The sequence below is a fragment of the Actinomadura spongiicola genome (genome assembly GCF_003432485.1).
Lineage (GTDB): Bacteria > Actinomycetota > Actinomycetes > Streptosporangiales > Streptosporangiaceae > Spirillospora > Spirillospora spongiicola.
The window spans coordinates 563,671-619,807 of sequence record NZ_QVNQ01000005.1 but is presented as its reverse complement, the minus strand read 5'-3'; the positions used below and the strand labels follow the sequence as shown (position 1 = coordinate 619,807).

The window sequence follows — 56,137 nt, the reverse complement described above, 5'->3', positions numbered from 1 at the left end:
GACGGGGAAGTCGCGCGTGTACCCGGCGCCGCCGAGGACCTGGACGGCGTCGGTGGTCACCTTCATCGCGTTGTCGGTGGCGAGCAGCTTGGCGACGGCCGCCTCGGTGCCGTAGGGGCGGCCCGCGTCCTTGAGACGCGCCGCCGACAGGTACGTCGCGCGGGACGACGTGACCGCGACGGCCATGTCGGCGAGGACGAACGCGAGCCCCTGGTGCTCGATGATGGCCTTGCCGAACGCCTCGCGTTCCTTCGCGTACGCGACGGCCGTGTCCAGCGCGGCCTGGGCGAGGCCGGTGGCGACGGCGGCGATGCCGAGACGGCCCGCGTCGAGGCCGGCCAGCGCGATCGACAGGCCCTGCCCCTCCTCGCCGACGCGGTGGTCTGCGGGGATCCGCGCGTCCACGAACCGGACGGTCGCGGTCGCCGAGCCCGTCAGGCCCATCTTGTCCTCGGGCCGGTCGAACTCCAGGCCCGGCGTGTCGGCGGGCACGTGGAAGCAGGTGATGCCGCGCCCGCCGTCGTCGGAGGTGCGGGCCATGACGGTGTAGAAGTCGGCGTGGCCGCCGTGGGTGGTCCACGCCTTGGCGCCGTTCAGGACGTAGGAGTCGCCGTCCCGGACGGCCCGCGTGCGCATCGCCGCCGCGTCGGACCCCGCGTGCGCCTCCGACAGGCAGTACGCGCCGAGCCGCTCGCCCGACAGCAGGTCCGGAAGCCAGCGGGCGCGCTGCTCGTCCGTCCCGTAGGCGAACAGCGGGAAGCAGGACAGCGCGTGCACGCTGACGCCCACGCCGACGCTGGCCCAGGCCGCGCCGATCTCCTCAAGGGCCTGGAGGTAGATCTCGTACGGCTGGTCGCCGCCGCCGAACTCCTCCGGGAACGGCAGCGTCAGCAGCCCCGCCCGGCCCAGCGTGGTGAACACCTCGCGCGGGAACGTGCCGGTGCGTTCGGCGTCCGCCGCCCGCGGCGCCAGCTCCTTCGCCGCGATCTCACGGGTGAGGGCGATGAGATCCGCGGACTCGGGGGTGGGCAGGTTCCGGGTGGCGGGCATGGCGACTCCTTTCGCGGACACCAAAGTACCAAGTACGGTACTGGAGAACCGGTTTTGGTACCGTCGCGGCCATGACCTCCGTGGACGAGCGCCTCCGGACGCGCGCCACCCGCGCCTCGCGGCGGCGCGAGGCGCTGATCGAACGGCTCATCGACGTGTTCCTCGACCGGGGCTTCGCCGATCTGAGCGTCGCGGAGCTGGCCGCCGCCCTCCGCTGCTCCAAGAGCACCCTGTACCGCGTCGCGGCCAGCAGGGAGCAGATCGTCGTGACCGTCGTCCGCGCGTTCTTCCGCCGGGCGACCGAGCGCGTGGAGGCCGCGCTGGAGGCGAGCGCGGACGCCGACCCGCGGGAACGCGTCGGCGCCTACCTGAACGCGATCTCCGGCGAGCTCGCCGCCGCGTCGCCCGCGTTCTTCGCCGACCTGGACGCGTTCGCGCCCGCCCGCGAGGTGTACCGGCGCAACACGCGGCTCGCCGTCGATCGCGTGCGGGGCCTCGTCCGGGAGGCGTCGGACGGGGTCGACCCCGTGTTCGTCGGCGCCGTCGCGGGACAGGTCATGGAGTCGATCCACCGGGGCGAGATCAGGGCGCGGACGGGCCTGGACGACTCCGCCGCCTACGCCGCGCTCGCGTCCCTGATCGTCGCCGGCATGTCCGCCGGGCCCGTGCCGGACACCGCGCGGGACACCGCGCCGTCAGCGTGACGACCGGAGCGCGTGCTCGACCAGCGCGACGAGGATGCCCTTCGCCGACTCCCGCTGGCGCACGTCGCACAGCAGCACCGGGACGTTCGGGTCGACGTCGAGCGCCTCGCGGATCTGCTCGGCGTGGTAGCGGCGGGCGCCGTCGAACACGTTGGCGGCCACGACGAACGGGATCCGCCGCTGTTCGAAGAAGTCGATGGAGGCGAAGCTCGAGGTGAGCCGCCGCGTGTCGACCAGGACGATCGCGCCGACCGCGCCGTAGGAGATCTGGTCCCACATGAACCAGAACCGCTCCTGACCGGGCGTCCCGAACAGGTACAGCCGGACGCCGCCGGAGAACGTCAGCCGCCCGAAGTCCATGGCGACGGTCGTGGTGGTCTTGCGTTCCACGCCGCCGAGGTCGTCGACGCCGACGGACACGTCGGTGAGGGCCTCCTCCGTGCGCAGCGGGCGGATCTCGCTCACCGAGCCGACGAGCGTGGTCTTGCCGACCCCGAAGCCACCGGCCACCAGGATCTTCAACGTGTGCAGCGGGACGTCGGCGTCCGGCGCGTACGGTGCCGGGGACGGCGCCATGGACGCCGGGACGTCGTGTCCGGGAGCGGGAGCGGAAGTACGAGGGGGAGCGGGAGCGGGAGCGGGAGCGGGTTCCCAGGCGCCGGGGGCCTTCCCCGAAGCGGGATTAAAGGCGGCGAAGTTCATCGAGCACCCTCATCAGGATTCGGGGGTCGGGGCGGTCGGACTGCTCGGCCGGTGCCGTCTCCTCGATCAGCCCGTACTGGTACAGGTCCTCCAGCAGGATCTGCACGACCCGGAACGGCAGGTCGATCTCCGAGGCCAGGTCGGCGGGCGTGGACGGCCGCCGGCACAGTTCCAGCAGCCGCCGCTGCTCGCGGGACAGCCACACCTTCTCGCCGGGGGTCCGGCCGGTCGCGACGAGGATGGTCACCAGGTCGATGACGACTCCCCGGGGACGGGTGCGTCCCCGGGTCACCGCGTACGGCCGCACGACCGGGCCGGCGTCCTGCCCGATCCAGCGTTCTCGCGGAGTCTCCACGGCGGGATCAGCCCGAGGCGCCCGAGCGCAGTGACGGATCCTGCGGGGCCGCGCCGCGCGGCGACGCCGACAGCTGCCGCCGCACCCGTTTGATCAGCATGGTCGTCTCGTAGGCGACGAGGCCGGCGTTGCCGCCCGCGTCGCTGAGCACGGCCAGACAGCTTCCGTTGCCCGCCGGCATGACGAAGAACAGCAGGCCGTCCAGCTCGACGACCGTCTGCCGCACGTGTTTGGCCTGGAAGTGCTCGCGGGCGCCGTTGGCGAGGCTGTGGAAGCCCGACGACAGCGCCGCGAGGAACTCCGCGTCCTTGCGGGTGACGCCGCCCGAGGCGCCCATGACCAGGCCGTCCCGGGACAGCAGGACGGCCTGCTGGACCTCACCGACCCGCTGCACCAGGTCCTCCAGGAGCCAGTCGAACTCGCCCGAGGCGTGACCGTACTGGGTCATCGTTCCCCCCATTCATCCCATTCATCGCGTGGACCGGGATCGTCTTGTTCATCGTCGACGTCCCTGCCGCGCAGCCATCCCGACTGTAGGGAGGACATCAGGTCGCGGCTGAGTTCCGGGCTCGGCTCCTCGAAGTCGTCGTCGGGCCCGTCCGTCATGCCGTTCGGCGCGGCGGCGGCCGGTGCCGCGCGCTCGGGTGAGGCGCCCCTGCGCAACTGCGGGGCGAGGTTGCGCTGCCGTACCCGCTTCGGGAGCCTGCCGGTGACCTCGCTGGACTCCACGCCGGTCTCCGCGGGCTCCGCGGCGGGCGGCGGCGGATCACGGTGGACCGGGCCGGGTGGTCCGGTCGGGCCGAACGCGGGCGCGGGCTGCTCGAACACCGGGGCGGCCGGTGGCGGTCCGGCGGGTCGCTCGTCCCACGTCCCGTGCTGCGGTTCGGCGTGAGGCTCGGCGTACGGCTCGTCCTGCGGTTCGGCCTCGGGCGGGCCGGCGACCGCGCGGGGGAGCGCCGGGCGGGACGGGCGGCCGAGGCGCTGCCGGGTGTCACCGGAGGCCGCGTTGCCGGAGATCAGGGCGGTCGCCATCGTCCGGGCCGTCCCGGGGGCGGAGCCGACACGTGCCAGGTCGTCGTCGAGCGTCACCAGCGCGTGCGGGACGAGCACGACCGCGGTCGTCCCGCCGTACGCGGACGGTTGGAGCGACACCTTGACGCCGTGCCGGGCGGCGAGCCGCGCGACGACGAACAGGCCGAGGCGTTCGGTGTCGACCAGGTCGAACTCGCCGGCGCCGGCGAGCCGCAGGTTGAGCTGGTCCAGCTCGTCCGGGTGCAGGCCGATGCCGCGGTCGACGACCTCGATCGCGAGGCCGTTGGCGACGGTCTCGAGCTTGACCGTCACCTCGGTGGTGGGCGGGGAGAACACGGTCGCGTTCTCGATCAGCTCGGCGAGCAGGTGGATGATGTCGGCGACGACGTCGCCGGTCACGGCGACGGAGGAGGCGCCGGTGAGCTCCACCCGGGTGTAGTCCTCGATCTCGGCGACCGCGGCGCGGACCACGTCCTCGGCGGCGACCGGGTGGTCCCAGGCCCGGACGGTCGGCGACCCGGCGAGGATGACCAGGCCCTCGGCGTGGCGGCGCATCCGGGTCGTGAGGTGGTCCAGCCGGAACAGGTCGTCGAGCTCCTCGGGCCCGGCGGCGCGCCGTTCCATCTGGTCCAGCAACCTGAGCTGCCGGTGCAGCAGCGACTGGCTCCGCCACGACAGGTTGATGAAGACCCGGTTGATGCTCGCGCGCAGCTCGGACTCGGCGACGGCGGTGGCGACCGCGGTCCGCTGGACGGCGCCGAACGCCTCGCCGACCAGGGCGACCTCGGTCGTGTGGCCGGTCGACGGCATCGGGGACTCGGCCTCCACGTCCACCGCCTCGCCGCGGCGCAGCCTCGCCACGACCCGCGGCAGCCGCTCGTGCGCCAGCCGCTGCGCCGACTGCTGGAGTTCGCGCAGCTCGGCGGTGAGCCGGCGCGCGAACGTCAGCGACAGCACCACCGAGGCCACCAGGCCCAGCAGGCCGACCACGCCGATCAGGAAGAACCCGAGCATGACGCGGCGCCCGGCCGGTCGGACGTCGTCGTCGTTCACCACGGCCTCCGCCTTCGCGGCGGCGCCCAGCCATACCGGGGAGAGGGCCTCGATGGAGGCCCGCCACTCCCCGGGGTCGGGGACGAGACCGTTGTTCACGACGTTGTTCTCCAGCGTCGTATATGAGGTGAACTCAGAGGAGTTCGCCAGATCGTACATGATCCGCTCGATCTCGCCATCGGCCTCGGCGCGGCCGAGTTCGAAGAACTGGGCGCGGCTCTCCGCCCAGGCGGCGAAGGCCGCCCGGTCGCTCGGGCTCATCGGCCCGGCCCTCATCGTGGACAGCAGGGCGTCCTCGCGGAGCATGAACTCCCGGGCCCAGTAGTTGTGCAGCAGCGCGGTGGTGTGCTGGTAGACGGTGACGTCGTCGACGCTCACCAGCGTGGTCAGCAGCCGGATCGTGATGTCGGCGACCTTGCTGTACCCGTCGATGGCCCCGAACGCCGTGGTGCCGCCGATGCCGACCCGCTCCCGCAGCGTCACGAGCTCGTTGTAGGCGTCGCTGAGCTTGCGCACGCGGGACGTCATGGTGTCGTCCATGGCGTCCGTGGTGTCCCCCGACAGGGCCCGTCTGCGGAACGCGGCCACGGCGGCGTCGGTCTTGGCCACCTGCTCGCCGAAGCGCTGCCTGTCCGCGACCCTGAACCGGTGCAGGAGCCGGACGGCGGTGGCACGTTCCTCCTGGAGCGCCTCGGTCACGGTCGTGGCCGGCACGGCGACGTTGTTGTAGACGGTCGAGAAGTCGAAGCGCTGGAGCGCGTTGGACACGGTCACGGTGGCCGGGATGGCCCACAACACGAACAGCGCCGACAGCGGCACCGCCAGGAGCAGCGCGATCCTGCGCCAGATCGGTCGTGTGCGCGGCCGCCCGTGCGTCCCGCCGGGGTTCTCCGACTTCGACACTGGTCACTCCCTGCGTTGTTCCGCCTCACCGAAGCTCACGGAGCCTATAGACGCCGACGTGCGTAAAGCCAGAGCAAAATCCGCATTTGGACAACATCTGTGCTTTTCGGAATGCGGACGGCAACGTCTCGCTTACCGTCCGATTCCGGATGAGGCCGATGTTGGCCGAGTTGTGACTTGTTGCGCGAAATGTCGGCATGGCAGGCTTCGGTCTGCTCCATCCCTCATCCCATCGGAGACCGAGCCATGCGCAGAGCCGCGCTTGCCACGCTCCTCGGGCTGTCGCTCGCCGCCACATCCCTGGCGGCGGCGCCGGTCCAGGCGGCGCCGACGCAGTCGAAGTTGGCCCAGCTCGTCACGCTCAAGAACGTCCGCCATCACCAATTGAACCTGCAGAAGATCGCGGACGCCAACGGCGGGAACAGGGCCGCCGGACTTCCCGGTCACGTGATCACCGTCAAGTACCTTGCCGACCAGCTGAAACGGGCCGGATATGCTCCGAAGGTCCAGAAGTTCGGCTTCGACTTCTGGCAGGAGCGGAGCGAACCGACGTTCGCCCAGACCGAGCCCGACGCCAAGACGTTCGAGCCCGGCACCGACTACCGCACCATGCAGTACTCCGGGGCCGGTGACGTCACCGCCGCCGCGTCCCCCGTCGACCCCGGCGCGACCGGCCTCGGCAGCGGGTGCGAGGCCGACGACTTCAACGGGTTCCCCAAGGGCCACATCGCGTTGATCCAGCGCGGCGGCTGCCTGTTCGCCCTCAAGACCGACAACGCGATCGCCGCGGGTGCCGCCGCGGTCGTCATCTACCAGCTTCCCACCCAGCCCGGGCCCGTCGCCGGCACGCTCGGCAAGCCGTACGGCGTTCCGGTGATCGGCCCGACCAACGCCCTCGGACGCGCCCTCGTCGAGCAGGCGCAGAACGGCGGCGTGACGCTGCGGGTCAGGACCGACACCCTCTCCGAGAAGCGCGAGGCGGCCAACGTCATCGCCGACACCGACCGTGGCAAGGCCGACAACATCGTTGTGGTCGGCGCCCACAACGACAGCGTCGCCGAGGGCCCCGGCATCAACGACAACGCGTCGGGCACCGCGGCGGTGCTGGAGCTGGCCAAGCAGATCCGCAAGCTCAACGACAAGCAGCTCCGCAACAAGGTGCGGTTCGCGTTCTGGGGCGCCGAGGAGGAAGGCCTGCTCGGCTCGCAGTACTACGTCGACAGCCTCTCCCAGGCCGAACGCGACAAGATCGCGCTGAACCTCAACTTCGACATGATCGGCTCGCCGAACTACGTGCGGTTCGTCTACGACGGCGACAACAGCACGGGCGCGAGCAACGTCCCGCCGCCCGCCGGGTCCGGCGCGATCGAGAAGGCGTTCACCGACTACTTCGCGCAGCGGAAGCTGGCCACCGACGAGTCGGCGTTCGACGGACGGTCGGACTACAACGCCTTCATCAGCGTGGGCATCCCCGCCGGTGGCCTGGCCACCGGAGCCGAAGGCATCAAGACGGCCGAGCAGGCCAGGGTGTACGGCGGAACGGCCGGTCAGGCGTACGACCCGTGCTACCACTCCGTCTGCGACCGCTACGAGAACGTGCACCTTCAGGGCCTCGACGAGATGACCGACGGCGCGGCCGCGATCACCCAGTTCTTCGCCCACAGCACCCTGACGGTCAACGGCAACGAGCTGACCCGCAGGCAGGCGCCTGCCCGGCTCGCCCCGCCGAGCGTGATCGGGTCCTACGCGACCCGGTGACGCCGACCCGACCCTTGTTCCGATCCGTCTGAGGGACGCGCCCGCTCTGGGCGCGTCCCTCGGCACGTTAAGCAGACCGGGCTCAGCGGGGCGGGGTCGGCGCGGCCGCCTCGGCGATCGCGCGCAGGGCGGGACGAGGGTCGCCGCCGGACCCGGTCAGCACCTGGACGGCCACATGGTCGGCGCCCGCGTCCAGATGGGCGGTCAGCCGCGCTGCCACCGCCGCCGGCTTGCCGTGTGCGACCAGCCCGTCCACGAGCGCGTCGCTGCCCTCGCCGGTCACGTCCGCGTCGGTGAAGCCGAGCCTCTTGAGGTTGGCGACGTAGTTGCCCAACCCCAGGTAGTAGGCGATCCCCTCCCGGCCCAAAGCGCGGGCGCGACGGGGATCGCCGTCGACCACGACCTTCTGCTCCGGGGCGAGGAGCGGGCCGGGGCCCAGCGTCTCCCTCGCCCGGCGGGTGTGCTCGGGCGTCGTCAGGTACGGGTGCGCGCCGGCGGCGCGTTCCGCCGCCAGCCGCAGCACCTTCGGCCCCAGCGCGGCCAGCACCCGCCTCTCGGCGGGCACGTTCGCGGCGTCCAGGTCGTCGAGGTAGCGGACGATCGTCTCGTACGGCTGCGGTACTCCCGCGTCGCCTCCGGGTGGCCGATGCCGACCCCGAGCAGGAACCGCCCGCCGTACGCGTCGGCGAGCCGGTGGTAGGACGCCGCGACCTCGTCGGCCCGCGTGGCCCACATGTTCACGATGCCGGTCGCCACCACGACGCGGTCGGTCGCCGCGAGGAGCCGCTCCACCACGTCCAGGTCGCCGCCGGGCGACGCGCCGACCCAGATGGTGCCGTAGCCGAGGTCCTCGACGTCCTTGGCCAGCCCGGGGTCGAGGTCACCCTGGGGACGCCAGATTCCGAGCCTGCCCAAATCGATCTTAGTCATGGCCGTCCCAACACCTTCACCGGCTGCTTCATGCCCGAGGTTCCAGATGTCAGGATGTGGCCATGACGGACCGGCCCCGGCTGCTGCTCCTGGACGGCCACTCGCTGGCCTACCGGGCGTTCTACGCGCTGCCCGTCGAGAACTTCAGCACGACGACCGGTCAGCCGACGAACGCGGTGTACGGGTTCGCCAACATGCTCGCCAACGCGCTGCGCGACGAGCGTCCCACGCACGCGGCCGTCGCGTTCGACGTGTCGCGGCGGACGTTCCGGACGGAGGCGTTCCCCGAGTACAAGGCGGGCCGGGCCAAGTCGCCGCCGGAGTTCGGAAGCCAGGTGGAGATCCTGGACCGGCTCCTCGCCGCCATGAGCCTGCCGGTGCTGAGGGTTCCCGGCTACGAGGCCGACGACGTCATCGCGTCCGTCACGACCAGGGCCGAGGCCGAGGGCCTTCCGGTGCTGATCGTCACCGGTGACCGGGATGCGCTCCAACTCGTCGGCGACGACGTCACCGTCCTGTACTTCTACCGGACGGCCTCGGAGATGATCCGCTACACGCCCGCAGCGGTCGAGGAGAAGTACGGGCTGACGCCCGCGCAGTACCCGGACTTCGCGGCGCTGCGCGGCGACCCGTCCGACAACCTGCCGAGCATCCCCGGCATCGGCGAGAAGACCGCCGCCCGCTGGATCCGCGAGTTCGGCTCCCTCGACGCGCTGGTGGACCGCGCGGACGAGGTGAAGGGGAAGGCGGGCGAGAAGTTGCGCGCCGCGCTGGACACGGTCCGGCTGAACCGGCGGCTGACCGAACTCGTCCGCGACCTCGACCTGCCGGTCGGGCTCGACGACCTGCGGCGGCGGCCCTACGACCTGGCCGCGTTCACGTCCCTGCTGGACGAGCTGGAGTTCCGCAACGCCAGCCTCCGGCAGCGTCTCTTCGCCGCCGACCCCGGCGGAGGCCGCGGCACCGGCGGAGCGGCCGGGGCCACCGAACCCGAACCGATCATGGGACGCGAGCTGGAGCCCGGCGAGCTGCCGGACTGGCTCTCGACCCGGGCGACCGGGCCGACGGGCCTCGCCGCCGACCATACGTGGACGCGCGGCGCGGGCGACGTCACCCGGATCGCGCTGGCCACCGGGGACGGGTTCGCCGCGGCGTTCGAACCGTCCCGGCTCACCGAGGCCGACGAACGCGCCCTCACGGACTGGCTCGCCGACCCGGACCGTCCGAAGGCGGTGCACGACCTGAAGGCGCTGCTGTGCGTGTTCGGCGAGCGCGGCTGGCCGCTGGACGGTGTCACCAGCGACATCGCGCTGGCCGCCTACCTGCTGCTCCCGGGCCTCGCCGCCTACGGCATCGCCGACCTCGCCGGACGGCATCTCGGCCGCCGCCCGTCGGGCGACGGCGCGGCCGGGCTGATGACGAGCGCCCGCGCCGTCCTCGACCTCGCGGGCACGTTCGCGGGCGAACTCGCCGCCACGGGCCTGGACGGGGTGCTGCGCGACGTGGAACTGCCCCTGTCGAGGCTGCTGGCCCGCGCCGAACGCGCGGGCGTCCACGTCGAAGCCGGCCTGCTCGACGAGCTGGAGCGGCATTTCGCCGACGCGATGGAACGCGCCGCCGACGAGGCCGCCGAGATCGCCGGGCGCCGCTTCAACCCGGGGTCGACGAAGCAGCTCCAGGAGGTCCTGTTCGGCGAGCTGGGGCTGCCGAAGACCAAGAAGATCAAGTCCGGGTACTCCACCGACCTGGACGCGCTGACCTGGCTCGCCACCCAGACCGACAACGGCCTTCCCCAGGTCCTGCTCCGCCACCGCGACCAGGCGCGCCTGCGCACGACGGTCGCCGGGCTGATCAGGGAGATCGGCGCGGACGGCCGGATCCACACCACGTTCCAGCAGACCGTCGCCGCCACCGGACGCCTCAGCTCGATCGAGCCGAACCTCCAGGTCATCCCGATCCGGACGGAGGAGGGCCGCCGCATCCGCCGCGCGTTCCTACCGGGCGACGGCTACGAGGCGTTGATGACGGCCGACTACGGGCAGCTCGAACTGCGCGTCATGGCGCATCGGTCGCAGGATCCCACCCTGCTGGCCGCGTTCGAGTCCGGCGAGGACCTGCACACCACGATGGCGGCGCGGGTGTTCGGCGTCGCCCCCGGCGCGGTCACCCCGGACATGCGCCGCCGGATCAAGGCGATGTCGTACGGGCTGGCCTACGGGCTGTCGGCGTTCGGGCTGGCCAAGCAGCTCGGCGTGCCGATGGCGGAGGCGCGTCCGCTGATGGACGCCTACTTCGAGCGGCTCGGCGGCGTCCGCGACTACCTCGACCATGTCGTCGCCGAGGCCCGCGTCACCGGCTACACCCGCACGATCCTCGGCCGCCGCCGCTACCTGCCGCATCTGACCAGCGACAATCGCCAGCGCCGCGAGACCGCCGAACGGATGGCGCTGAACGCCCCGGTGCAGGGCTCCGCCGCCGACATCGTCAAGATCGCGATGCTGCGGGTGGACGAGGCGCTGACCGCCGCCGGGCTCCGCAGCCGCCTGCTCCTCCAGGTGCACGACGAGCTCGTGCTGGAGATCGCGCCGGGGGAGCGGGCCGCCGTGGCGGAGATCGTCGACGACCGGATGAGGACCGCGTACCCGTTGTCGGTCGGTCTGGACGTCGCCCTCGGCACCGGCGCAGACTGGGACGCCGCCGCCCACTGACGATCACGCCCGCCCGCACCGGGGTAGGGCCATCCCGGGAGGAAACGATGGAGATCGAGATGGTCGTGGAGATCCCGAGGGGATCGCGGAACAAGTACGAGATGGACCACCGGCTCGGCCGCATCCGGCTCGACCGGATGCTGTTCACCTCGACGCAGTACCCGGCCGACTACGGCTACATCCCGAACACCCTCGCCGAGGACGGGGAGCCGCTGGACGCGATGGTGCTGCTGGAGGAGCCGACGTTCCCCGGCTGCGAGGTCGTCGTCCGCAGCCTCGGCGTGTTCTGGATGCACGACGAGGGCGGCCCCGACGCGAAGATCCTCGCCGTGCCGGCGAGGGACGTCCGCTACGCCGAGTTCCGCGACCTGGCGGACGTGCCCGAACACGTCCGAGACGAGATCGGCCACTTCTTCGACATCTACAAGAGCCTGGAGCCGGGCAAGGGCGGTGACGTGCGCGGCTGGCAGGACAGGGAGGTCGCCGACCGGACGATCGTCGAGGCCCTCGAACGCGCCCGCAGCACGCCGGCGAGCACGCCCGAGTGAGCGCGCGGAGCGACGTCGAACCGGTCGTGATCGTCGGGGCGGGACCGGTCGGTCTGGTCACGGCGCTGCTGCTGGCGCGGCAGGGCGTGCCGAGCGTGGTGCTGGAGGCCGCGGCGCGCCGTGACCCGTCCGGGTCCAAGGCCATCTGCTTCCAGCGTGACGTCCTCGACGTCCTCGACCGGGTCGGCTGCGCCGAGCCGATGATCGCCCGTGGCGTGACCTGGACGACCGGCCGCACCTACTACCGGGACGAGGAGCTGTTCTCCGTCACGTTCCCCGATCCGGGGCGGAGCGCCGTCCCGCCCTGGATCAACATCTCGCAGGCGGAGGTCGAGGCGCGGCTGCGGGACCTCGCCGACGCCGAGCCGCTCGTCGACGTCCGGTACGGGCATCCGGTCCGCGGGCTGCGCCAGGACGAACTCGGCGTGGAGGTGGACGCCGGGGAACCCGGGAACTTCGTGCGGGGCAGTCACGTGGTCGGCGCGGACGGCGGGCACAGCACCGTCCGGAAGCTGCTCGGCATCGATTTTCCCGGCCGCGCGTTCGACGACAAGTTCCTCATCTGCGACATCCGGGCCGACCTGCCGTTCCCGAGCGAGCGGCGGTTCTACTTCGACCCCGAGTGGAACCCCGGCCGGCAGGTTCTCGTCCACCCCTGCCCGGACGGGACGTGGCGCGTCGACTGGCAGGTCCCCGGCGACCACGACTTCGCCGCCGAGCGCGCGTCCGGGGCGCTGGACGCCCGCATCCGGAAGATCATCGGGGCGGTGCCGTACGAGCTCGTCTGGGGGAGCCTGTACCGGTTCTCCGAGCGGCGCGCCGCGACGTTCGCGTCCGGGCGCGCCTTCCTCGCCGGGGACGCCGCCCACCTGTACGCGCCGTTCGGCGCCCGGGGGCTGAACTCGGGCGTCCAGGACGCGGAGAACCTCGCGTGGAAACTCGCCTACGTCCGGCGCGGCCTCGCGCCCGGCGGGCTGCTGGACAGTTACGACGTCGAGCGGTGGGCGGCCGCGGGCGAGAACCTCCGCGTCACGACCCGGACGATGGAGTTCCTCGTCCCGCACACGCCCGCGCAGCACGCCCGCCGCCTGGAGGCGTTGGAGAGGGCCCGGACCCATCCGGACGCCGGCACGATCATCGACTCGGGCAAGCTCGCCGAACCGTACTGGTACCTGGACTCGCCGCTGACGACTCCGTCCGGTTCGACGGACGGCTTTCCGTGTGAGCCGGGCGCTGTTCGTCCACCGGTGCCGGGGGTGATCTGCCCTGACGGTCCGTGCGTCGTCTCCGGTGCGCTCACCCGGCTGCGCCGCCTGTTCGGCACCACCTTCGTGATCCTGACCGCGACGCGTCACCCGGGGGACCTTCCGACCGACGTCCCGTACCGCGTCCACGCTCTGGACGACATCGACACCGAAGGCGTCGTGCGGAAGGCCTTGGACGCCGGGCCGGACACCGTCCATGTCGTCCGCCCCGACGGCCACCTCGCCGCCGTGCTCCCCTCCTACGACCCGGAGGCGGTGACCGCCGCTCTCGACCGGGCGTGCGGACGCCGGAAGATGGTGATGGAGTGACCGACCTCGTCGATCCGCTCGCTCGTGGCGATCAGCGGGGTCAGCCGCGGATCCGACTTGGCGATCCAGCTGTCGGACACCACCAGCAGCCCGCGCACCCGTCCGGGCGGCACGGCGAGCGGGTCGGCGGCGCGGATGCCGTAGTGGGACGGGACGCCGCTTCCCTTGTACGCGAGCCACACCGGCTCGCCCGGATACCGGTCGCGGAGACGGCCGGCGAGGCGTCCGAGGTCCTGGCCCCAGTCGACGTTGGAGTCGTGCAGGCGTAGACGGGTCTTCGACGGGCCGCCGAACGCCTCGTTGGAGTACGGCAGGTAGAAGGGGTACGCGCGTAGGGAGCTGACGGCGACGAACAGCAGCAGCGCGCCCGCGACGGCCGGGACCCACCGCCCTCGGAGCCGCGTCGCCCCGGCCGCCGCGACCGCCAGGAACATCGGAAGGAAGATGACGTACCGGACGCCGAGGTCGCGGGCGCCGGTCATGGCGACGGCCAGCGGCACGGCCGCGGGCACGAGGACGTACGGCGCCGCGGGACGCAACCGTGGCACGGCCCACAGCGCGACGATGCCGACCGCCCACAGCGCGAGCGCCCCGAGCGGGGTCTTCACCAGCAGCGCGGCCGGAAGGTAGTACCAGAGCGAGCCCTGGTAGACCCGTCCGAACAGGAAGCCGGTCCAGGGCCGGTCCTCGAAGCCGAACTGGATGCGCATCCCGTCGCGAAACGGCTCCGGGAAAGGCAGCAGGCCGGTGACGAGGCCACGCACCCCGCTGATGTCAGGAACGTGGGCGGGTGTCGTCCAGTGGAGCCGCGGGTCCACGGCCAGATAGGCCGCCCAGACCACGGCGACGGTCACCGTCGCGACCGTCGTCACGTCCCTCGCCACGTCCCACCAGGCTCGCCGCCTCGACGCCGACCGGGCCGACACCGCCGCCAGGATCAGCAGCACCGGGACGGCCGGGAGCGCGCTCATCTTCGTCGCGACGGCCGCGCCCAGCGCCGCGCCCGCGAGCGGCAGGCAGGATCGCGGATGTGACCGCGCCCGCCACACCAGCCACACCGAGGTCAGCAGGAACCCCGCCATGGGGACGTCCAGCGTGGCCAGCGACCCGTGCGCGATGACGTCGGGAGAGAACGCGTACAGGGCGAGCGCGGCGAGCCCGCCGGCGCGGCGGCCCGTGAGGTCGCGGGCGAAGGCGAAGACGACCGGCCCGAACAGCAGCGTCAGCACGATCACCGGTAGCCGCGCCGCCAGCAGCACCCGCTGGGGGTCGTTGCCCGATTCGTACAACAGGTGCCGTCCGACCTCCTGTTCGGTGCCGGTGAACGCGGTGTCCAGGTGCGTCCCGGCGAGCACGGGCCCGGCGCCGATGAGGAGCTTGCCGAGCGGCGGGTGTTCGGCGTTGTAACGCAGATCGTGTTCTTTCAGGTAGACCACGCCGGTCGCGATGTACACCGGCTCGTCGATCGTGGGGGTCTGCCGCACCGCCGTGGACGTCATCGCGACGGCCATCACCGCCAGCAGCGCCGCGACGGCGAGGGCGGTCAGCCCCCGAACGCGGCGAGGAACCGGTCGCGGAAGGCGCTCATCGGCCAGACGGGGGAGTCCTTCGCCGGGCGCAGTCCGTCCTGCCAGCCCCATCCGGAGATCCTTTCCAGGACGGCGGTGTCCTTGGCGACGATCGTGATCGGCACGTCCCGGCCCGCGTCCGGGCCGGTGATGAGCGGCGCGGGCTCGTGGTCGCCGAGGAAGACGAGGACGAGATCGTCGTCGCCGTAGGTCTCCACGTACGAGACGAGCGTGTTCAACGTGTACTCGATCGACTTTCGGTACTCGGTGCGGATCCGTCCGCCGGACGGCCACGGCGCGTCGTAGCCCTTGCCCATGCCGGCGAAGACCGAGCCGTCCCCGACCTGTTCCCACGGGACGAGCCGGGGGATGGACGCCCACGGCGCGTGACTCGACACCAGCGCCGTCTCCGCCATCACCGGCGCCCGGTCCGTCCCGGCCAGCTCGGTGCGCCGCAGGACCGACAGCGTGTACTGGTCGGGCATGGTGGCGAAGCTGAAACGCGACCCCCGATACCCGAGGTTGCGGTTGTCGTAGACCTTGTCGTAGCCGAAGAACGACCCCTCCGGCCAGGCCCGGGTGATGGCGGGCATGAGCGCGACCGTCCGCGAACCCGCGCGGTGGAACGCCCGGTTGAGCGTGAACCGGTCGCTGTTGACGAGGGTGCGGTACCGCTGCGGGTTGTCGACCCACAGCCCCGACAGCAGCGTGGCGTGCGCGAGCCAGCTCCCGCCGCCCGCCGTCGGGGACGTGAGCCAGCCGCTGCGCGCGGAGTACCCGGCGTCGCGCAGGCGCCGCGTCCCGGCGTCCAACACCGCCCCGACCTGCGGCGCGTACTGCGGGCTCTCGACGGCGGTGCGCCCGTAGCTCTCCACGAACGCCAGCACGACGTCCTTGCCGCGCAGTCCCGTCAGCAGTTTTCCGGGCGGCGTGTCGCGGAAGGCGTCCACGGCGGCGGCCTGCGCGAACTCCTCCCGGTCGTTCAGGCTCGCCCGCACCTGCCGGGCGTGGTCGTAGGCGAGGACGGCGTCGGTCCGCGACGCCACCGGCACCCCGTCGACGAACCGGATCCCGAACGCGGCGCACACGACCCAGACCACGCCGAGGACGGCGGCCGTCCCGGCGGCCCCGCCGCGGTGCCGGGACGCGACCCGGCCGAGCCGCAGCGTCGACAGCGCCATGAGCACCACCACGGCGACGACCAGCGCGACCATGAGGACGACGGCGCCGACCGCTCCGGCCCGTCCCGCCGACCCGCCGACGAACTCCACGGCGGGACGCAGCAACGGCCAGTCGAGCACCAGGTCGAACGGCCGGACCAGCACCGCGTCGAACCCGATGTCCAGGACCTTCAGGACGGTCAGCGACCCGAGGAGCGCACCCGCCGTCACGGCCACGTACCGCCTCGCTCGCTCCGGCGCCGCGAGGATCAGGGCGACGCCCACGATGCCCTCGATCGGGACGCGCACGAACGCGGCCGGGGTCAGCCGCGCGTACTCGTCCGGCATGACGAGCGCGACCAGCACGAACAGGAACGCCGAGACGGTGACGGCCCGCGCCGCGACCCGGCGCCACGCCCCGCCCCCGCTCCGGGGCCCGTCCCCGGTGTCGGGTTCCGTCTCGCTCCCGATGTCGCTCTCGGTGGTCAGCACGTCCTCCCCCGCCCCGCCGCTCCTATGACAACCACAGCACGTGCCCGCGAGGCTTTCGGGTTCAAACGCTTCCACGTTTCACCCGGCGGCGGCCATCACCCCGGGGCGGCGCGGCGCGGCAGGATCAGCGGCCGACCGGTGCGCGGATGCGGGAGGACCTCGATGTCGTGCCGGTACACCGCGCTGAGCATCTCGGCGGTGAGGACGTCACCGGGCGGGCCGCACGCGACGAGGCGGCCCTCGGCGAGCACCGCGACCCGGTCGGCGTGCGCCGCGGCGAGCCCGAGATCGTGCACGACGGTCACCACGGCGGCTCCGGCTGAGGCGCGTTCCCTGACCACGTCGAACACCATCTCCTGGTGGTGCAGGTCGAGGGCGGCGGTGGGCTCGTCCAGCAGAAGCGTCCCGGTCCGCTGGGCCAGGACGCGAGCCAGGGCGACCCTGGCCTGCTCGCCGCCCGACAGCCGTGGGTGCGGACGGTCCGCGAACTCGGAGACGTCGGTCTCGCGCATCGCCTCGGCGACGGCGGCATCGTCGTCGTCCTCCAGCGGCGTGCCCGCCCAAGGTGCCCGTCCCATCCGGACGACCTGCGCGACGGTGAACGGGAACGACATGGTCTGCCGCTGGAGCAGGATCGCGCGCCGCATCGCCAGCTCTGTGTGGCCCCATGTGGCGAGCGGGGCGCCGTCGACGGAGATGCCGCCGGTGAAGGCGACGTCCCCGCCGACCGCCGCCAGCAGCGTCGACTTCCCCGCGCCGTTCGGGCCGACCAGCGCCAACACCTCACCGGTCCGCACCGTCAGGTCGACGCCGTCGAGGACCGTCCGGGCGCCGCGCTCCACTTGCAGCCCCCGGATCTCGACCGCCGCCGACCCGGGCGGGACGGGACGCGGCGTGATCGGCCTCCGGACGCGCAGGCCGATCACGCCCAGCCTCCCGACCCGCTCCGGGCGCGGCGCAGCAACCAGAAGAAGAACGGCCCGCCGATCAGCGCGGTCAGCACCCCAAGGGGAAGCTCCTGGTAGGCGATCGCGGTCCGGGCGACCAGGTCGGCCGCGACCAGCACGACCGCGCCGCCGAGCGCGCTCGCCGGGATGAGCGTCCGGTGCCCGGGGCCCACCACCATCCGGATCAGATGCGGCACGACGAGCCCGACGAAGGCGATGACCCCGGCGAACGCGACCGCCGACGACGTCAGCAGCGCGATCACGACGATCGCGGTGAAGCGCAGGCGCTCCACGTCCACACCCAGGTGGCGGGCGGTGCGCTCGCCGAGCGACAGCAGGTCCAGGCGCCGCGCGCAGCCGAACGCGACCGCGCAGCCCGCGGCGGCGAGCGGCGTGACGGTCGCGACCGCGCCCCAGTTCGCGCCCGCGAGGCTGCCGAGGTTCCAGGCCGTGATGGCGCGCAGCGCGTCGTTCCCGGCCGCGAACATCAGCAGCCCGAGGAGCGCGCTCGCCACCGCGTTCACCGCGATGCCGGTCAGCAGCAGCGTGACCACCTCGGTCCGTCCCGCGAACCGCGACACCGTGTACACCAGCAGGGTGGTGCCGAGGCCGCAGCCGAACGCGGCGGCGACGATCGTCCAGTCGCCGAGCACGGTCAGGCCGAACACGATCACGGTGGCGGCGCCCACCGCCGCTCCCCACGACACGCCGATCACGGCGGGCTCGGCGAGCGGGTTGCCGAAGACGCCCTGCATGACGGTGCCGGAGCAGCCGAGCGCCGCCCCGGTCACGACGGCCAGCGCGACGCGCGGGAACCGCACGACCCACAGCGCGTCGTCGCCCCGCAGGGCGGTCGGACGCGGTCCGACATCCAACCCGACGCGGTGCAGGATCGACCCGATCACCTGGTCGGGCGGGACGTTCACCTGCCCGACACTCGCCGCGACGAGGCACAGCACCGCCAGCGCGACACCGAGGCCCCCGAGCAGGACGGCTCCGCGGGTCATCCGCACGTCCGGTACACGGCGGCGGCGAGCGCGGAGATCGTCTCCCCGGTGCGCGGGCCGAACGACAGCAGGGTGCCGTCGTCCACGTCGATGATCCGCCGGTTGCGCCCGGCCGGGGTCTGCGCGATGCCCGGCAACTTGATCAGGCCGGACACGCCGCCGACGGACTTCAACCCGGCCGTCATCACCAGCAGCACGTCGGGCGCCGCGTTGATCAGCCCTTCGCTCGTGATCGGCCGGAACCCGGACAGGCCGATGGCGGTGCCCGCGTCGGTGGCGCCGACCGCCTCGATCATCGCGTCGGACCCGGCGCCGTCGCCGCCGATCAGATAGACGCCGACGGTGCCGCGGACATAGAGGAACGCGACCGTGGGCCGGTCGCGGGGCGCCGACTTCGCGGCGGCCCCGATCCGGTCGCGGACCCGGTCGGCGAGCGCGCGGCCCGCGCCCGGCACGCCGAGCGCCTCCGCCACGGCCCCGATGTGCGGGCCGATCGCGTCCAGCGTCTGCCGGTCGTCCACGAGCACGACGGGCACGCCGGACCTGCGGAGCTGTTCCAGCGCCTCCGGCGGCCCGATGCTCCTGTCGGCGATCACGACGGACGGGTTCAGCTTGAGCACGCCCTCGGCGGACAGATCGTGCCCCTGACCGGTGACGAGCGGGAGATGCCGCGCCGCCGGGAACGTGGTGGAGACGTCGCGTCCGACGAGCCGGTCGCCGAGGCCGAGCCCGTGGACGATCTCCGCCAGCGAGCCGTACAGGTTGACGGCGAGGACCCGCCGCGCGTCGCGGACGGTGACGTCCCTGCCGTCGGCGGACCGGACGGTGACCGGCAGTCTCGGTGTCTCCGGTGACGCGACGGGCTCCGGATCACCCCGTGGCGCGGCGACGGTGCCCGCCCCGCAGCGGGCGGCGGTGTCGGTGCCGCCGGGCGGCCGGCCCGCCGTCCCGGCGGCGCATCCGCCGAGCAGCAGCGCACCGGCCAGCGCGAGCGCCGCAGCCCTCGCCGGTCGGATCACGCGGCCGCCCCGGCGGGGGGCCGGCGTCGACGCAGCACGAGGACCGCGCCGCCGACCACGACCAGCGCGCCCGCGCCCGCCGCCGCCCACACCCACACGGGAACTCCGCCGTCCTCGCCGAACTTCACCGGCACCAGGACGTCCTGCGAACGGTCGCCCCTGCGCGTGTGGTCGGTCCGGGCCGCCACGGCGCAGCGCACCTCGGCGCAGTCGACGGACTTGTCCAGCGCCGCTCCCACGCGGATCGTCACGTCGAAGGTGCCGCCCGGCCCGTAGGGGACCGTCAGGCCCTTCCCGTACGGCGGCGGGTTCGACGAGATCCACTGAGAGGCCCCGGCCTTCCCGGACGTGTCGGCGCCGCCGCCGCACGGCCCGGGAGGCTTCCCGGCCCCGTTGGCCTTGCAGAGCCCGATGTAGATGCCCTTGCTCGTGTCGAAGCCGGAGCCGGTGACCCGTACCGTGGCGCCCTTCTCGGGCAGGCCGTCCACCTTGGAGACGGTCATCGTCTGCCCCGCCGGGCCGGTGGCCTTGCCGGGGTCGGCGTACGCGGCGGGGGCGAGCGCGCCGCCACCGGCGGCGCAGGCGGCGGCCGTCAGGGCGAGCGCCGCGACCGGACGCGGGACCGTGTGCTTCACCTGCGTGTGCTTCACCTGCGTGCGCTTCACGTGCGGGTACGTCACGGGCATCGGGCGTCAGCTCCCTCGGGAGGAGATCCGCGGCCCACCAGGGCCTTGAGATCGAGAGTGGCCCTTACCTTAGCTAAGCCTTGCCTAAGTTCAAGGGGGGTCTCCGTTGACCAGGGCGCGGCGACTCCGAAAAGATCCCCGGAGGGACTCCGAGGACGCGAACACGGCTCCGACCCCGCGTTGACGGCGCCGACCGGGTACCCGAGATGTGAAGGAGGCGACTATGAGCAAGGTCACCTGTGACATCACGGTCTCCGTGGACGGCTGCGTCGCGGGCCCGAACCAGAGCCTGGACACGCCGCTCGGCGAGGGCGGCGAACGGCTGCACCGGTGGATGTTCGAGGAGGGCGAGGCCGAGGCCAACGCCGACGTCGTCAAGGGCATCGTCGACGCCGGGGCGTTCATCATGGGCCGCAACATGTTCGCCTCCGGGCGCGGCGAATGGGACCTCACCTGGCGGGGATGGTGGGGCGACGAACCGCCCTACCACGCGCCGGTGTTCGTCCTCACCCACTACCCGCGCGATCCGGTGCCGATGGAGGGCGGTACCACGTTCGACTTCGTCACCGACGGGATCGAGGCGGCCCTCTCCCAGGCGCGTGACGCGGCGGGCGGCAGGAACGTCGCCGTCGCCGGCGGCGCCCAGACGGTGAACCAGTACCTGGCGGCGGGGCTGATCGACGAACTCCGCCTGCACATCGCGCCGATCGTCCTCGGGGCGGGCGAGCGGCTGTTCACCGGTGTCGGCGACCTCGCGCTCGAACCGACCTCGGTGGCCCGCACCGAACTCGTCACGCACGTCACCTACCGCGTCGGCCCGCCACCCGACTGACCCCGGCCGGGAACCGGGCTCGTGCCCGCGAGAAGGACGTCCGGCCGCGGTGGGCGCCCGTTCCACCGCGGCCGGACGTCTCAGCCCGTTCTCTCTCGGCCCGTCGTCACCGTGGCCCGGCGGCGTTGGCGACGAAGTCGATGACGAGCCGGTTGAACTCGGCCGCGTGCTCGATCATCGCCCAGTGCCCGCAGCGGTTGAGGACCACCAGGCGGCTGTCCGGGATCGCGGAGAGCAGGAAGAGCGAGTTCTCGAACGGCACGACCCGGTCGTCACGGCCGTGGACGAGGAGGGTCGGCACCTCGATGCCGGGCAGACTCTCCAGGTCGGCCCAGACCGGGAGCGGCGCGCCCTTCGGCAGGCCCTCGACGTAGTTGCGCAGGTGCTCGGGACGGGCGAGCGCCGCGTCCGAACGGGCCTGACACAGCTCCGGGGTGGCGAACCGGGCCTTGTCGAAGCACATGATCTCGACGAGTTCGCGCATGTTCTCCGGGCTCGGATCCCGGTACGCCCGGATGAGGGCCTTCAGGCCCTCGGACGGGCCGTCGCCGGGGGCGAAGAGGCCGGGCCCGCGGCCCACCGGCGGGCCCATGGTGATCAGGTGCGTGATCCTGTCGGGATGCTCGGTGGCGAGCCGGATCGAGGTCTGCCCGCCCATCGAGTTCCCGACGAACGCGGCCTTCTCGATGCCGAGGGCGTCCAGGAACTGGATCGCCGCGTCGACGTGGTCGAGCCGGTCGACCGTGGCCGCGTCCGAGCCGCCCCAGCCGGGCATGTCCACCGCGTACACGTGGAAGTGCTCGGCGAGGGCCTCGATGTTGGCGGAGAAGTTGCTCCAACCCGTTGCGCCGGGCCCGCTGCCGTGCAGCAGAACGACGGGATGCCCGTCGCCCGCCTCGTAGTAGCGGAGCGTCCACTCCTTGGTCTGGACGGTGCGCGCCGCCTCGGCCTGCGTGAGCGCCATCAGCGGCCGTCCTCTCCGGACGCGGCGGCGAGCAGGCCCGCGACGACCTCGGGCGGCTGGTGGCCCCAACTGTGCAGCCGGTCCAGCGTTCCGATCTGCCAGGTCTCCTCGTCGACGAGCAGGCCGCCCCAGCCGTACTCGACGCTGAAGCCGGACGGCGTCCGCACGTAGAAGCTGAACATGTGGTCGTTGGGGTGCATGCCCAGGGTCATCTCGAACGGCTGCCCGGCGGCCATGCAGCGGTCGTAGGCCGTGCCGACGTCGCGGATGTCGGTGACCTCCACCATGAAGTGGTGGGTCCGCTTCGGGTGCGGCATGTCGCCGAACGCGACGGAGTGGTGCCGGGGGTTGCAGCGCAGGAAGATCAGGTCGGCGACGACGCCCGGCTCGACCTCCTCGACGATGGTGTCGGAGATCCGGAAGCCGAGCAGCCCCCGGTAGAACTCCAGGTAGGTCTCGCGGGCGACGCCCTGGGCGAGCAGCACCTGGTGGCCCGCGCCCCCGGCGCCGGTGACGAATCCGCCGAGCAGGACGTCGGAGTGGAACGGTTCGTCGGCGTCGGCGAAGCCGGTGACCAGTTCGAGGCGGTTGCCCATCGGGTCGGCGGTCACCGCGACGCGGTCGACCTTCCGGGACGCGGCGAGCGCGGCGTCGCCCTCGGTGACCTCGACCCCGGCGGCCGTCAGCCTCTCGACGATCTCGTCGAGGGCCGTGTCGCTCTCCACCTCGTAGCCGCTGACGGCCAGGTCGTCGGCCGGACCCCGGCGGATCAGCCAGCGGTGGGGCTTCTCGTCGGTCCGCAGGGCGAGGGTGTCGGCGGTCTTGTCCGCGAGCTGCATGCCGAGCAGGTCGACGCCGAAATGCTCCCAGTCGGAGAGGCTGCTCGCCTCGTACACGACGTAGGCCAGTTCCTTGACTCCAGTCATATGGTCGTGCTCCTTGCTCTCTCGATCAGGCGGGTCACGTGCGCTGCCGGTCAGGCGGACGCGGGAAGTTCGGGGGCGGCGAGGCCGGAGACGTCGGCGGCCGCCACGAACCGGTCCGGGCGCACCGCGACGGCGCGGACGCCGTACCGGGCCAGCCACGGCAGCAGGACCTCGTCGAGGTCGACGAGGTCGTCAGGTCCCTGGGTGTAGGCCGTCCTCGGGCGGATCGCGATGTAGCGGGCCCCGAGTTCGTCCCACCGGGCCCGCTCCTGCGGTGTGAGCAGCGTGGCCGGGGCGACGTCCGCGCCGAGCAGGACGAAACCGTCGCCGAGGAGGTCGTCCAGGCGCGCCATCCGCCCGGTGGTGTCGCCCGCGATGGGCTGGGGGACCATGCGGCCGACGACGCCGGCGTCCCCGACCGGGCCACGGATCCAACCCGCCTCCAGCACGGGCGGCGCGATCAGCGGCGGCTCGAACGGGGTGACCGTGTTCTCCGGCACCCGGTTCATCTCCTCGATCTCCTCCGGCGTCGCCTCCTGCTTGATGACGCGGCCGAGCTGGACGGCCAGGCCGGTGTAGAACGCCGCGTTCGGGCGCCGCTCGGCCTCGTAGGTGTCCAGCCAGGTCTCGTCGAGCTCGCCCTTGAGGACGCGGGCCAGCTTCCAGCCCAGGTTGTGGACGTCCCGCATCCCGGTCTGCATCCCCGCTCCCGCCCACGGCGGCATGAGATGGGCGGCGTCGCCGGCGAGGAAGATCCGTCCGGCGCGCCAGGTGTCGGCCATCCGGCTGTGGTGGCGGTAGAAGGCCCACTGGTGGATCGAGACGTCCTCGGTGGTGACGCCCATCGCCTTGAGCAGCGGCCACACGTCGGCCTCGGTCGCGAAGTCCGCCTCGGTCTCGTGCGGTTTGAGCGGGATCTCCCACCGGTGGTTGCCCGCCGAGAGCGCGATGTCGACGACCGGGCGCTGCTGGTCGGACCAGAACGTGAGGAAGTCGCGGTCGGGCCACCAGCGCTTGACGCGGCAGTCGATGACGATCCACTGGACGTCGAGGGTGTCGCCGAGCAGCGGAACGCCGATCATGCCGCGGGTGGCGCTGCCGCCGCCGTCGGCGCCGATCACGTAGCGGGCGCGCACGGTGCTCGTCCGCCCGGTCGCGGTGTCCGTCGCCGTCACCGTGACCCCGTCGGCGTCCTGCGCGAGCCCGGTCACCTCCGCGCCGTAGCGGACGTCGACCAGGTCGCCGTGCTCCTCGGCGCAGGCGCGCAGCTCGGCCTCCATGACCGGCTGGTAGATGTTGTAGAAGCGCGGCTCGGCGCCCAGCGTCGACGGCGGATGCTCGACCCGCATGATCTCCGTGCCGTCGTAGGTCACCCAGCGCAGTGCCCGCTGCGGCTCGATCACCTTGGCGATCCGCTCGTGGACGCCGAGATCCTGGAAGATCCGCATCGTCCAGTCGTTGACGGTGACGGCGCGGGCGCGGGGATAGATGTCGGCGTCCCGCTCGATCGCGACGACCGAGACGCCGTGCTTGGCCAGGGTGAGCGCGGCGGTCACGCCGGTGGGGCCGTAGCCGACGATCGCGACGTCGGCGTCGAAGTGCTGGGTCATACGGTCTCCGGGCGGCTCTCTGAACAAGTATTGTACCGATCGTTCGGTACGAACGTGGTCAGCCTCACATGGCGTCCGGCTCCCGTCCATGAAGTTCCGCTGTGCAGAACCGCGGGTGGCGGGCCGGGGAACGGGGACATCTATGCTTCGACGCGTGGCGGACGAGACGAGCGGCAACCGGCGCGGCCGCAGATCCCGGGAGGAGATCCTGGACGTCGCCTCCCGCATCATGGCGGAGCGCGGCTACGCCGCCACCTCGCTGTCGGTGCTGAGCCGGGAGACCGGCCTGCCGAAGAGCGCCGTGTACCACCACTTCCACTCCAAGGCGGGGCTGCTCTCGGCGGTCATGGCGCGCGGCGCCTACGACTTCTTCGCGGCGATGCGGGAGGCGCAGGCGGGCGGCCCGGTGGGGAACACGCCGCGCGAGCGGCTGACGTGGTTCCTCCAGCGCACCGGCGAGGTCTTCCTGGCGCGCCCGGAGTTCCTGCGCCTGCACCTGATCCTGCTCATGAGCGCCGAGGCCGCCGAGGCCGAGGTGGACGCCATCATCGAGCGGGTGCGGCGCGACGGCCGCGCGCACATGAACAAGATGATCGCGGCGTCGTTCGCCCCGGCGGGCGCGGAGATCGCCCAGGCCGTCGCGGACGAGCTGGACTACTTCGGCATCGCCGGGTTCGACGGCGCGTTCGTCGCGTTGCAGGCCGCGCCCGAGCGCGGTCTCGCCGACCAGATGGCGCTGCTCGCCGAGGCCGTGGCCGCGCTCGGGGAGGCGCGGGTGGCCGGGCTGCGCGCCCGCGACACGGCGGCGCGCTGACCCACGGCCCCGGTCGGCGGGCGCGCCTCAGGTGCCTTCTCGGAGGTCCTCCTCCACGGCGCGCGCCGTGGCATTCAGCGCGGCGACCAGGGGCTGGAGGCGGTGCGGGTCGTAGCGCACGCTGGGCATGGACACCGACACGCCGGCCAGCGCGGTGCCGTCCCGGTCGCGCACCGGGACGCCGACGGCGACGAGGCCGCGTTCGGAGCGTTCCCGGTTGACGGCGAACCCGTTGCGGCGCAGGCGCTTCAGCTCCGCCCGCAGCCGGGGGAGGTCCGGGCGGTCGGCCGGACGGTCGCGGTAGCGCTCGGGGGCGTAGAGCTCGTCCAGTTCCGCGTCGGTGAGGTCGGCGAGCAGCAGCAGCCCCGCCGTCGTGCGGTGGGCCGGGAACACCATGCCCTCCCGGGAGCCGACCCGCACCGCCTGACCGCACTCCACGCTGGCGACGAACCGGGCCGTGTCCCCGGTGCGCACGATCAGGTTCGTGGTCTCGTCCAGGAGATCGACGATCCGGTGCAGATGGGGCAGGGCCGCCGCGCGCAGCCGCGACACGAGTGACTGCGAGTGCGAGGCGAGTTCCAGCACCGGCCCGGCGCGGTAGACCCGGTCCTCGTCCTGGACGGCGAAATCCCGGTAGACGAGCATCGCGAGCACCCGGTGGGCGGTCGACCTGGCGACGCCGAGCCGTTCGGCGATCTGCGACACGGTCGCGCCGCCCTCCAACTGGAGGATGGTCGCCGTCCGCAGCGCGTGATCCACGCTCGCGATCGGGTAGGGCGGCGGTGTCTTGAGCGGTTTGTCCATGGCGATCCCTGCGATTCTGTTCTCCAGAATCTACCAGGTCTCCTAGCAGAAACGGGGGAGGCTGGGGAGCATGACGCAGCCCGCCGCCGACCCCGACACCGCTCCCGGCTCGCCCGTCCGGCTCCGCGCCGTTCCAGGGGAGGGACGCCCCGAGGTGACCCCGGCCCTCGAAGAGCTGTACCGGGGCTTCGAGCGCGAGTCGCTCGTGCCGTTGTGGACCGAGATCGGCGACCTCATGCCGCCCCATCCGCGCCCGCGCGCCGTGCCGCACGTGTGGCGGTGGGGGCGGCTACGGGAGCTGGCGGCCCGGTCGGGTGACCTCGTTCCCGTCGGCCGCGGCGGTGAGCGTCGCGCCATCGCCCTGGCCAACCCGTCCCTCGGCGGGCGGCCGTTCGCCACCCCGACGCTGTGGGCGGCCGTCCAGTACCTGATGCCCGGCGAGGACGCCCCGGAGCACCGGCACACCCAGCACGCCTTCCGCTTCGTCGTCGAGGGCGAGGGCGTGTGGACGGTCGTCGGACGCGACCCGGTGGCCATGCGGCGCGGCGACTTCCTCCCGCAGGCGGGCTGGAACTGGCACGCCCACCACAACGCCACCGCCGAACCGATGGCCTGGATCGACGGCCTGGACATCCCGTTCCAGTACGCCACCGACACGCAGTTCTTCGAGTTCGGCCGGGACGAGATCGGCGACGAGGAGCGGATCACCCCGGACCGCTCGCGCGCCGAGCGCCTGTGGGGCCACCCCGGCCTGCGCCCGGTGTCCGCCGACGTCACCGGTCCCGGCTCGCCGCTGCTCGCCTATCGCTGGGAGCACACCGACCGCGCCCTGACCGACCAGCTCGCCCTGGAGGCGGAGGGGTACGGCGGCACGGTCGAGCCGGGCCATGCCGCCGTCCGGTTCACCGATCCCGCGTCCGCCGGCGACGTGCTGCCGACCATCCGGGCCGAGATGCACCGGATCACGCCCGGCACCGAGACCGCGCCCGTGCGGGAGACGGGCTCGTCCGTCTACCAGGTCTTCGACGGCTCCGGCCGCGTCACCGTCGACGGGAGCACCTGGTCGGTGTCACGCGGCGACCTGTTCGTCGTCCCGTCCTGGCAACCGCTCTCGATCCGCTCCGAGGCGGGCGCCGACGACTCCGACTCCGGCGCCCTGGACCTGTTCCGGTTCAGCGACGCGCCCATCTTCGAAGCCCTGCGGCTCGACCGTGCCCACATTGACCGCACCCGTAAGGAAGGAACCACCCGATGAAGCTCGCCACCCTCCGCGTCGACGGCGCCACCAGGGCCGTCCGGCACGACGGGGAGGTCCTCGTCGACCTCGGCGTCCCCGACCTGGGAGCCCTGCTCGGCCAGGACGGGTGGGCCGACCGCGCGGCGTCCGCCACCTCGACCGACGCGACCACCTACCCGGTGGACGGGGCCGACTTCGCGCCCGTGGTGCCCACCCCGTCGAAGATCGTGTGCGTCGGGCTCAACTACCGGAACCACATCCAGGAGATGGGCCGGGACCTGCCCGAACACCCCACGCTGTTCGCCAAGTTCGCCGACACCCTGATCGGCGCGGGCGACGACATCGTGCGCCCGCCGGAGACCGACCGCTTCGACTGGGAGGTCGAACTCGCCGTCGTCGTCGGCGCGCCCGTCCGCCGGGCGCGCGGCGAGGAGGCGGAGCGGGCCATCGCGGGCTTCACCGTCCTCAACGACATCACGTGCCGGGACTGGCAGTTCCGCACCCGCGAATGGCTCCAGGGCAAGATGTGGGACTCCACCACCCCCGTCGGCCCGTACCTCGTCACGCCCGACGAACTGCCGGGCGGGGTCCGTCCGGAGCTGGACGTGCGCCTGCTCGTGGACGGCGAGGTCATGCAGTCCGACTCCACCGGCGATCTGGTCTTCGACCCGGTCGACCTCGTCGAGTACGTCTCCACGGTCGTCCGGCTGAACCCCGGCGACATCATCGCCACCGGCACGCCCGGCGGTGTCGGCCACGCCCGCAGGCCCGAGCGCTACCTCCTCGGCGGCGAGACGGTCGTCGCCGAGATCCAGGGCGTCGGCCGCCTGACGAACCGGGTGGTCAAGGAGGCGGCGTCCTGATGAGCAGGACCTTCGACGACACCCGCCGCTGGGTCCGGTTCGGCACCGACCTGATGCTCAGGTCCGTCGGCGGCCTCGACGACGACGCGTTCGCCGCGTCGAGCGCCCTGCCCGGCTGGAGCCGGGCGCACGTGGCGGCGCACGTCGCCGCCAACGCCGAGGCCCTGTCCAACCTGGTGCACTGGGCCGCGACCGGCGAACCCACACCGATGTACGCCTCGCCCGAGCGGCGCGCCGCCGACATCGAACAGGGCCGCGCGCTGCCGTCCGGCGAGCTGACCGCGTGGCTGCGCCGCTCGGCCGACGCGCTGGAGGCGGGCATGACCGCGCTCGGCGAGGAGCGGTGGAGCGCGCGGGTCGTCACCGCGCAGGGACGTACCGTCCCCGCCACCGAGATCCCCTGGCTGCGCTCCCGCGAGGTGTGCGTGCACGCCGTCGACCTCGCCACCGGCGCGACCCTCGCCGACCTGCCGCCCGACTTCCTCACCGCCCTGTGCGACGACGCCGTCGCCAAGCGCGCCACCGCGCCCGGCCCCGCCCTGACCCTGCGGGCGCCGACCGCCGTCTGGGAGCTGCCCGGCGACGGCGAACCCGCCGTGGTCACGGGCGAGCTGCACGACATCGCGGCCTACCTGACCGGACGGCCCGCCGCCCCGCTCACCGTGGACGGCGCGCCCGCCCCGGCCCTGGGAGCCTGGCTGTGACCCGTCACCGAAGGAGCGGAACATGAAGCCTGAACCCGGCCCCGCCGGACGGCCCGACGTTCTCGTGGTCGGCGGCGGCATCGGCGGTCTCAGCTGCGCGTACGCCCTGGCCCGCCGGGGGTCGCGCATCCGCGTCCTCGAACGGGCCAGGGAGTTCGGCGAGGTCGGCGCCGGGCTGCAGATCGCGCCCAACTGCACCCGCGTCCTCGCCGAGTACGGGCTGCTGGACGAGGCCAGGGCCCTCGGCGTCGTCCCGCGCGACATGGTGATGCGCGACGCGCTCGACGGGCGGGTGCTCACCCGGCTGGACCTGCGCGACCTCGAACGCCGCTACGGCCACCCGTACATGGTCATCCACCGCACCGATCTCCAGGGCATCTTCCTGCGCGCCTGCGAACGGGCCGGTGTCGAGCTGCTCACCGACCGGACCGTCGTCGGCTACGAGAACGCGGAGGACGGCGCCCGGGTCGTCCTCGCCGACGGGCGGGTCGAGACCGCGCCGCTGGTCGTCGCCGCCGACGGGTTGCACTCGGTGGCCCGCCGCCTGCTGGTGGGCGACGACGTCGTCAGCTCCGACTACGTCGCCTACCGCGCGGCCGTCCCGATCGAGCGGGTCAGGGGCAACGACATCGCGGAGAAGGACGTCACCGTCTATGTCGGCCCCCGCTGCCATTTCGTCCAGTACGCCCTGCGCGGCGGCGAGGTGTTCAACCAGGTCGCCGTGTTCGAGTCGCCCGGCGCCCTGGCGGGCGAGGCCGACTGGGGCACCCCCGAGGAACTGGACGCCGCCTTCGCGGGCACCTGCGACACGGTGCGCCAGGGCATTCCGCTGATGTGGCGGGACCGCCGGTGGCAGATGCTCGACCGCGACCCGATCGACACCTGGGTGCACGGCCGTGTCGTCCTGCTCGGTGACGCCGCGCATCCGCCGCTCCAGTACATGGCGCAGGGCGCGATCATGGCGATCGAGGACGGCTGGGTGCTCGCCGCCCACCTCGCCCGGCAGGTCGGGACCGCCACACCGGACGCCTCGCCTGATTGGGACGCGGCGCTGGCGGCGTACGAGGCGGTCCGGGTGGAGCACTGCCGCCGGGTGCAGACCACGGCCCGCGCCTGGGGCGAGCTGTGGCATCTCGACGGAACGCCCCGGCTCCAGCGGAACGCGCTCCTTCGGGCACGGGACGTCCACGACTATTCCTTCACCGACTGGGTGTACGGCCCGACCGCCCTGACGCCGGACGAGCTGCCGCCCATGTTCGCGCCGATCCCGCTGTCCTCAGCGGTCGTCGAGGACGCGGAGGCCGTGCCCCGATCACGCGTGTGAGCCGGCGGCCGCCTCCCCTCGGAGGGCGAGGGGAGGCGGCCGCCGCGCCGGGCGTCAGCCCGAGCCGGTGATCACGCTGTCGATCCAGGTCGCGTGGACCGTCAGATCGGTGTAGATGCCCTTGCCCGTACGGCAGTCGGGAAGCCGCGGAGGCTCACTGGGGTCCTGCTCCAGAACCTCGACCCGGCTGAACGCCCCGATGAGGCGCCAGCCGCGGACGGTGCGGCGCAGCATCGGGCCGCCGGAGTCCCCGAAGCACGGACCGGTCGCCGTGTCGGGGTTGCCGGTGCAGACCTCGGAGTTCGGATCGATCGGCGCGCTGATGTTCACGCAGGCCGCGGGCTGGCGGACGGCCGAGTCGAGCTGTTGCAGCACCTCGGGCCTGCCCTCGTCCCCGCAGAACACGCCGGGCTGCGTGCATCCCCAGCCGAGCAGCCGGACCGACGCGCCGACGGGCTGCCGGACGTCCAGGCGGACCGGCGCGTTCGGCACCGGCTGGTCGAGCCGGACGAGCGCCAGGTCGAAGCGCGCCGGGCTGCCCTCGGGATGGGGGACGAACCGTTCGGCGCGGCGGGCGCTCCCGCCGCTGTCGAGACGCAGGCTCCCGACGCGGAGCTCGACGTCCTCGGGCGACTTGCCCGACACGCAGTGCTGGGCGGTGACGACCCAGTCGGCGGTGAGCAGGCTGCCCCCGCAGAAATGCCCGTCCCGGGCCGTCTGGAGGGACACCATGAACGAGTACGGCGCGGGCGCGTCGCTCCCGCCGATGATCATGGGGCTGACGGTGCCGCCGGACCCGGGCGGGCCGGGGTCGGCGGGCGCGGCCGAGGCGGCCGGTGCGGATAAGCCGAGACAGAGCAGCGCCGCGAGCGACGCGATCAGAGCTGAGCGAAGGTGGCGCAAGGCACGAATCCCTTCTTGAAGATCATTACGATTTAGATCGTGCCATATCCCCCTGACACAGCCCCGCCGCCACGGTCCCGCCACGGTCCCGCTACGAAAGTGCCTCCAGGCCCGCGGCCACCGCGAGGAGGCGCGGCTCGTCGTAGTGGCGTCCGATGAGCTGGACCCCGGCGGGACGGCCCTCCGGCGCGGCGCCCGGCGGGACGGACACCGCCGGGTGGCCCGTGTGGTTCGCGAGGGACGTCAGCCTCACCATGGCGGCCACGGCGTCCTCGGGACGACCGCCCAGCTCCACCTCCGTGCGGCCAAGCTCGGGCGGGTCGACGGCCAGGGTCGGCAGGGCGATGACGTCCACGCCGGTCAGGGCCTCGTCCACCGTGGCGCGCAGGATGGGACGGCCGCGCTGGGCCCGCAGGTACTCCTCGGTCGTGACGGCCGCGCCCGCCGCGATCCCGTCCTTCATCGGCGCGTCGTAGCGGTCCTCGGCCGCGCCGAAACGCCGCAGATGGTACGCGGCCATCTCGGCGGACAGCACCGGCCAGTGGACCGCCTTGACCTCGTCCTGGTCGGGCAACTCGACCGGGACGATCTCGGCGCCCCCCGCGCGGGCGGCGTCGACGGCGGTGCGGAAGTCCCGGAGGACGTGCGGCTCGGCGATGCCCAGATACTCGTCCGAGGGGACGCCGATCCGCGCACCGGCGAGGCCCGCGCCCACCGCCGGGTCGAAGCCACCCGATCCGCCCGTGCCGCCGGCGCCGCTGAGCAGGACGTCCAGCATCAGAGCCACGTCGGCCACCGTCCGGCCGATGGGACCGGCGTGGTCGAGCGACCAGGCCAAGGGGATGATCCCGTCGGTGGGGAGGAGACCGTAGGTGGGTTTGAGGCCGACGACCGCGCAGCACGCCGCCGGGATCCGGACGCTGCCGCCGGTGTCGGTGCCGATCGCCGCGAAGCACATCCCGGCGCGCACGGCCACCGCCGAGCCGCCGCTGGAGCCGCCCGCCGTCCGGCCCGGGTCGAACGGGTTGCGGGCCGGGCCGAGCGTGGTGAGCGCGAACTCGTCCATGGTGGTCGTGCCGACGATCACGGCACCGGCCTGCCGGAGCGCGCCGACCAGGGTCGCGTCACGGTAGGCGTACCGTCCTTCCAGGACGCGGGAACCGGCGTCCTGCGGCATGCCCGCCATCGCCACCATGCTCTTGACGGCGACGGGCACCCCGTCGAGGGGGCCGAGCGGCGTCCCCGCCGCCCACCGCCGCGCCGCCTGCTGTGCCTCCTCCCTCGCCTCGGTGGCGCGCGTGTGCGCGAACGCGCGAAGTTCGTCGGCGCCGATCCGGGCGAGCGCGTCCTCGACGGCGTCCACCGGGGTGAGGTCCCCGGCGTCGTACAGGTCGCGGAGTTCACGGATCGTGCGCGGAGTCCGCGACGCGGTGGTGGACATGGGGACCTCCCGGGTGTGTCGGTTCATCAGGCGTGCCAGACCTGCTCGGCGCCGACCCATGTGGACAGCACCGGAAGTTCCGCCAGCGCGTCCGGCTCGACGGTCAGCGGGTCGTCGCCGAGGACGGTGAAGTCGGCGAGGCCGCCCACGGCGATCCGGCCCTTCTCGTGCTGCTCGCCGGAGGCCGCCGCGGACCCCGCGGTGTACACCTCCAGCGCCTCGTACGGGGTGAGCCGCTGGTCGTCGCCGAGCACGGTGCCGTCCTGCGCGCGCCGCGTCGTCAGGGACCGCAGCGCGTACAGCGGCTCCAGCGGGCCGCACGGATGGTCCGACGACCCCGCGACCGTGATCCCGGCGTCGCGGAACGCGCGGTGCGGGCTGATCCGCGCGGCGCGGTCGGGACCGTAGTGATGGACGAGGTTGCGGCCGTGGTAGGAGATGAACGCGCCGAACGGCACCGGTATCACGCCGAGCGCGCGGATGCGCTCCACCAGCCCTGCATCGACCACCGAGCAGTGCTCGATGCGGTGGGTCTGGCCGGGGCGCGGGGGAGTGGCGGCGACCGCGGCCTCCATGGCGTCGAGCACCTTGGAGATCGCCAGGTCGCCGTTGGCGTGCACGGCGAGACGGCTGCCCGCCGCGTGCACCCGGTGGACGACCTCGGCGATCTCCTCGTCCGGCATGACCTGGATTCCGGCGGTGCGTTCGCCGAGCGCGCCCCGGTACGGGGTCCGGCACAGGCACGTGCCACCGGAGACCGCGCCGTCGGTCATCATCTTCACGCCGGTGAACCGCAGCCTCGTGTCGCCGAACCCGGTGCGCATCCCGAGGGCCCGTGCCGTGTCGAAGAACTCGTACCACAGCAGCATCCCGACCCGCGCGGTCAGCGCCCCGGCGTCCCGCGCGGCCTGGTACAGCGCCCAGTCCGCGGGGTGCACCATGGCGTCGCACACCGAGGTGATCCCGGCGGCGTTCATCCGGGCGAGCATCCGCCGCAGCGACTCCACCCGCGCCTCCATGGTCGGCTGCGGGACGAGCGGGGCCCGCGAACCGTGCCCGAGGTAGCCCTCCATCCAGGCCCGCTCGTACAGCACGCCCGTCAGCCGTCCACCGCCGTCGCGGACCAGTTCGCCGCCCACCGGGTCGGGGGTGTCCTCGCCGTACCCGGCGGCGGCCAGCGCCCGGGAGTTGGCGACTGCGCCGTGGTAGGAGTAATGGATGATCAGCACCGGGTGCCGGTCGGAGACCTGGTCGAGCAGGCCCCGGTTCACGCCGCCGCCGTCCTCGGTGCGGGAGACGTCGAAGTTGTGCCCGACCACCCACGCGCCCTCGGGCGTGACGGCCGCCCGTTCGGCGAGCGCCCGCCGCACCTGTTCCGCGCTGCCGGTGACGGTCGGCGCCAGATCGACGTACAGGCCGCCGTCGGCGAGCAGGGAGGGGTGGGCGTGCGCGTCGTCGAACCCGGGCAGCAGCACCCCGGACCCTAGATCGACGTCCTCGGCGCCGGGGAACCGGTCGCGCAGGTCGCGCCGGTCGCCGACCGCCACGACCCGCTCTCCGAGCGTGGCGACGGCCTCCGGCTCGTCGCCGTTCATGGTGAGGATCCGGCGGGCCGAGAAGATCCTGGTCCGGGACCTGCCGTCGGCGGGGACGGCGGCGTGCGGGCTCATACGAGCCCCGCCGAGTCGAGCAGCTTGAGCACGGGCACTCCGATCGAGGTGATGACGGTCATCGACATGACGCTGCCGATGAACGGATGGAAGTCGGCGGGCAGCCGCGCGGCGATGGCGCGGGCCAGCGGCGGACCGGCGGCGGCTGTAGAACTGCGCCTCGTGGTGTCGCCCAGGATCCACACGATCCATTCGTGGACGCCGCGGCCCGCCGGGCTCGTCGCCTCCGGGGCGGTCCCGGGCAGGTCGTCCGCCACGGCCCTCATCGCCAGGTTGAGCAGCACCGCGCCGCCGCAGACCAGCAGCAATTGCGTCGTCAGCCTCGGCCGGGGCGGTGCGACGATCTCGGTCGCCATGGCTGTGACCTCCTCGGACGGCCGTGCCGCGCGGTTTGCGCAAACGTTTGGCTATAACGTTTGCCCAATCACAGACTGCTACCCTGGACGCTGTCAAGAGCCGGTTGCACGGGAAATGCGGATATCAGCGGTGGTCATGCAAGGGGCGAAAAGCGCGACCGACGTGACCCGGGCCGCCGATCCGGCGCCGCCCGCGCCGGGCGGGCGGGCGACGCTGAAGACGATCGCCGACCTCACCGGGCTGCACGTGTCCACGGTCTCCCGGGTGCTGAACGGCACCACGACCGGCGCGCGGGCCGCGTCGGCGGCGACCGCCGAACGGATCAGGCAGGTCGCCCGGGAGGTCGGCTACGTGCCCGACATCCAGGCGGCCGGACTGCGCCGGCAGAGTTCACGGCTGCTCGGCGTCATGATGGCCAGGCTGACCGACCAGGTGCTCGCCTCCATATATGAGGGTGTCGAGCGCGCCGCGACCCGCCACGGCTTCCACACCATGGTCAGCAACACCTGGGACGATCCGGCCACCCGCCAGGCCCATGTCGCGATGCTGCTGTCCCGCCGCGTCGACGCGATGATCTTCGGCGACGCGCATGTGGACGGGACGTTCCTCGCCGAGTTCGCCGCGCACGGTGTCCCGTTCGTGCTGGTCAACCGGCGGGCCGCCGACCATCCCTCGGTCACCTGCGACGACGTGGAGGGTGGCCGCCTGGCCGCCGAGCACCTCTACGCGCAGGGCCATCGTGTGGTGGGCGTGGTGGCCGGGCTGCCGTACGCGGCCAACGGCATCGACCGCACGACCGGCTTCACCCGCTACTTCGCCGAACGGGGCCGTCCCGTGCCCGGCGACCATGTCGTGCACGCCAGCTTCGACGCGGCGGGCGGCGCCCTGGCCGCCGAACGGCTGCTCGACCTCGACCCCCGTCCCTCGGCGATCTTCGCGGTGAGCGACTTCGCCGCCATCGGCGTGCTCGGCGTGCTCCGCGAGCGCGGGCTGCGCGCCGGACGGGACGTCGCCGTGGTCGGCTTCAACGACGTGCCGATCGCCGCGCAGCTCACGATCCCGCTCAGCAGCGTCCGCAACCCGATGCACGAGGTCGGCGCGCGGGGCGTCGACCTTCTCGTCCGCCTGATGCGCGGCGAACCGGTCGACCGCATCACGCTGGCCCCGGAACTTCGCGTACGCGAATCCAGCGCGCTCCCGTACCCCGGCGCCTGAGCTCGTTCCTGGCCGTGACCGGCCATGTTTTACCTCACGTAGTCACGCCTTGACGACGCGCAGACGCCTGTATCATCCTTTCTTGACCGAACATGTATAGAAGGTGGGGTAACGGCATGCCTGGACGCACGATCGGGTGGCTGCTGGGGATGGCCGCGATCGTCGCGGGAGCGGCGGCCTGCGGCGGGTCGGCCGACGCCGGGGGCGGGAAGGTCCGGCTCTCGCTGGTGGCCTACTCCACGCCCCAGGCCGCGTACGAGGAGATCATCAAGGAGTACCGCAAGACGCCGGAGGGCAAGAAGGTCACGTTCACCAAGTCGTTCGCCGCGTCCGGCGAACAGAGCCGGGCCGTGGCGTCCGGCCTGAAGGCCGACATCGTCGCGCTGTCCCTGGAGCCGGACATGACGCGCCTCGTCGACGGCGGCTTCGTCGCCCCCGACTGGAACACCGGGCCGGAGAAGGGGATGGTCACCGACTCCGTGGTGGTCCTGGCCACCCGCAAGGGCAACCCGAAGAACGTCAGGACGTGGGACGACCTCACCAGGCCCGGTGTCGAGGTCATCACCCCCAACCCCTTCACCTCGGGTGGGGCGCGTTGGAACGTGATGGCCGCCTACGGCGCCAAGGCGAACAAGGGCGCCGACAAGGCGACGGGCACCGCGTACCTGCACACCCTGTTCAAGAACGTTCCCGTCCAGGACTCCAGCGCCCGCAAGTCGCTGCAGACCTTCTCGGGCGGCAAGGGCGACGTGCTCCTCGCCTACGAGAACGAGGCGATCTTCGCGCAGCAGAGCAAGCAGCCCCTCGACTACACGGTGCCCGACTCCACGCTCCTGATCGAGAACCCGGTGGCGGTGACGAAGAACAGCGCCAACCCGGAGGAGGCCCGCGCCTTCCTCAAGTTCCTGTACGGCAAGAAGGCGCAGGAGATCTTCGTCAAGAACGGCTACCGGCCCGTGACCGACGGCGTTCCCGGCGCCGAGAAGTTCCCGCGGCCGTCCGGCCTGTTCACCATCGCCGACCTGGGCGGATGGAAGAAGGTCACCAGCGAGTTCTTCAACCCCAAGGGCGGCATCATGGCCGAGGTCGAGAAGAGCATCGGCGTCTCGGTGGAGGGCTAGGACTCCGTGGCGACGAGCGAGACGACCCCGGACGTGTCGGCGGAGGGCGTGTCCCAGGACGCGCCCTCGGCCGGGACGGCGCCGGATGAGACGGCGCATGACGTGCCCCGGGACATGACGAAGCGGGACGGGTCGGCCGGGCGGCCCCGCAGGTTCACGGGCACCGGGCGGTGGCCGGTCGGCGACGGAACCGCGATCGGTCTCGGCACCGTGACGATCTTCCTGAGCGCGGTGGTCCTGATTCCGCTGGGCGCCGTGATCTGGAAGAGCGCCGAGCAGGGCCCCGGCGGGTTCTGGGACGCGATCACCACCCCGGACGCCTGGGCCGCGCTGAAGCTCACCGTCATCGCCTCCCTGTTCGTGGCGCTGGTGAACCTGGTCATGGGCACGCTGATCGCCTGGGTGCTCGTGCGCGACTCCTTCCCCGGGAAGGGCGTGGTCGACCTGCTGATCGACCTCCCGTTCGCGTTGCCCACCATCGTGGCGGGCCTCGTCCTGCTGACGCTGTACGGGACCGACAGCCCGGTCGGCATCACGCTGGCCTATACGCGGATCGGCGTGGTGGTGGCGCTGCTGTTCGTGACGCTGCCGTTCGTGGTCCGCACCGTCCAGCCGGTCCTGTTGGAGTTGGACAAGGAGATGGAGCAGGCCGCGGCGTCGCTGGGCGCGGGAAACTGGACGATCTTCCGGCGGATCATCCTGCCGAACCTGGTCCCGGCCATGCTGGCCGGAACGGCCCTGGCCTTCACCCGCGCCGTCGCGGAGTTCGGCTCGACGGTCCTGATCTCCGGGAACGTTCCGTTCAAGACCCAGGTCGCCGCCGTCCACCTCTTCGGCCAGATCGAGAGCGACAACACCGCCGCCGCCGCCGCGATCTCGACGGCGCTGCTCACGTTGTCGCTGCTGGTCCTGCTGGCGATCGACCTGCTGCGCCGATGGGGGGCCCGCCGTGGTTAAGCACGTGCTCCGCGTGATCGTCCTGATCTATCTGCTGTTCCTGCTGATCCTGCCGGTGGCGCTGATCGGCTGGCGGACGTTCGGCGACGGGCCCGGCCCGTTCATCGACGCGCTCACGACGCATTCGGCGCTGCACGCCTTCCAGGTGACCCTCGTGGTCGCGGGCTGGGCCGTGGTCCTCAACACCGTGTTCGGTGTGGTGGCCGCGCTGCTGCTCGCCCGGCACGAGTTCCCGGGCAAGCGCCTGCTCAACGCGCTGATCGACCTGCCGCTCGCGGTGTCCCCGGTCGTGGTCGGCCTGGCGCTGATCCTCGTGTACGGCACGTTCAGCCCGGTCGGCGGCTGGTTCGAGGGCCGCGGCATCCAGATCATCTTCTCCACGCCGGGCATGGTGCTGGCGACGGTGTTCGTGTGTCTGCCCCTGGTGGTGCGCTCGATCGTCCCGGTCCTGGAGGAACTCGGAGACGAGCAGGAGCAGGCCGCGCGGACGCTGGGGGCGGGCGGCTGGCAGACCTTCCGCCGCGTCACCCTGCCCAGCATCCGGGCGGCGCTCGGCTACGGCATCGTGCTGTCCCTGGCCCGCGCGCTGGGGGAGTACGGCGCGGTCGCCGTCGTCTCCGGCCGGACGGTCGACGAGACCCAGACCCTGACCCTGTTCGTCGAGGAGCGATTCGAGAACTTCGACGTGCAGGCGTCCTACTCCGCCGCGCTCGCGCTGGCGGTCCTCGCGGTCGCCGGGCTGTTGGCGACCAAACTTCTGCGACCCAGGGACGGCTCCTGATGGCGATCGAGATTCGTGGTGTGAACAAGTCCTTCGGCGACGCCGCCGTGCTGCGCGACGTGTCGGTGGACGTGACCTCCGGCTCCCTGACCGCGCTGCTCGGTCCGAGCGGCGGCGGCAAGTCGACGTTGCTGCGCGTGATCGCGGGGCTGGAGCGTCCCGACTCGGGCCAGGTGGTGATCTCCGGCCGGGACGCGACCAGGCTGCCGCCGCAGCGCCGCGACGTGGGGTTCGTCTTCCAGCACTACGCCGCGTTCAAGCACATGACGGTCTTCGAGAACGTCGCGTTCGGGCTGCGGATCCGCAAGCGTCCGAAGGACGAGATCAAGAAGCGCGTCGGGGAACTGCTGGACCTGGTCCACCTCGACCAGTTCGCCGAGCGTTACCCCGCGCAGCTGTCGGGCGGGCAGCGGCAGCGCATGGCCCTGGCCCGGGCGCTGGCCGTGGATCCCGAGGTGCTGCTGCTGGACGAGCCGTTCGGCGCGCTCGACGCCCAGGTCCGCAAGGAGCTGCGGGCCTGGTTGCGCCGCCTGCACGACGAGGTGCACGTGACGACCGTCTTCGTCACCCACGACCAGGAGGAGGCGATCGAGGTCGCCGACACGATCGTGTTGCTGGCCGACGGGGTCGTCCAGCAGCAGGGGGCGCCCGCCGAGATCTACGACAACCCGGCGAGCCCGTTCGTGATGCGCTTCCTCGGGCCCGTCACCGAGATCGACGGTCGGCTGATCCGACCGCACGACGTGGAGATCCGGACCGAGCCGGGGGAGGGCACGAGCCCGGCCGTCATCACGCGGGTGGTGCGCCTCGGGTTCGAGGTCAGGGTCGAGTTCACGGTGCGGGGGGCCGAGGGAGAACAGGCCGCCTGGGCCCAGCTGACCAGGGAGACCGTCGAGCGGATCGCGATCGAGGAGGGCGCCGAGGTGCACGTTCGACCCCGCCCGGCGATCAAGCATAGTATTCAGATTGCTTAAGTAGGAAATAGCTGCCATGCTCGTGCCATGACAATCAGCACGACCACATCACGGGGTTCTGTACTGGCCGCTACCGCCGCCGAGCTGGCGGAACGCTCCGCCGAATGGTTGCCGCGCGTGCGGTTGGACCCGCAGGGACGCTGGTACGAGCGCCTGCACCGGTATGACGATCAGGAGATCTGGCTGATCAGTTGGTTGCCCGGCCAGACGACGGGATTGCATGATCACGGCGGTTCGCGCGGTGCCTTCGCGGTCGCTCTCGGTAGTCTCGAGGAGCGGGATCTGAGCGGAGTGCGCGAGATCACGCCGGGGCGGGCCCGCGCGTTCGGTCCCGAGTACGTGCACGAGGTCCGCAACGGGTCGTTCGCGCCCGCGGTCAGCGTCCACGTGTACTCGCCGCCCCTGACGACCATGAACCGTTACGACCTGGTCGGCGACCGGCTGGTGCGCCTGGCCACCGAGGAGGCCGCGCAGTGGTGAGCAGCCCACGGACCATCGACGACGTCCTGGCCGAGGCCCGGTCGCGCCTGCGGCGCCTGACCCCCGAGGCGGCGCACGCACGGTGGCGGGCGGGCGACCTCCTGGTCGACATCCGCCCCGCCGCCCAGCGCGCGGACGAGGGTGAGGTGCCCGGCGCGCTCGTGATCGAACGCAACGTCCTGGAGTGGCGGCTCGACCCGGCGTCCGACGCGCGCATCCCGCAGGCGACCGGCCACGACCTGCGCGTGATCGTCCTGTGCTCGGAGGGCTACACCTCCAGCCTGGCCGCCGCGTCGCTGCAGGACCTCGGCCTGCGCCACGCGACCGACGTGGCCGGGGGCCTCCGCGCCTGGCGCGCGGCGGGCCTGCCCGTGACCGGTGGTGAGCCCGCCTCGCCCGGTCGGGCAGAATCGGTGGTGTGAGATATGCGCTGTTGATCTGCGACGACGAGACCGACGCGCCGAGCAACGAGGAGATCGCGGCCGACCCGGCGCACCGGGCGTGGTGCGCCGACGTGGCACGGCGCGGCGCCGAGGTGATCGGCGTCCGGTTGCGCCCCGTGGTCGACGCGACCTCGGTCCGGGTCCGCGAGGGCGAGACGCTGATCTCCGACGGGCCGTACGCCGAGACCAAGGACTTCGTCGGCGGCGTGGTGATCATCGACTGCGCGGACCTGGACGAGGCCATCCAGATCGCCGCGGGCCATCCCTACGCCCGCCGGGGCGGCATCGAGATCCGTCCCCTCTGGGAATGAGCGCGCCTGACGACCGCGTCCGGACGGCGGTCGACGCGGCCTACCGGGACGAATGGGGTCAGGTCGTTGCGACGCTGATCGCGGTCACCGGCGACTGGGACCTGGCCGAGGACTGCGCGCAGGACGCTTTCGCCGCCGCGCTGACCACCTGGGCGCGGGACGGCGTTCCCCGCCGGCCCGGCGCGTGGCTCACCACGACCGCCCGCAACCGCGCCATCGACCGGTTGCGCCGCGACGCCACGGGGACGGCCAAGCTTCGCGGGCTCGCCGCCCTGACGACCGTGCCGGGCGGTCCCGGCGAGCCGCCGCCGGAGCCGCTTCCGGACGAACGACTTCGGCTGATCTTCACCTGCTGCCATCCGGCGCTGCCGTTCCCGGCCCGGGTCGCGCTCACGTTGCGCACGCTCGCCGGGCTGAGCACCGCCGAGATCGCCCGGGCCTTCCTGACCGCGGAGCCCGCCATGGCGCAGCGCCTGGTCCGCGCGAAACGCAAGATCCGGGAGGCCGGCATCCCGTACCGGGTGCCGCCCGCCGAGCACCTTCCGGAACGGCTCGCCGCCGTCCTCGCCGTCCTCTACCTGATCTTCAACGAGGGCTATGACGAGGACGACCGGCACCCGGCGCTGACGGCGGAGGCGATCGGCCTCACCAGGGTCCTGGTGACGTTGATGCCCCGCGAGCCCGAGCCGCGCGGACTGCTCGCGCTGATGCTGCTGCACGAGGCCCGCCGCGCGACGCGCACCCGCGGCGGCGTCCTGGTCACCCTGGAGAATCAGGACCGCTCCCGGTGGGACCGGGAGTTGATCGCCGAGGGCGTGGCGTCGCTCGACCGGGCGATGGCCCTCGGCCGCCCCGGCCCGTACCAGGTGCAGGCCGCCATCGCGGCCTGCCACGCCACCGCGCCCGACGCGGCGAGCACGGACTGGTCGCAGATCGCGGCCCTGTACGGCGAGCTGGCACGGCTGGCGCCGTCCCCGGTGGTGGAGCTCAACCGCGCCGTCGCGGTCGCGATGGCCGACGGCGTCGCGGCGGGCCTCGCCCTCGTCGACGAGCTCACGGCGTCGGGGCGGCTCGCCGGATACCACCTGCTCCCCGCGACCCGGGCCGACCTGCTCCGCCGGGACGGCCGCGCCGCCGAGGCCAGGGCGTCCTACGAGGAGGCGCTGAAGCTGGCGCCCACCGAGCCCGAACGCCGCTACCTGACCGCCCGCCTCCGCGAACTCTGACCTCCGCGGCCGGGCCGGTCACTGCCCGTAGGAGTTGCGCAGGAACTCGTTGAGCTCCTTGCCCGACTTGTCGCGTACCTGCTGAACCAGCCGGTCGTACGCGTCGTCGAGCGCGGAGACGACGTCGGTGCGTCCGGACAGCTCCGCCGCCCGGAGCGAGGACGTGATCTGGTCGACGGTGGTGGCGCCGACGGGGCAGAAGGCCACCCCGGGCTGGCTGAGCGCCCAGTGGATCGCCAGGGCCTCGATGGACTGGCCGCAGTCCGCCGCGATCGGCCGCAGGTCGTTGACCACCCATTCCCGGAGGACCCCGCGGGGCTCGTCCCCGAAGATCGGCAGCCCGCCGCGGATGTCGCCGTCCCGCAGGGACCATTCGTCGAGCGCCTTGCCGGTCAGCAGGCCCCACTCGATGACGTTGTAGGGGACGAGCCCGATCCCGTTCCGCGCGCAGTACTCGCGAACGTCGCGGTCACCGGACTGGTCGATGAGGCTGAGACGGTTCTGCACATGGCTCACGGCGCCGTCGTGGTTGTATTCCTCCAATTGCGGCAACGTCACGTTGCAGACGCCTATCTCCCGGACCTTGCCCTGGTCGCGCAGGTCGAGCATCGCCTGGATGGTCTCCGCGAACGAGGCGTCGGTCGCCTTCGTCGTGGACGTGAGATAAAGGTCGATATAGTCAAGCCCGAGGTGCCGCAGGGAGTCCTCGCACTGGGCCGTCACGGCGGCGCGGCTGCCCGCGCGCCTGGACTCCCGGTCCTTGACGCAGAGCGTTCCCAGCGCGAAACGGTCACGGTCGACCGACCGGAGGATCGAGCCGACCAGAGAGTCGACGCCCTCGTAGTACGGCGCCGTCTGGATGTACCGTCCACCGCCGTCGAGAAATGCGTGGACGATCCTTTCCGCCTCCTCCGCCGTGACGCGACTGAAAACGTTACTGAATGGGAAAGTCCCCAGGCCGATACCTTCAGCGATCATGTGGCTCTCCCCGCAGTCGGCAACTCGTTGACCGTGCCGGAATCCGTTCCGGAATCTTCCCGTCCCGCCCGTACTCGGGTGGCCCGAGGGCCATCCGAGTGCGTCATGTTTCGCGGAGACAGGGATAGTTTGCCAGCTGCTCCCCGGTCGCGGAAGGGATCGACGGATGTGAGCGGCTCCGAGGTAAGCGGCCCCGCCCGGAATGGCGGGGGCGCGTTCGACGCGGATTGCCGGGAAGCCGGCGCGCGGCACCGTCCCGGGCCCCCGCGGTCGGCTGGGGACGCTCCGCCTGTGGCCCGCGGTGAGCGTCGCACGGTCGTCCACCGTGGCCGTCCCGCCGTAGCGGCGCGGCGTGCGTTCCGGCGGCATGGCAGGGAGGGCGTCGTCGACATGGATGGGTGCGATGTCCGGATTCTTGGCGACGACCGTCGCCTCGGCAGAACCTGGCCACATCGCGGGCCGGTGATTCGGGGGAAACGTGGTTTAGATGGTGATGAGGTTGAGAATGGTCGTATCATGGCCGATCCGGCGCCGGGTTCGACCGCGACGGAACGGCGCGGCCGTGACCACATCCGAGGGAGTGTCCAGCATGCCCGAAGGCGAGCACTTCCACCCCGAGGTCCGGGTGATGAAACCCGGTCGCGGCGGAGAGGTCGAGCTGGGCCAGACGATCGTCCTGACGTACGAGGCCGCGTTCTCCGAGGCCGAGCTGGAGGCGGGAGAACCCTTCGAACGGTCGGGCGAGTTTCCCCGGATGCTCGCTTTCACCCTAGGCGCGCGTCAGCTCGATCCCGTTCTGGAAACCGCCCTCCTGGGCGCCTCGATCGGTGATTCACTGCGCATTCGTCTACCCGGCGGTGCCATGCGCGGTTCGTTCGGCCGGGAAAGGTTCCCCGAGGACGCGGATGTCTGGCTTGATCTGAACATCTCGACCAAATCCTGGAAGGTCACCGCGGACGAGTCCCATACGATGTTCGCTCCCCTAGAGGATCCCCTGTAAAGAAATACGGCTGCCCTGCGAAACGCGTGACGGTGAGGTGCACCATGGTCGTACACACTGCGGGATTCCTGGAGGACAGTCGTCGCTATTTGTTCGACGACGGGCAGTTGCGCGGAGTCTACGAACGGCTCGGCGCGCGAGAGACCCGCCGCGGGCTCGACATCGGCTGCGGCACGGGACACTTCACCAGGATCGTCGCCGACCTGTGTCCGGAGGGCCGGTGGTACGGCGTCGACCTCGACGCGCCCGTCCTGGCTCACGCGGCCAGGCCGGCGGACGCCCATCTCCGACCCGCCTATCTTCAGGCCGATGGAGGGCGGCTGCCCTTTCGCGACGGGACGTTCGACACGACGAGCTGCCATTTCCTGCTGGCGCGGATCAGCGCGCGCAAGGTCTCCGAGGTCCTCCGGGAGATGGCGCGGGTGACGGATCCGGACGGCCGGCTGATCTTCGTGGAGCCGTGCCTCGGGCTCACGTCCGTGCACTTCGCCGGTGACGGCGAGGCGAGCCGGGCCCTCGAACGCGTCCGCCGCGCGAAGGCGGACGTCGAACGCGGCGTCAACGACATCGACGAGAACCTCCCCCTCCGGCTGCCCGGGTTGCTCAACGGGCTGGGCTACGACGTGGCGCACTGCGAACTGCTGGCCGGTGCCTGGTGGAGCGTGCTCCCCGATCGCCGGACACACCAGGACCCGGAGTTCGAGCCCTGGCTGACTCGCCGCCACGAGGCGTTCGACCGGCCCGACGCGAGCGCGACCCTCGGCCGGTTCGGGCGCCACGAGGGAGGCGCGGCGCCGCTCAGGCACGGGCCGGACCGGGCACCCGTCGCGGTGCGGGACGCCTACCGGCGCGCGGGCGTGGAGGATGGGACGTTCGACGCGATTCGGAGAGCCCGCGCCCGCGTGGCGGCCGCGGAACTCGCGGCACGCGGGCGGCCCGCCGAGCTGAGCCTCGAAGTGCTTCCCGTGCTGTGCGTCGCCGCTCGGCGGGCGTCGTGAGCGAGGTCGTCGTCCTGGTCGGGTTCGACTGCGACTGCCCGCGCATCCAGTACGGCGTCTCCGGCGGCCAGGAGCACCTCCACCACACCGTCCTCGGCGTCATGGAGCGGATCACCGACCTTCTGCTGCGGGCGGGGGCGGGACACACGTACTTCCTCAACGGCGGTTTCCTCGAACTCGCCCGGCATCTCGGGACCGAGGCGAGGCTGGCGGCGGTGCTCGACGCGGACCCGGTGGAGGCGGGCGACCACGGCTACTCCCACCGGCCGTACGTTCCGGTCGCCGGCCGCCCCGACTACCGTCCGCTGGACGTGACCGAGATCGAACTGGAGCTCCAGCTGACCCGCCGGCTTCTGGAACGGGTGTGCCCGCGCCCCGCGGTCGGGGTGCGCACCCCGCTGGGCCACCCCGGCGGGCTCCGCGAGCACGACACGATCACGGAGAGCCTGAAGCGGCAGGGCGTCCGCTACGTCTCGTCCGACCTGCGCGATCCCGACTCGCGGCCGCACGCGGCGCTGGTCGACGGCTCCGGCGCCGCCCGGCAGCCGTACCGCTACCGCAACGGTCTCCTGGAGATGCCGTCCCACGGCCACCACGACTCCCACTTCGAACGCGCCGCCCGCGCAGCGCCCGACCGCGCCGACGTCCGCCGCCAGGCTTACGAGCACTACCGGCGGCTGATCGAGGACGCGGCGACGCTCGCGGTCGGGCGCGACCACCCGGTCTACGTCGGCCTCGTGCTGCACCCGTCGAGCATCGCCTGGTACGACCCCGACTGCCGGGTGCTCGACCGGCTCGTCGGGGTCGGCGGAGGCGACGGCCCGGTCCCCGTGACCTTCATGTCCTACCGGGCGGGCGCGGAGCACTCGGCGCGTCGCCGGACGACCCCCCATCCCACCCGCCCGTGACCCGAGGAGGAGCCTTGCCGCCGACCGACGAACAGTTCGGCCGAGCCGTGCGCGTCATCGCGAGACTTCCCATGCTCGCCACCGAGCGTGACCGGCAGGCGATCGTCATCGCGACCGGCTTCCAGTCGCTGCTCCCGGTCATCGACATCTCCGGATCACCGATCAGCGCGAGCACGATGCTGCTCGACGCGCTCCGGCGGCGGGGTCGCCTCCCGGACGGGCGGACCGCGTTCGCGGCGTTCCTCACCGCCCTCGCCGAGATGATGGAGGGGGCGGTCGCCGACGACCTCATGGCGATCGTCGAGGACGTGGGCGAGCCCACGCCGATCACGGTTCCCGGTTCCGACCTGCCGCCGCAGCCGCCGGAAGAGAAGATCATCGGCACGAACACGCTGCGGCCGGTCGAGTTCCTCCGGCTCGGCGCGCGGGCCGGCGAGTCGGTGGCCCGCCTCAGCGTGCGGGTCGGGGTCCGCGTCCGTTACGGCACCTGTTTCCTGCTCGGCGGCGGTGTCATCGTCACGAACAACCATGTCCTGGCGGACGCGGAGACGTGCCGCCACGCACGCGCGGAGTTCAACCTGCTCGCCGACACGGAGGCGACGGGCGAAGGCGTGAGGTCCTACCGGCTGGATCCCGACCGGTACTTCGTCACCGACACGCGGTTCGACCTCACCGCGGTGGCCATCGCGGACGCGGCGGACCGTGAGGTCGCGACCCGACTGGCGACGCGACCGCTCACCGTGGGGGACCGGGTCAACATCGTCCAGCACCCCCAGGGCGGCTTCAAACAGGTGTCCTTGCAGAACAACCAGGTGACCTATGTCGACGCCGTGCGCGCCCAGTACCGGACGACGACCATGCCCGGGTCGTCCGGTTCCCCCGTCTTCGACGACGACTGGAACGTCGCGGCGGTGCATTGCCGCGGCGGCCATCTCCAGCGGGGGAGCCGGCAAGAGGTGGTCTTCACCAACGAGGGGACGTTGTCGTCCGCTCTGGCGAAACTGCTGCCCTAGTGGTGGAGGGTGACCGTTGGCCCGTGTACTGGTCAGTCCGGTGGACACGTCGTCGGGGCTCAACGTCGTGCGCGGTCTCCGTTCCGCGCACGACGTCCATGTGACCGGCCTGTCCCGGACCGGGCGCCACGCGGCCCGCGCCTTCTGCGACCGGTTGGTCGTCGTGCCCGACGGGCGGGAGCGCATGGCCCGCATCCGGGACGAGTGCCGTGCCGGTCGCGTCGACGCCGTGCACCCCGGTCACTCGACGGACCTGCTCGCGCTGTCCGAACTGGCCCGCCGGGATCACGGCGTCCGGACGCGGACGCTGCTGCCGCCGCCCGAGGTCGTGGACCTGTGCGGCGACAAGCTCCGGTTGGGCGAAGCGTTGACCGGTCACGGGATCCGCACCGTCGCGACACGTCCGCTCGACGCCGCCGACACCGACATCCCGGTCCCGGCCTTCGTGAAGCCGCGGTACGGGACGGGCTCGGTGGGCGCCGCGATCGTGTGGGACCGCGCGGAGCTGCCGGTCCTGGTCCGCGGCGGCGCCGCGATGGTCGTCCAACCGTTGCTGCGCGGCACGGAGGTCACCGTCGACTACCTCGCCGGTCACGACGGAGATCTGGTCGCGTGCACGCCGCGGGCGCGGCTCCGCGTCGCGGCGGGCAAGACGGTCGTCGGCCGGACCCTTCGGGCGCGGGACTTCCGGGACCTGGTCGCCGCCGTGATCACGGCGCTCGGTCTGCGCGGGGCCGGGAACGTCCAGCTCTTCACGTGCCCCGAGGGTCCCGTCGTCACCGACGTCAATCCGCGGTTCGCCGCCGGGGGGCTGATGCTGTCGGCCGCCGCCGGAGTGAACCTGCCGCTGCTGGCGACCCGCCTGATCATGAGCGCGTCCGTCACCGTTCCGGACCCGCGGGCCGGGGTGGAGATGTACCGGTACGAGACCGAAGTGTTCGACTACCCGTGAGGAGGGCGATCCGTGGTCCTCGAGGACGATCTGCGGGAGCGGGTCCTCAACGTCCCGCACATCTCGAGAACGGCCACGCGCGAGGCGCTTCTGCTGTGTCTCCCGCGCCGGATCTCCGAGCGGGTGCCACTGGCGGAGACGGCGCGTGTCTTCGCCGAGAAGCTGGCGCAGGCGGTCGTCGAGGCCGATCACTGGCGCCGTGGCGAGAACGTCCGCGCGCTTGAGGCCGCGTGCCGCGACCTGAGCGGAGCCCCGGACGAGACGTCGGCGCGCCCTTCCTCCCTCTCCGCCCCGATGTCGCGCTACCTGTCGACGCTCGCCGACGAGCTGCACCACGTGGAGCTGTCGCACATCCTCGCGCAGGGGCTGGTCGAGGTGCAGCTCGCCACCGTCTACTGCCGCCTCAGCTGCGACGCGGCGATCAGCGTCCGCGTCCGGGACGGCGACATAGCGGAATGGCGCATCCGGAGAAGGACCTTGTCGGGAGGCGCCGAGGAATGGCCCGCGCCGACCCTGCGGGAACCGGCGATGGCACGGCTCCTGGACCGCATCCGGGATGAGATCTTCCACGGGCGGTTCCAGCGCCCCACGGAGCGGTTGCCCGTGGTGGCGCGGCCGCTGTCCGCCGACGGGGTCCTGCATCTCTACTATCCCCTGTCGCCGCTGGAGGCGGCCTCCCTCGCCGACCATCTGATCATCGTCGGCGAGGCGGGCAGCGGGAAGAGCACGGTCACCAGGTACCTCGCCTACACCCTCGCCCAGCGTGCCCTCGGACGGCCGGTCGCGACACAGGAACTGCTGACCGTCGACAGGACGCTCGTGCCGATCTACGTCCGGATCGCCGACTTCACCCACTGGGCCGTCAAGCAGAACATCAGCCGCGACATCGGCACCGACCATCTGCTCGACTACGTCGCGGAGCAGTTCGCCGGGGACGACGCGATCCGCGACGCGTTGGAAGGGGCGCTGAACGCGGGTGAGGCGTGGCTCATCTTCGACGGGCTGGACGAGTCCCGCGGCTCTGCCGCCCTGAACGCGAACCTGGAGGAGCGCTACCGCCGGATGACCCGGCTGGTGAACCTGGTGGCGGCGCGGGGTTCGCGTGTGCTGCTCACCTCCCGTCCCTTCGCCACCGGCGAGTACGGCCAACCCCTGTTCGCCGCGGGCTTCGTCTCGGTGGACCTGTGCGGCATGGCGGACCACGAGATCGAGTTCTACTGCCGCCGCACCCTGTCCGCCATCGGCTGCCGTCCCGCCGACGTGGACCGGCACTGGACGCAGCTACGCCGGTGGATCGACCGCGTGGACGCCGACTTCAAACGGCGGGCCCTGTTCGTCACGCTCCTGTGCCTGGTCGAGTACCGCCACGGTGTCGCCAACCTCACCGCCAGCCGCGTCGACCTGCTGAGACAGGCGTACGAGCTCATGGTCTGGCGCTGGCCGGACAACAAACGCTCGGTCGGCGGCACCGGGAAGGAGCTGCCGTACTCGGTGAACGACGCCCGGCTGAACTCCGCGCTGGAGGTGGTGGCGTTCGAGACGCTCGCCCACGAACCGTCGTGGGACACCGGGTCCGACACCGAGGACGACATCGACAAGGGCCGGTTCTACCGGGAGCTGGACGTCTTCCGCGAGCAGATGTTCGAGGTCCTGGAGTTCCTCATCGAGGACTCCGGGCTCCTCCGGGTGGTCGGCCCCAAGTCGCTGCGGTTCAGTTTCCGCATCATCCAGGAGTTCCTCGCCGCCACCCATGTCGCGGACACCGGCCGCTTCACCGAGCTGCTGGGCCTCGCCGCCGAGCAGACCGGCCCCTGGGCAGAGACGCTTTCGCTGTTGGCCGAGATGTTGAGTTCCGATGACGACCGTTCCTGGGTGAACAAACTGATCGACGCCGCCGTGACGACGGTGCGGGCGAAACCCGACCATGCCGACAGCGCCGCCTGGGTCCTCGGCCGGTTGCTGCGCGACGAGAAGAGCGCGCGCATGTCGGCGGAGTACGCGGACACGGTCCGGGAGATGCTGACCCGGGTGCTGGTCTCCCCGGCGCTCAACGCCGGTCAGCGCGACGATGTCGGGAGAGCGCTGTCCGTCGTCGGTGACCGGCGGCCCGGGGTCGGTGTGCGGGCGGGCGTGCCGGACCTGGAATGGGTCGACGTGCCCGGTGGGCGGGTCCGGCTGGGCCTTGAGGAGGAGGCCTTCGCCGAGGCGCTGCGGCTCGGCGGCAGCCGCGAGTTCCTCGCCCCCGAGACGCCGTCCTACGAGATCTCGCTGGACGGCTTCCGCATCTCCAGGTACCCCGTCACGGCGGCCCAGTACGCCGCCTTCTGGGAGGACGAGGGCGGCGCGTCCGACGAGCGCTGGTGGGACGCGGGAGGGTGGCCGGTCTCGTCCGGCCCGCCCGTCGTGCCACCGGCCGAACGCAACCATCCGGCGACCGAGGTCTCCTGGTACGAGGCGATGGCGTTCGCCAGGTGGCTGTCGGCCCGGCTGGGTGTTCACGTCTCCCCGCCGACGGAGGCGCAGTGGGAGCACGCGGCACGCTGGGGCCGGTCGGCCGCGACGGTGTCGCCGGGAGACCCCCTCGCGTTCAACGGCCACGCGACCGGGCTGGGCGGGCCGAACGCGGTGGGCGTCTTCGGGGAGAACCGGCTGGGCGTCGCCGACATGATCGGCAACGTGTGGGAGTGGTGCACGTCGGCGTACACCGACGACTCGGGCCGCGTGTTCGGGTACCCCTACGATCCGGACGACGGCCGGGAGTCCCTCTCGCTGTCGGACACGTGCTACCGGGTCGTCCGCGGTGGTTCCTACACCAACGTCGACTTCATGCTCCGTCCGACCGTGCGGGGACACGACCGGCCGATGTTCCGCGCCCGTCGGCAGGGGTTCCGGCTGGTGTGCCCCCTCCCGGAGACGACGGGTTCCGAGACGACGGGTTCAGTCGATGGAACGCCGTCCTGACGTCGGTTCGGCGTGCGTCGGTTCGGCGTGCGCCGGTTCGGCGTGCGCCGGCCGCGTCGCGCGCAACGCGTCCAGCGCACGGCCGAGGATCTCGTGCCACCCGGTCGCGCGGTAGGGGTAGGCGAACGGTCCGGCGCGCCGGACCCTGGCGATGCCGGCGGCGATCCCGGCGGGTTCGGTCCCGGCCACGACCGCGATGCCCCGGTCGATGAGATCGCCGTTCCCGGAGAAGGTACGGACCAGGACCGAGCGCTTCCCGAGTATCGCGGCCTCCCGCGGCATCGTCCCGGAGTCGGTGATGAGGAACGGGGACGCGGCGATGAGCCGCCAGGTCTCCCGTGGCGTGTGCCCATCGCGCGGTTCGACGTGCCCGGGAACCGGTCCCATGGTCTCCAGCAGCCGCCTGAGCTGCGGCGTCAGAAGGAGAATCGCCCGTTGCCGCCGCTCGGCCAGGGCCTGGAAGACGGCCGCGACGACCTCGGGTCGCAGCGTCCAACTCTTGTGCAGCGTCAGCACGGCCGGTGCGTCGTGGACGTCGGCGGTCGGGCCCGCCATGGCCACCTGGCGGCGGACGAACCCGAGGTGGGGATCGTCGAAGACCAGCACCGGCGCGCCGGGACGGGCCGCGCCCAGCCCGGCGGCGGCGGACTCGCTCCAGCAGACCATGACGTCCGCGTGTCCCACCACGGCCCGCCGGATCTCCGACTCCCGGTGGCCCGGCGTTCCGGAGCCCAGACCGGCCTCGGCGTAGATCAACGGCAGTCCCGCCCGGACGGCCGCCCGCGCGCCGAGGAGCGTGCTGCGCGTGTCGCCCATGACCAGGACCGCGCGGGGAGCGCCGGAAGAGGGCGCCCGGGCGGCCATCGCGTCGTGGACCTCCTCGACGGTGGGGTCGCTTCCGGGACCTCCGGCGCGGGGCACGACGTCGACGTCGACGCCCAGATCGGTGCGGGGCAGGACGGCGAGTTCGGGATCATAATGCTGCCCGGTGTCGAGCAGGACGAGCCGGCCGACCGGAGAGGCGTCATCCCGCAGATCCTCCCGCATTGCCGCGCACTTGATGATCTGTGGGCGCGTACCGACCACCGCCACGATGGTCCACTTCTCGTCCATCGGCGCCGCCCCTGTCGGATGGAGGATCACGTGTGATGACGGAGACGTCTGACAGTATCGAGCTGGCGAGCAGATTCACCCCCGGCGAGTATCAGGAGCTGCTGGAGAGCTGCCGCCGCGCCCGCTACACGTTCGTCCTCTCCGGCGCCCTTTCTGGGCGGTCGACGCCACCAGATCGGAGGCGGCTGGTCTGGCTGCGGCACGACGTCGAACTGTCCGCGGACGCCGCGGTGGAGATGGCCCGCGTCGAACACTCCCTCGGCATCGCGGCGACCTACCTGCTCTGCCCGCAGAGTCCCTTCGTCCCGCCGCCCGCCCTGCGCGGTCTGACCGCGCGGCTCGCGGGGCTCGGTCACGAGGTGGGCCTGCACCTCGTTCACGACGCGGAGGACGGGCGCGAGGGACTCCGCGACCTGGCCGACCACTGGGCTGAGAAGCTGGGACTCGCCCCGGGCGGCCCGGTGTCCCTGCACGCCCCCCGGATGAGGAACGCGGCGGAGGTGGCCCGACGATGCCCGACGCCCCACCTCTACACCTGTTACGTCTCCGGCGGATGGCGGTACCTGTCGGACTCCACCGGCAACTGGCGTTGGGGCCATCCACTGGAACATCTCGTCCCCGGCGGCTCCCCGCTGTACGTGCTCACCCATCCGTTCTGGTGGTTCGGACGTCCGATCCGGCACCCCCGGCCGGTGGCCCTGGACTTCCTGCCGCAGTACAACGAGGAGCCGTGAACGAACCGGCGGGCAGGTCAGTCGTCGTGGGTCTTCACCATGTCGCCCCCGGGTGGGCGCGGGCCACGCTCTGCGACTCGGCCAGCAGGTCGGTCAGGGCGGGCAGGTGCGTCCCCTCCCGCCCGGTCGGCCGCGGCGGCGGAGGGACGGCCGCGGGACGGCGCAGCGTCGCCGTCGTCAACACCTCGTCCAGAACCGCGTCGAAATCCTCCCGGACGGTGGCCGGGTCGACGCCGACGCCCGCCGCGGCCAGGTCTCGCTCGACGTCGTGCGCGGTGAACAGCTCACCGGTGTATGGCCACAGCGCGTTCAAGGCCCGCTGCGCGCGTTCGTGGGACAGGTCGGTGCCGTCGCCGAGCCGGGTCGTCCACAGCGCGGCGTGGTCGCGGTGGTAGGCGACCTCCTTGACGCCCTTCGCGGCGATCGCGGCCAGCACCGGGTCGCGGGACGCGGTGAGGCGGTCCAGCAGCGCCAGCCGCCACGTCGAGAAGATCAGCGACCGGATCGTCGCGTGCGCGAAGTCGCCGTTCGGGGCCTCGGCCAGCGTGACGTTGCGGAACTCGGGCGCGTCGCGGAAGTAGGCGAGCGCGTCCTCGTCGCGGCCCGCGCCCTCGGCGGCGCCGCCGCGCGACAGCAGCAGCCGCGCCTGGCCGAGCAGGTCCAGCGCGATGTTGGCGAGCGCGACCTCCTCCTCCAGTTCGGGCGCGTGCGTGCACCACTCCTGCAACCGGTGCGACATGATCAGCGCGTCGTCGCCGAGCATCAGGCAGTAGGCGAACAGGGCACGCCGGTCGATCCCGTCCGGGACGGAGGTGTCGATACCGGCGAGCGGGTCGTGGAAACCGGTGCCGAACGCCCAGCTCGTCTCGTCGTTGTCCTCGGTGATCGCCCCGAGCGCGTTGTCGAATGCCATGGCGGCCTCACATGTGCGGGACGTTCTCGGGGATGTCGTAGAACGTCGGGTGACGGTAGACCTTGTCGCCGCTGGGGGCGAAGAAGGGGTCCTTCTCGTCCGGGCTGGACGCGGTGATGTCCTTCGCCTTCACGACCCAGATGCTCACGCCCTCGTTCCGCCTCGTGTAGAGGTCGCGGGCGTTGTGCAGGGCCATCGTCGCGTCGGCGGCGCGCAGGGACCCGACGTGCACGTGGTTCAGGCCGCGCTTGCCCCGGACGAACACCTCATACAGCGGCCAGTCCTTCTCCATCACGTCTCCTCTCCCTCTCCGCCTGCTTGGCGGCGTACGCGGCGGCGGCCTCCCGCACCCAGGCGCCGTCCTCGTGGGCGGCGCGCCGCACCGCGACCCGTTCGGCGTTGCACGGACCGTCCCCGCTGATGACCCGTTTCAGCTCCGACCAGTCGATCGGGCCGAAGTCGTGGTGGCCGCGCTCGGCGTTCCAGCGCAGCTCCGGGTCGGGGAGGGTGACGCCGAGGGCGTCCGCCTGCGGGACGGTCATGTCCACGAACCGCTGCCGCAGCTCGTCGTTGGTGTGCCGTTTGATCTTCCACGCCATGGACCGCTCGGTGTGCGTCGAGTCGGCGTCCGGCGGCCCGAACATCATCAACGACGGCCACCACCAGCGGTTCACGGCGTCCTGGACCATCTCCCGCTGGGCGGGCGTGCCCCGCATCAGCGTCATCAGCAGCTCGTACCCCTGCCGCTGGTGGAACGACTCCTCCTTGCAGATCCGGATCATCGCCCGCGCGTACGGGCCGTAGGAGCTGCGGCACAGCGGCACCTGGTTGCAGATCGCGGCGCCGTCCACCAGCCAGCCGATCACACCGACGTCGGCGAACGTCAGCGTCGGATAGTTGAAGATCGACGAGTACTTCTGCCGGCCGGAGATCAGCTTCTCGGTCAGCTCGGCCCGGTCGGCGCCGAGCGTCTCGGCCGCCGAGTAGAGGTAGAGGCCGTGTCCCGCCTCGTCCTGCACCTTGGCCAGCAGGATCGCCCTACGCCGCAGCGACGGAGCCCGCGTGATCCACAGGCCCTCCGGCTGCATTCCGATGATCTCGGAGTGGGCGTGCTGCGCGATCTGCCGGATCATGGTCGCGCGGTAGGCGTCCGGCATCCAGTCGCGGGGTTCGACGCGCTGGTCGCGGTCGATCGTCCGTTCGAACTGCTCCTGCGTCATGTCACTCCTCGGGTCGCTTGGCGACCAGCGTGAGAACGTCGTACTTCGCGACCGAGACGCCTTCTTGGTTGGTGACGTCGGTGTCCCAGCGGACCTCGCCGTAGTCGGCGCCCTCGCGGGGGGTGATCTGCTTGGCGGTGAGGGTGACGGTCAGCGCGTCGCCGGGCTTGACCGGGGCGAGGAACCGCAGGTTCTCCAGCCCGTAGTTGGCCAGGACGGGGCCGGGCGCGGGGTCGACGAACAGCCCGGCCGCGAACGACACGATGAGGTAGCCGTGCGCGACGCGGCCACCGAAGAACGGGTTGGCCCGGGCGGCGTCCTCGTCCATGTGCGCGTAGAAGGTGTCGCCGGTGAACTCGGCGAAACGCTCGACGTCATCGAGGGTGACGACGCGCGGCCCGGCGACGACCGTGTCACCCACCGCGAGTTCTTCGAGATGCTTGCGGAAGGGATGCGGCCCGCTCTGGGCGCGCGGCGCCCCGGACGTCCAGCGGCCGGTGATCGCGGTGAGCATCGAGGGGCCCGCCTGGACGGCGGTGCGCTGCATGTGGTGGACGATGCCGCGCACCCCGCCCATCTCCTCGCCGCCGCCCGCGCGTCCGGGACCGCCGTGCACCAGCGGGGGAAGCGGTGAACCGTGCCCGGTGGATTCCTTGGCGTCCTCCTCGTTGAGGACGAGGAGTCGTCCGTGCCAGGGCGCGGTGCCCACCACGACGCGCCGGGCGAAGTCGGGGTCGGCGGTGACGATGGAGCCGACCAGGCTGCCGCGGCCGCGGGCGGCCAGGGCGACGGCGTGCCCGGCGTCCTGGTAGGGCAGCAGGGTGCTGACCGGCCCGAACGCCTCCACCTCGTGCGGTTCGGCGCGGTCGGGGTCGTCGGCGCGCAGCAGGATCGGGGACAGGAACGCGCCGCGTTCGGCGTCGGCGCCGACGACCTCGACGTGGTCGAGGTCGCCGAACACGATCCGGCCCGCGTCCAGCAGCGCCTTAAGCGAGCGCCGGACCTCCTCGCGCTGTTCGAGCCCGGCGAGCGCGCCCATCCGCACGTCGGGGTCGGCGGGATTCCCGACCGTGACGCGGGCGAGGCGTTGACGCGCGGTGTCGGCGACGTCGTCCAGCAGCGCGGCGGGGACGAGCGCGCGGCGGATCGCGGTGCACTTCTGCCCGGCCTTGACGGTCATCTCGGTGACGAGCT

54 protein-coding genes (2 of these 54 running past the window's edge) are annotated in these 56,137 nt (G+C 72.3%); 27 read left to right on the top strand and 27 right to left on the bottom strand.

Going from position 1 to position 56,137, the window contains the following annotated elements; all coding sequences use genetic code 11:
- Positions 1-1,050, bottom strand: partial view of an acyl-CoA dehydrogenase family protein gene (locus tag D0T12_RS19235; protein ID WP_117400957.1) — the 5' portion only. 93 nt of this gene lie to the left of the window's left edge; the window shows 1,050 of its 1,143 coding nt (coding positions 1-1,050); its start codon is at positions 1,048-1,050; its stop codon lies off the left edge, out of view.
- A gap of 71 nt (positions 1,051-1,121) precedes the next feature.
- On the opposite strand from D0T12_RS19235, the gene D0T12_RS19230 reads away from it, so the two are divergent.
- Positions 1,122-1,754 (top strand): TetR/AcrR family transcriptional regulator, encoded by a 633-nt coding sequence (locus D0T12_RS19230; protein WP_117400956.1) that lies wholly within the window; start codon positions 1,122-1,124, stop codon positions 1,752-1,754.
- Here the strand turns inward: D0T12_RS19230 and D0T12_RS19225 are convergent.
- From D0T12_RS19225 to D0T12_RS19210, 4 genes are all read right to left on the bottom strand, one after another.
- Positions 1,746-2,330, bottom strand: coding sequence for a GTP-binding protein (locus D0T12_RS19225; protein WP_117400955.1), 585 nt, complete (start codon positions 2,328-2,330; stop codon positions 1,746-1,748). The genes D0T12_RS19230 and D0T12_RS19225 overlap by 9 nt on opposite strands.
- Positions 2,331-2,436: 106 nt before the next feature.
- Positions 2,437-2,811 (bottom strand): DUF742 domain-containing protein, encoded by a 375-nt coding sequence (locus D0T12_RS19220; RefSeq protein ID WP_117400954.1) that lies wholly within the window; start codon positions 2,809-2,811, stop codon positions 2,437-2,439.
- 7 nt (positions 2,812-2,818) lie between these two features.
- Complete coding sequence (locus D0T12_RS19215; RefSeq protein WP_117400953.1) at positions 2,819-3,259, bottom strand: roadblock/LC7 domain-containing protein; 441 nt, start codon at positions 3,257-3,259, stop codon at positions 2,819-2,821.
- Positions 3,256-5,799: a sensor histidine kinase gene (locus tag D0T12_RS19210; RefSeq protein WP_117400952.1), complete on the bottom strand. Its 2,544-nt coding sequence runs from the start codon at positions 5,797-5,799 to the stop codon at positions 3,256-3,258. The genes D0T12_RS19215 and D0T12_RS19210 overlap by 4 nt, the downstream gene beginning before the upstream one ends.
- Positions 5,800-6,045: 246 nt before the next feature.
- Here D0T12_RS19210 and D0T12_RS19205 point away from each other — a divergent pair, with 246 nt between their 5' ends.
- The gene (locus D0T12_RS19205; protein WP_117400951.1) at positions 6,046-7,557 is read left to right on the top strand and encodes a M20/M25/M40 family metallo-hydrolase; all 1,512 of its coding nucleotides are present in this window, start codon (positions 6,046-6,048) and stop codon (positions 7,555-7,557) included.
- An 82-nt stretch (positions 7,558-7,639) separates the two neighbouring features.
- On the opposite strand, the gene D0T12_RS36645 is transcribed toward D0T12_RS19205, so the two are convergent.
- Both D0T12_RS36645 and D0T12_RS36640 read right to left on the bottom strand, forming a co-directional pair.
- The gene (locus tag D0T12_RS36645; RefSeq protein ID WP_233526161.1) at positions 7,640-8,122 is read right to left on the bottom strand and encodes a TIGR03620 family F420-dependent LLM class oxidoreductase; all 483 of its coding nucleotides are present in this window, start codon (positions 8,120-8,122) and stop codon (positions 7,640-7,642) included.
- Positions 8,032-8,487 (bottom strand): LLM class flavin-dependent oxidoreductase, encoded by a 456-nt coding sequence (locus D0T12_RS36640; protein WP_233526160.1) that lies wholly within the window; start codon positions 8,485-8,487, stop codon positions 8,032-8,034. Before D0T12_RS36640 ends, D0T12_RS36645 begins: the two co-directional genes overlap by 91 nt.
- A 62-nt stretch (positions 8,488-8,549) precedes the next feature.
- Between D0T12_RS36640 and polA the strand changes: the two genes are divergently transcribed.
- The 3 genes from polA to D0T12_RS19185 are packed head-to-tail and all read left to right on the top strand — an operon-like array spanning position 8,550 to position 13,317.
- A complete protein-coding gene (gene polA, locus D0T12_RS19195; protein WP_117400950.1) occupies positions 8,550-11,195 on the top strand; it encodes a DNA polymerase I in 2,646 nt (881 codons plus the stop codon).
- 47 nt (positions 11,196-11,242) lie between these two features.
- Positions 11,243-11,743 carry an inorganic diphosphatase gene (locus tag D0T12_RS19190; protein WP_117400949.1) on the top strand — a complete coding sequence of 167 codons (501 nt, stop codon included), beginning with the start codon at positions 11,243-11,245 and terminating at the stop codon, positions 11,741-11,743.
- Positions 11,740-13,317, top strand: a complete 1,578-nt coding sequence (locus tag D0T12_RS19185) for an FAD-dependent monooxygenase (RefSeq protein ID WP_117400948.1) — start codon at positions 11,740-11,742, stop codon at positions 13,315-13,317. Before D0T12_RS19190 ends, D0T12_RS19185 begins: the two co-directional genes overlap by 4 nt.
- Here D0T12_RS19185 and D0T12_RS19180 read toward each other — a convergent pair.
- The 6 genes from D0T12_RS19180 to D0T12_RS19155 form a co-directional block, all read right to left on the bottom strand.
- Positions 13,248-14,957, bottom strand: coding sequence for a phospholipid carrier-dependent glycosyltransferase (locus tag D0T12_RS19180; protein ID WP_117400947.1), 1,710 nt, complete (start codon positions 14,955-14,957; stop codon positions 13,248-13,250). The genes D0T12_RS19185 and D0T12_RS19180 overlap by 70 nt on opposite strands.
- Entirely contained in the window at positions 14,861-16,537 is a 1,677-nt protein-coding gene (locus tag D0T12_RS19175) for an alkaline phosphatase family protein (protein ID WP_117400946.1), read from the bottom strand. The genes D0T12_RS19180 and D0T12_RS19175 overlap by 97 nt, the downstream gene beginning before the upstream one ends.
- A gap of 95 nt (positions 16,538-16,632) precedes the next feature.
- Positions 16,633-17,463: a heme ABC transporter ATP-binding protein gene (locus tag D0T12_RS19170; RefSeq protein ID WP_117400945.1), complete on the bottom strand. Its 831-nt coding sequence runs from the start codon at positions 17,461-17,463 to the stop codon at positions 16,633-16,635.
- Complete coding sequence (locus D0T12_RS19165) at positions 17,460-18,491, bottom strand: FecCD family ABC transporter permease (RefSeq protein ID WP_117401122.1); 1,032 nt, start codon at positions 18,489-18,491, stop codon at positions 17,460-17,462. The genes D0T12_RS19170 and D0T12_RS19165 overlap by 4 nt, the downstream gene beginning before the upstream one ends.
- Entirely contained in the window at positions 18,488-19,510 is a 1,023-nt protein-coding gene (locus tag D0T12_RS19160; RefSeq protein WP_233526159.1) for a heme/hemin ABC transporter substrate-binding protein, read from the bottom strand. Before D0T12_RS19160 ends, D0T12_RS19165 begins: the two co-directional genes overlap by 4 nt.
- On the bottom strand, positions 19,507-20,196 hold the full coding sequence (locus tag D0T12_RS19155) for a hypothetical protein (RefSeq protein ID WP_233526158.1): 690 nt from the start codon (positions 20,194-20,196) through the stop codon (positions 19,507-19,509). Before D0T12_RS19155 ends, D0T12_RS19160 begins: the two co-directional genes overlap by 4 nt.
- 223 nt (positions 20,197-20,419) lie before the next feature.
- On the opposite strand from D0T12_RS19155, the gene D0T12_RS19150 reads away from it, so the two are divergent.
- Complete coding sequence (locus tag D0T12_RS19150) at positions 20,420-21,028, top strand: dihydrofolate reductase family protein (protein ID WP_117400944.1); 609 nt, start codon at positions 20,420-20,422, stop codon at positions 21,026-21,028.
- 106 nt (positions 21,029-21,134) lie between these two features.
- Here the strand turns inward: D0T12_RS19150 and D0T12_RS19145 are convergent, their stop codons facing one another.
- From D0T12_RS19145 to D0T12_RS19135, 3 genes are read right to left on the bottom strand one after another with little or no spacing between them, the layout of a single operon-like run.
- Complete coding sequence (locus D0T12_RS19145) at positions 21,135-21,992, bottom strand: alpha/beta fold hydrolase (protein WP_117400943.1); 858 nt, start codon at positions 21,990-21,992, stop codon at positions 21,135-21,137.
- On the bottom strand, positions 21,992-22,918 hold the full coding sequence (locus tag D0T12_RS19140) for a VOC family protein (RefSeq protein ID WP_117400942.1): 927 nt from the start codon (positions 22,916-22,918) through the stop codon (positions 21,992-21,994). Before D0T12_RS19140 ends, D0T12_RS19145 begins: the two co-directional genes overlap by 1 nt.
- Before the next feature lie 50 nt (positions 22,919-22,968).
- The gene (locus tag D0T12_RS19135) at positions 22,969-24,528 is read right to left on the bottom strand and encodes a bifunctional 3-(3-hydroxy-phenyl)propionate/3-hydroxycinnamic acid hydroxylase (protein WP_117400941.1); all 1,560 of its coding nucleotides are present in this window, start codon (positions 24,526-24,528) and stop codon (positions 22,969-22,971) included.
- A gap of 154 nt (positions 24,529-24,682) precedes the next feature.
- Here D0T12_RS19135 and D0T12_RS19130 point away from each other — a divergent pair, with 154 nt between their 5' ends.
- On the top strand, positions 24,683-25,342 hold the full coding sequence (locus D0T12_RS19130) for a TetR/AcrR family transcriptional regulator (protein WP_199487543.1): 660 nt from the start codon (positions 24,683-24,685) through the stop codon (positions 25,340-25,342).
- Between the two features lie 27 nt (positions 25,343-25,369).
- Here D0T12_RS19130 and D0T12_RS19125 read toward each other — a convergent pair whose 3' ends face one another.
- Entirely contained in the window at positions 25,370-26,146 is a 777-nt protein-coding gene (locus D0T12_RS19125) for an IclR family transcriptional regulator (protein WP_117400939.1), read from the bottom strand.
- Positions 26,147-26,216: 70 nt separating this feature from the next.
- On the opposite strand from D0T12_RS19125, the gene D0T12_RS19120 reads away from it, so the two are divergent.
- The 4 genes from D0T12_RS19120 to D0T12_RS19105 are packed head-to-tail and all read left to right on the top strand — an operon-like array spanning position 26,217 to position 30,274.
- The gene (locus D0T12_RS19120; protein WP_117400938.1) at positions 26,217-27,401 is read left to right on the top strand and encodes a cupin domain-containing protein; all 1,185 of its coding nucleotides are present in this window, start codon (positions 26,217-26,219) and stop codon (positions 27,399-27,401) included.
- A complete protein-coding gene (locus tag D0T12_RS19115; protein ID WP_117400937.1) occupies positions 27,398-28,246 on the top strand; it encodes a fumarylacetoacetate hydrolase family protein in 849 nt (282 codons plus the stop codon). Before D0T12_RS19120 ends, D0T12_RS19115 begins: the two co-directional genes overlap by 4 nt.
- Positions 28,246-28,950, top strand: a complete 705-nt coding sequence (locus D0T12_RS19110) for a maleylpyruvate isomerase family mycothiol-dependent enzyme (RefSeq protein WP_117400936.1) — start codon at positions 28,246-28,248, stop codon at positions 28,948-28,950. Before D0T12_RS19115 ends, D0T12_RS19110 begins: the two co-directional genes overlap by 1 nt.
- 22 nt (positions 28,951-28,972) lie before the next feature.
- Positions 28,973-30,274 (top strand): FAD-dependent oxidoreductase, encoded by a 1,302-nt coding sequence (locus tag D0T12_RS19105; protein WP_117400935.1) that lies wholly within the window; start codon positions 28,973-28,975, stop codon positions 30,272-30,274.
- 54 nt (positions 30,275-30,328) lie between these two features.
- On the opposite strand, the gene D0T12_RS19100 is transcribed toward D0T12_RS19105, so the two are convergent.
- The 4 genes from D0T12_RS19100 to D0T12_RS19085 form a co-directional block, all read right to left on the bottom strand.
- Positions 30,329-31,177 (bottom strand): S1 family peptidase, encoded by an 849-nt coding sequence (locus D0T12_RS19100; RefSeq protein ID WP_117400934.1) that lies wholly within the window; start codon positions 31,175-31,177, stop codon positions 30,329-30,331.
- A 91-nt stretch (positions 31,178-31,268) separates the two neighbouring features.
- A complete protein-coding gene (locus D0T12_RS19095) occupies positions 31,269-32,618 on the bottom strand; it encodes an amidase (protein ID WP_199487542.1) in 1,350 nt (449 codons plus the stop codon).
- 26 nt (positions 32,619-32,644) lie between these two features.
- Positions 32,645-34,288 (bottom strand): amidohydrolase, encoded by a 1,644-nt coding sequence (locus D0T12_RS19090; RefSeq protein ID WP_117400932.1) that lies wholly within the window; start codon positions 34,286-34,288, stop codon positions 32,645-32,647.
- Positions 34,285-34,644, bottom strand: a complete 360-nt coding sequence (locus tag D0T12_RS19085) for a hypothetical protein (RefSeq protein ID WP_117400931.1) — start codon at positions 34,642-34,644, stop codon at positions 34,285-34,287. Before D0T12_RS19085 ends, D0T12_RS19090 begins: the two co-directional genes overlap by 4 nt.
- 136 nt (positions 34,645-34,780) lie before the next feature.
- On the opposite strand from D0T12_RS19085, the gene D0T12_RS19080 reads away from it, so the two are divergent.
- The 9 genes from D0T12_RS19080 to D0T12_RS19040 all read left to right on the top strand — a co-directional run bounded on the left by D0T12_RS19080 (position 34,781) and on the right by D0T12_RS19040 (position 42,153).
- Positions 34,781-35,860, top strand: coding sequence for a LacI family DNA-binding transcriptional regulator (locus D0T12_RS19080; RefSeq protein WP_117401121.1), 1,080 nt, complete (start codon positions 34,781-34,783; stop codon positions 35,858-35,860).
- Positions 35,861-35,976: 116 nt separating this feature from the next.
- A complete protein-coding gene (locus D0T12_RS19075) occupies positions 35,977-36,981 on the top strand; it encodes a sulfate ABC transporter substrate-binding protein (protein WP_117400930.1) in 1,005 nt (334 codons plus the stop codon).
- A 6-nt stretch (positions 36,982-36,987) separates the two neighbouring features.
- A complete protein-coding gene (gene cysT, locus D0T12_RS19070) occupies positions 36,988-37,938 on the top strand; it encodes a sulfate ABC transporter permease subunit CysT (protein ID WP_199487541.1) in 951 nt (316 codons plus the stop codon).
- Entirely contained in the window at positions 37,931-38,719 is a 789-nt protein-coding gene (locus D0T12_RS19065; RefSeq protein WP_117400929.1) for a sulfate ABC transporter permease subunit, read from the top strand. The genes cysT and D0T12_RS19065 overlap by 8 nt, the downstream gene beginning before the upstream one ends.
- Complete coding sequence (locus tag D0T12_RS19060) at positions 38,719-39,693, top strand: sulfate/molybdate ABC transporter ATP-binding protein (protein WP_117400928.1); 975 nt, start codon at positions 38,719-38,721, stop codon at positions 39,691-39,693. The genes D0T12_RS19065 and D0T12_RS19060 overlap by 1 nt, the downstream gene beginning before the upstream one ends.
- A 27-nt stretch (positions 39,694-39,720) precedes the next feature.
- Positions 39,721-40,173 (top strand): cysteine dioxygenase, encoded by a 453-nt coding sequence (locus tag D0T12_RS19055; RefSeq protein WP_117400927.1) that lies wholly within the window; start codon positions 39,721-39,723, stop codon positions 40,171-40,173.
- Positions 40,170-40,595 carry a rhodanese-like domain-containing protein gene (locus tag D0T12_RS19050; RefSeq protein ID WP_233526157.1) on the top strand — a complete coding sequence of 142 codons (426 nt, stop codon included), beginning with the start codon at positions 40,170-40,172 and terminating at the stop codon, positions 40,593-40,595. Before D0T12_RS19055 ends, D0T12_RS19050 begins: the two co-directional genes overlap by 4 nt.
- Positions 40,592-40,927, top strand: a complete 336-nt coding sequence (locus D0T12_RS19045) for a YciI family protein (RefSeq protein ID WP_117400925.1) — start codon at positions 40,592-40,594, stop codon at positions 40,925-40,927. The genes D0T12_RS19050 and D0T12_RS19045 overlap by 4 nt, the downstream gene beginning before the upstream one ends.
- Positions 40,924-42,153, top strand: a complete 1,230-nt coding sequence (locus D0T12_RS19040; RefSeq protein ID WP_117400924.1) for an RNA polymerase sigma factor — start codon at positions 40,924-40,926, stop codon at positions 42,151-42,153. The genes D0T12_RS19045 and D0T12_RS19040 overlap by 4 nt, the downstream gene beginning before the upstream one ends.
- An 18-nt stretch (positions 42,154-42,171) precedes the next feature.
- Here the strand turns inward: D0T12_RS19040 and D0T12_RS19035 are convergent, their stop codons facing one another.
- Entirely contained in the window at positions 42,172-43,131 is a 960-nt protein-coding gene (locus tag D0T12_RS19035; protein WP_158581539.1) for an aldo/keto reductase, read from the bottom strand.
- Between the two features lie 589 nt (positions 43,132-43,720).
- Here D0T12_RS19035 and D0T12_RS19030 point away from each other — a divergent pair.
- Genes D0T12_RS19030 through D0T12_RS19005 form a run of 6 tightly spaced genes read left to right on the top strand, consistent with a single transcriptional unit; the run spans position 43,721 to position 50,963 of the window.
- Positions 43,721-44,131, top strand: coding sequence for a peptidylprolyl isomerase (locus D0T12_RS19030; protein WP_117400922.1), 411 nt, complete (start codon positions 43,721-43,723; stop codon positions 44,129-44,131).
- A 44-nt stretch (positions 44,132-44,175) separates the two neighbouring features.
- Positions 44,176-45,129: a class I SAM-dependent methyltransferase gene (locus tag D0T12_RS19025; RefSeq protein WP_117400921.1), complete on the top strand. Its 954-nt coding sequence runs from the start codon at positions 44,176-44,178 to the stop codon at positions 45,127-45,129.
- Positions 45,126-46,037 carry a polysaccharide deacetylase family protein gene (locus D0T12_RS19020; protein WP_147339553.1) on the top strand — a complete coding sequence of 304 codons (912 nt, stop codon included), beginning with the start codon at positions 45,126-45,128 and terminating at the stop codon, positions 46,035-46,037. Before D0T12_RS19025 ends, D0T12_RS19020 begins: the two co-directional genes overlap by 4 nt.
- 14 nt (positions 46,038-46,051) lie before the next feature.
- Positions 46,052-47,050 (top strand): trypsin-like peptidase domain-containing protein, encoded by a 999-nt coding sequence (locus tag D0T12_RS19015; RefSeq protein WP_117400919.1) that lies wholly within the window; start codon positions 46,052-46,054, stop codon positions 47,048-47,050.
- Positions 47,051-47,066: 16 nt separating this feature from the next.
- Positions 47,067-48,002 (top strand): ATP-grasp domain-containing protein, encoded by a 936-nt coding sequence (locus tag D0T12_RS19010; protein WP_147339552.1) that lies wholly within the window; start codon positions 47,067-47,069, stop codon positions 48,000-48,002.
- Between the two features lie 12 nt (positions 48,003-48,014).
- Complete coding sequence (locus D0T12_RS19005; RefSeq protein WP_117400917.1) at positions 48,015-50,963, top strand: SUMF1/EgtB/PvdO family nonheme iron enzyme; 2,949 nt, start codon at positions 48,015-48,017, stop codon at positions 50,961-50,963.
- Here D0T12_RS19005 and D0T12_RS19000 read toward each other — a convergent pair.
- A complete protein-coding gene (locus D0T12_RS19000; protein WP_117400916.1) occupies positions 50,940-52,076 on the bottom strand; it encodes a UDP-N-acetylglucosamine 2-epimerase in 1,137 nt (378 codons plus the stop codon). The two genes, D0T12_RS19005 and D0T12_RS19000, sit on opposite strands and share 24 nt — an antisense overlap.
- Before the next feature lie 35 nt (positions 52,077-52,111).
- Here D0T12_RS19000 and D0T12_RS18995 point away from each other — a divergent pair, with 35 nt between their 5' ends.
- Positions 52,112-52,810, top strand: coding sequence for a hypothetical protein (locus D0T12_RS18995; protein ID WP_117400915.1), 699 nt, complete (start codon positions 52,112-52,114; stop codon positions 52,808-52,810).
- A gap of 34 nt (positions 52,811-52,844) precedes the next feature.
- Here D0T12_RS18995 and paaC read toward each other — a convergent pair whose 3' ends face one another.
- The 4 genes in view from paaC to paaZ are tightly spaced (at most 7 nt apart) and all read right to left on the bottom strand, a layout consistent with a single transcriptional unit that may run on beyond the window.
- A complete protein-coding gene (gene paaC, locus D0T12_RS18990; RefSeq protein ID WP_117400914.1) occupies positions 52,845-53,723 on the bottom strand; it encodes a 1,2-phenylacetyl-CoA epoxidase subunit PaaC in 879 nt (292 codons plus the stop codon).
- A 7-nt stretch (positions 53,724-53,730) separates the two neighbouring features.
- The gene (paaB, locus tag D0T12_RS18985) at positions 53,731-54,015 is read right to left on the bottom strand and encodes a 1,2-phenylacetyl-CoA epoxidase subunit PaaB (protein ID WP_117400913.1); all 285 of its coding nucleotides are present in this window, start codon (positions 54,013-54,015) and stop codon (positions 53,731-53,733) included.
- Positions 53,990-54,943 (bottom strand): 1,2-phenylacetyl-CoA epoxidase subunit PaaA, encoded by a 954-nt coding sequence (paaA, locus tag D0T12_RS18980; RefSeq protein ID WP_117400912.1) that lies wholly within the window; start codon positions 54,941-54,943, stop codon positions 53,990-53,992. Before paaA ends, paaB begins: the two co-directional genes overlap by 26 nt.
- A 1-nt stretch (position 54,944) precedes the next feature.
- Positions 54,945-56,137 carry the 3' portion of a phenylacetic acid degradation bifunctional protein PaaZ gene (gene paaZ / locus D0T12_RS18975; RefSeq protein ID WP_117400911.1) on the bottom strand. It continues 844 nt past the right edge of the window, so 1,193 of the gene's 2,037 nt are visible here — the last part of the coding sequence; the start codon falls outside the window, past its right edge; it ends in the stop codon at positions 54,945-54,947.

Bases quoted from the DNA above. Each gene is read 5' to 3' on its own strand.
- D0T12_RS19145 (WP_117400943.1), bottom strand. From the start codon at position 21,992: ATGGCGCTCACGCAGGCCGAGGCGGCGCGCACCGTCCAGACCAAGGAG.
- D0T12_RS19095 (WP_199487542.1), bottom strand. From the start codon at position 32,618: ATGTCCACCACCGCGTCGCGGACTCCGCGCACGATCCGTGAACTCCGC.
- D0T12_RS19135 (WP_117400941.1), bottom strand. From the start codon at position 24,528: ATGACCCAGCACTTCGACGCCGACGTCGCGATCGTCGGCTACGGCCCC.
- D0T12_RS19030 (WP_117400922.1), top strand. From the start codon at position 43,721: ATGCCCGAAGGCGAGCACTTCCACCCCGAGGTCCGGGTGATGAAACCC.
- paaB (WP_117400913.1), bottom strand. From the start codon at position 54,015: ATGGAGAAGGACTGGCCGCTGTATGAGGTGTTCGTCCGGGGCAAGCGC.
- paaA (WP_117400912.1), bottom strand. From the start codon at position 54,943: ATGACGCAGGAGCAGTTCGAACGGACGATCGACCGCGACCAGCGCGTC.
- D0T12_RS19090 (WP_117400932.1), bottom strand. From the start codon at position 34,288: ATGAGCCCGCACGCCGCCGTCCCCGCCGACGGCAGGTCCCGGACCAGG.
- D0T12_RS19035 (WP_158581539.1), bottom strand. From the start codon at position 43,131: ATGATCGCTGAAGGTATCGGCCTGGGGACTTTCCCATTCAGTAACGTT.
- D0T12_RS19205 (WP_117400951.1), top strand. From the start codon at position 6,046: ATGCGCAGAGCCGCGCTTGCCACGCTCCTCGGGCTGTCGCTCGCCGCC.
- D0T12_RS19000 (WP_117400916.1), bottom strand. From the start codon at position 52,076: ATGGACGAGAAGTGGACCATCGTGGCGGTGGTCGGTACGCGCCCACAG.
- D0T12_RS19115 (WP_117400937.1), top strand. From the start codon at position 27,398: ATGAAGCTCGCCACCCTCCGCGTCGACGGCGCCACCAGGGCCGTCCGG.
- D0T12_RS19055 (WP_117400927.1), top strand. From the start codon at position 39,721: ATGACAATCAGCACGACCACATCACGGGGTTCTGTACTGGCCGCTACC.
- D0T12_RS18995 (WP_117400915.1), top strand. From the start codon at position 52,112: ATGACGGAGACGTCTGACAGTATCGAGCTGGCGAGCAGATTCACCCCC.
- D0T12_RS19075 (WP_117400930.1), top strand. From the start codon at position 35,977: ATGCCTGGACGCACGATCGGGTGGCTGCTGGGGATGGCCGCGATCGTC.
- D0T12_RS19085 (WP_117400931.1), bottom strand. From the start codon at position 34,644: ATGGCGACCGAGATCGTCGCACCGCCCCGGCCGAGGCTGACGACGCAA.
- D0T12_RS19225 (WP_117400955.1), bottom strand. From the start codon at position 2,330: ATGGCGCCGTCCCCGGCACCGTACGCGCCGGACGCCGACGTCCCGCTG.
- D0T12_RS19105 (WP_117400935.1), top strand. From the start codon at position 28,973: ATGAAGCCTGAACCCGGCCCCGCCGGACGGCCCGACGTTCTCGTGGTC.
- D0T12_RS19125 (WP_117400939.1), bottom strand. From the start codon at position 26,146: ATGGACAAACCGCTCAAGACACCGCCGCCCTACCCGATCGCGAGCGTG.
- D0T12_RS19060 (WP_117400928.1), top strand. From the start codon at position 38,719: ATGGCGATCGAGATTCGTGGTGTGAACAAGTCCTTCGGCGACGCCGCC.
- D0T12_RS19140 (WP_117400942.1), bottom strand. From the start codon at position 22,918: ATGACTGGAGTCAAGGAACTGGCCTACGTCGTGTACGAGGCGAGCAGC.
- polA (WP_117400950.1), top strand. From the start codon at position 8,550: ATGACGGACCGGCCCCGGCTGCTGCTCCTGGACGGCCACTCGCTGGCC.
- D0T12_RS19155 (WP_233526158.1), bottom strand. From the start codon at position 20,196: ATGCCCGTGACGTACCCGCACGTGAAGCGCACGCAGGTGAAGCACACG.
- paaC (WP_117400914.1), bottom strand. From the start codon at position 53,723: ATGGCATTCGACAACGCGCTCGGGGCGATCACCGAGGACAACGACGAG.
- D0T12_RS19230 (WP_117400956.1), top strand. From the start codon at position 1,122: ATGACCTCCGTGGACGAGCGCCTCCGGACGCGCGCCACCCGCGCCTCG.
- D0T12_RS19110 (WP_117400936.1), top strand. From the start codon at position 28,246: ATGAGCAGGACCTTCGACGACACCCGCCGCTGGGTCCGGTTCGGCACC.
- D0T12_RS19120 (WP_117400938.1), top strand. From the start codon at position 26,217: ATGACGCAGCCCGCCGCCGACCCCGACACCGCTCCCGGCTCGCCCGTC.
- D0T12_RS19165 (WP_117401122.1), bottom strand. From the start codon at position 18,491: ATGACCCGCGGAGCCGTCCTGCTCGGGGGCCTCGGTGTCGCGCTGGCG.
- D0T12_RS19215 (WP_117400953.1), bottom strand. From the start codon at position 3,259: ATGACCCAGTACGGTCACGCCTCGGGCGAGTTCGACTGGCTCCTGGAG.
- D0T12_RS19040 (WP_117400924.1), top strand. From the start codon at position 40,924: ATGAGCGCGCCTGACGACCGCGTCCGGACGGCGGTCGACGCGGCCTAC.
- D0T12_RS19190 (WP_117400949.1), top strand. From the start codon at position 11,243: ATGGAGATCGAGATGGTCGTGGAGATCCCGAGGGGATCGCGGAACAAG.
- D0T12_RS19025 (WP_117400921.1), top strand. From the start codon at position 44,176: ATGGTCGTACACACTGCGGGATTCCTGGAGGACAGTCGTCGCTATTTG.
- D0T12_RS19150 (WP_117400944.1), top strand. From the start codon at position 20,420: ATGAGCAAGGTCACCTGTGACATCACGGTCTCCGTGGACGGCTGCGTC.
- D0T12_RS36640 (WP_233526160.1), bottom strand. From the start codon at position 8,487: ATGACTAAGATCGATTTGGGCAGGCTCGGAATCTGGCGTCCCCAGGGT.
- D0T12_RS19180 (WP_117400947.1), bottom strand. From the start codon at position 14,957: ATGGGGCTGGCAGGACGGACTGCGCCCGGCGAAGGACTCCCCCGTCTG.
- D0T12_RS19080 (WP_117401121.1), top strand. From the start codon at position 34,781: ATGCAAGGGGCGAAAAGCGCGACCGACGTGACCCGGGCCGCCGATCCG.